A 57,671-nucleotide genomic window follows, 5' to 3' on the forward strand; every position below is an offset into this window, starting at 1 on the left:
ACGTCGCGGGTGAGCGCCGTTTCGCTGATGCGCCCCAATTCGGGGAGCGAGATCGTGTGGTCGGGGCCCATTGCCGCGCCCCAGCCGGGAAAGCGCGCCAATTCCTCGCGGAGCTTCGCGCGGCACTCGAGTTCGATCACATGGGTCTGGCCATAGTCGAAGCCGAGTGTTTCCACGCTTTCGAAGCGGTCGAGCGCCCATGCCAGGCAGACCGTCGAGTCCTGCCCGCCAGAGAAAAGTACCAGCGCCTTGCCGTTTCTTGCCGTTGTCATCCGAAAGATCGCTCCATTCGGGGGTGTTGAACAGGAGCCCGGCGTTCGCGTCAAGCGAGACAAAAGGAAGCCCCGGGAAGCGGACTTCCCGGGGCTGGTCGTCTTGCCGCACCCCGAAGGGTGCGGCGTTTCGCTTAGAAGGCGTAGGAAATGCTCGCCGTGGCGTAGTCGCGATCCGACAAGGGATTGTACCAACCGGCGCCGAAGCTCGACGTCCAGCTGAGCGTCGCCTTGACCGACTGGTACTTCGCGTCGACCGCAAGCGTGACTTCCTTCAGGCCCTTGAGGTAGTTGGCGGTGTTCGGACCCGGCGAGTAGCCGAGAACGTCATGGCGCCAGACGATCTTCGGGGAGAGCGTGACGGCCGTATCGAACGCGCTCGGATAGTCGACCGAGAGCAGCGCGCGGTAACCCGACGAGAAGCTCGTCGCATACTGCGGATTGCCTGCGTCGCCGGCAAGGAGATGCGCCGCGAAGGGGTTCGAAAGGCCGCCCTCGGGGCCGGAGCGGTTCAGCGGATACTTGCCCGCATCCGCCACGTAGACGAAGCCGCCATTGAGAACGAGGACGCCGCTGTCAGCGCCGAGATTGCGCGGAATGAAATCCGTCGTCGCGAAGGACTGGATTGCGGCGACCTGACCCTGCCAGGCGTCGAGGTCGATATGCGCCAGCGTCGACTGGTTCGGGCCGGGCGCGTAGGGCAGCGTGCTGAAGGTACATCCAAGCTGCGGGACACAGGCGCCACCCGAGAGATAGGGAGCTGCGCCAAGGCCATCGATCTGGGCGGCGTTGTTTTCGCCGTCATAGATGCCGAAGGGCATGTCAGGCGAGAAAGTCGTTTCGCCGGAGAGCGCCACGCCTTCGACCGTGGTGCTGAAGCTCGCGCCGATCGTGTTGATCGTCGGGAAGTCGTAGTAGTAGGTCGCCTGGTTGGCACCGTAGGCAAACGCGGCGCTGACGCCCTGCGCGCTCGCGCAAGTCACGGTGTTCAACGTTTTTGCCGCGATGGCCGCGCAGCTCTGTGCCATCGTCGAGGGGCCATTGGTGAAGGCAAGGTAGGGCAGGCGGCTCGAATAGCGGACGAAATAGAGGCCGAAATCCGTGCCCGTGCCGACTTCTTCCGCGTAGTAATGCGCGGCGACGCCGAACTGGTTGGTGTCGCTGTGTCCGGTGTCTGCCGTGCGCTGCAGCGCGATCGGGACCGGGGTGCCGGCGATGAGGGCGGCAAGGTCGCCGGGCGTGATTGCGTAGTCGGGGTTGTCGATGTCGGGCGCCGACAGAGCAGGCAGCGAGCCGCGGCCTGTGATGTCGTCGGTCGAGAAGAACGAACCGGCCGGATCGAGTTCCGTGCGCGCATAAGAGAACTGCCAGAAGGCTTCGAGCGTCAGCGCGTCGGTCACGGCGAAGGAGCCGTAAACCATCGGCATCGGCGTCATGCCGTCTTTGAGTTCCGCGCCGGGGGTGCGCAGCGCCGTCACGTCGAAGGCCTGGAAGGCATTGACGCCGCCGGTGATGAAGATGCTTTCGCCCCAGTTCAGCGCCTGCTTGCCGACGCGCAGCGTCGTCGCGTGACCGTCGACATCCCAGTTGCCATAGACGAAGGCGTCGAGGACGCTGGCCTGGTATTCGAGCTGGCCACGGCCATCATGGTTGAGGTCGCGGAACCGCATGTCGTTCTTCGCATAGACCGCGTTGTAGTAAGCGGTCGGGCGGACGAAGGCGCCGTAGTTCTGCCACTTGAGCTGGACGTCGGCCGTCACGCGCGCCAGCGCATTGGTCAGGTCGCCGCGATCGAAGTTGAGGTTGCCGTTGTCCGAGTTCACGCTCGTCGAGCGGCCGCTCGACGAAGTGCAGCCGCCATTAACCAGCGAGACATGCTCGCAGCTGCGGGCGCCGGTGCGCATCGAGACGCCGGCGGAAACTGTCGTGTCGATCGACAGGTCGATATCGCCGAATTTGTAGGATTCCGCATGTGCCGCGCCAGCAAAGAGCAGCGTGCCGGCGATTGCAGCAAAAAATGCAGATTTCAGTTTAAGTCCTTGTGCCTGTTCATTCGTGACAGGCGGCGTTCCCGTCGATACTCTCATTTTGATGGTTGCTCCCGCTTACTCGGATTCGGGGGCCCGTGGGGCCCGAAAGACTCGTAGCCGGGGGCCCGGCTACATGGACTAGGCAGCCGGCGCATGCACGAGGAGGCGTGTGCGTCGGTCGTTGTGATTGCTAATTAGGTGAAAAAAACCTAACGAGGAAACGCTTATAGATAATTAACTTAAGGCTCCGCAAGGGCCTGATCTGCTGACGGGGAGGGAAGCGGGTTGAATACAAAGGAACTGTTGCTCAGTGTCCTCATGTCGGGACCGGCAACCGGCTACGACATCAAGAAAGTCCTCGAAAACGAGGTTTCCGAGGTCGTCGACGTGACGATCAGCAATATCTATCCGGCGCTGAACGAGCTTGCCGCGGAGGGGCTGGTGAGCTGCGAGCGGGTCGAGCAGGAGAATCGTCCGAACAAGAAGGTTTATGCGATCACGGATGCAGGCCGGAAGGCCTGCCTTCACGCGCTGATGACTTCGCCCGCGCGGCACAGGCTGCGGTCGGAGTTCATGTTCATCCTGAGCTTTGCGCCATATCTGCCAAAATCGCGGCTGGCGGAGCTTGTCGAACAGCGGCTCGCGGAAATCGACGAGACGGAAGAAACATTGCGGGCGCTGGATCGGGGTGAGGGAACCTTCAAGGGGACATTGCTGCCCGGACAGAAGTTCTGCATCGGGCTGGGCCGCGCGCTGATCGAAGCGGAGCGAAGCTATATCGAGCAGAACAGCCATTGGCTGCTCGCGCCCGAACGTGAGGCCGAACAGCACCTGGAACTGGCCGCGCACTGAATTGCATCCGCATCGGGGTAATGGTCCCGATGCGGATGAACCCGTTTGCAGGGCGGGCGGCGTTCTGCGGGGCGCGGCTGTTTGACGCCCTTCGTCGGATACCCGGGAACCGGCTCCAGGTCGAGCGGCGGGCGGCGTAACGAGCCTCTTCCGTTCGGCACCTCACTCCGTTAGAAACGCGGTGCTTCCGGGGCCGCGCTGGTGTCGGAGGGAACCCTTGTAAAACCCGAGCGGAGCTTGAGACGCCATGTCTGCCATCATCGACATTATCGGCCGTGAAATTCTGGACAGCCGTGGCAACCCGACTGTTGAAGTCGACGTGCTTCTCGAGGACGGCGCGCTGGGCCGGGCCGCCGTTCCCTCGGGCGCCTCGACGGGCGCCCATGAGGCGGTGGAGCTGCGCGACGGCGGTTCGCGCTACAAGGGCAAGGGCGTCCGCAATGCGGTCGCGGCGGTCAACGGCGAGATCTTCGATGCCGTCGGCGGCATGGACGCGGCCGAGCAGATCGCCATCGACCGGGCGATGATCGCGCTCGACGGGACGCCGAACAAGTCGCGCCTCGGCGCCAACGCCATCCTCGGCGTCTCGCTCGCCGTCGCGAAGGCGCAGGCGATTTCGCAGGGACAGCCGCTCTTCCGCTACGTCGGCGGCCCCTCCGCCCGCATCCTGCCGGTGCCGATGATGAACATCGTCAATGGCGGCCAGCACGCGGACAACCCGATCGACATCCAGGAATTCATGATCATGCCGGTGGCGGCCGAGAGCTTCGCCGATGGCCTGCGCATGGGCGCCGAAGTGTTCCACACGCTGAAGGGCGAGCTGAAGGCGGCGGGCCATAACACCAATGTCGGCGACGAAGGCGGCTTTGCCCCGAACCTCGCCTCGACCGAGGACGCGATCGGCTTCGTCATGAAGGCCATCGAAAAGGCCGGCTATCGTCCCGGCGAGGACATCTACCTCGCGCTCGATGCAGCCTCGACTGAGTTCTACAAGGGCGGTGTCTACGACCTCGAAGGCGAGGGTAAGAAGCTCGACGCCGGCGCCATGGTGCAATACTGGGCCAATCTCGTGAATCGCTATCCGATCATCTCTATCGAGGACGGCATGGCGGAAGACGACTGGGACGGCTGGAAGATGCTGACCGACGCCATCGGCGACAAGGTGCAGCTCGTCGGCGACGATCTTTTCGTCACCAACAAGCGTCGCCTAGCCGACGGCATCTCGAAGAAGGTCGCCAACTCGATTCTGGTCAAGGTGAACCAGATCGGCTCGCTGACCGAGACGCTTGAATCGGTCGAAATGGCGCACAAGGCGCACTACACCGCCGTCATGTCGCATCGCTCGGGCGAAACGGAAGACGCGACCATCGCCGACCTTGCCGTCGCCACCAACTGCGGCCAGATCAAGACCGGCTCGCTCGCGCGGTCCGACCGGTTGGCCAAGTACAATCAGCTTCTCCGCATCGAGGAACTGCTCGGCGAGACGGCGGAATATGCCGGGCGCAGCATTCTGAAGCGCTGAGCGACAAGGCGTTGGGCGCCAATGGCGCTCAACGCTTTCTGATTGCCTTCAGCATGAAGTCGGCGAGGGCGTTCGCCTGTTCGATCAGGCTCTCGCCGTGATATTGCGCGACCATGATCGGGTTGTGAAACTTGACCATGGCCGCGAACATCACCGCAGCCGTGCCTTCGATATCGTCGATCTCGAACTCGCCCTTCCTCACGCCATCTTCGAGAATCGAGGCGAAGATGCCGATGAGTACCTTTTCGTGGCGCGCCACGATGGGCCAACGCTCCGTTGTGGCGGCGACGACCGTTTCATGCACCTCGCCGTTTCGCGTATATCGATCGCGATTGAATTCATGCACCCCGACGACGAATTCGCGCACCCGCGCCGAGGCGCAGGACGGCTGGCGGGCGATGGCTCGTGCATTGTCCTCCGCCAGCGCGAGCCAGATTTCCGAAACGGCCTCGATCAGGGCGGCCTTGGTCGGAAAGAAGCGATAGATATTCGCGGGCGACATCCCGCAATGCTTGGCAACATCGGCCACCGTCGTCTTGACGTGGCCATGACGCTGGATCTGCGCCGACGCCGAAGCGACGATGCGATCGCGCGTGTCCTCCATGACACTCATTAAGCCATTCCTCCCCAGTAACGGCTGATGAAATCAATCAGACCTGCCTAATGCTGCAAAAGCAAGGCCTTAGGCAGGTATTATGTTTCATTATGAGCGTGCGGGCCGCATATGAGTATTGACAAAAAACGAATATTATCAGTCAATAGTCATAGAAAATCAGAACGCACATTTCAGTGTAGAGTACCAGAGGGAGGTTCCACTCGATGAAGGTGTCGAAACTTGCCATCGCGCTCGCTTTTTGCGCGCCGATGGCAGCGAATGCTGCTGTGCCCGACAGCCAGGCGAATCGCCTTGGCAACGATCTGACCCCGATCGGCGCTGAAAAGGCCGGCGAGGGCGATATCCCGGCCTGGACGGGTGGCCTGTCCTCGGTTCCGAGCAACGTGACCTACAAGGCCGGTCAGCACGTGGCAGATCCGTTTGCCAGCGATCCGATCAAGTACACGATCACGTCGGCGAACGCGGACAAGTACGCGGCCATCCTGACGGACGGCCAGAAGGCCATGCTGAAGGCTTATCCGGATTACAAGCTCAACGTCTACGAGACGCGCCGCACCTGCGCCTATCCGCAGAAGGTCTATGCGGCGACGAAGAACAACGCCAAGGTCGGTGAGCTGATCGGTGGCGGTTCGGGCGTCGGCGGCGCGATCATGGGCTTCCCGTTCCCGGTTCCGAACAACGCGTTCGAAGTCATGTGGAACCACACGCTGCGTTATCGCTCGTTCAAGCTGACGCGGCAGTTCGCGGCGGCGCCGGTCACGCGCGGCGGCGACTACACGCTGACGATCGTTCAGGACGAAGCGCTCTTCCCCTGGTCCGATCCGGTCAAGACGAAGGCTGAAGAGCTGAACAACATTTCGCTCTACTACCTGTCGAACACGATCGCTCCGGCGCGCGAAGCCGGCAACGTCATCCTCGTGTACGATGCCCTCAACGCGACGCTCAATGGCGGCCGTCAGGCCTGGCAGTACAGCCCCGGCACGCGCCGCGTTCGCCGCGCGCCGAACATCTCCTACGACAATCCGGGCACGAACTCGGACGGTCTGTCGACGTCGGATGCTTTCGACGGTTACAACGGCGCGCTTGACCGTTACGACTGGTCGGTCATCGACAAGAAGCCCACGCTGATCGCGGCGAACTCGTTCAAGACCGATGCGATCAAGTACAAGGACTTCCTCACGCCAGGCCACGTCAACCAGGACGCGGTTCGCTACGAGGTCCATCGTACGTGGAACTTCGAGGCGAAGCTGCGCGCCAACACGCGTCACGTCTATGCCCGTCGCGTCTATCACAACGACGAAGACTCGTGGCAGGTCTCGGCCGCCGAACTCTATGACGGTCGTGGTCAGCTCTGGCGCGTCCAGGAAGTCCAGCAGATCCCGCACTACGAAGTGCCGCTCTGCGGCACCGGTGCCGAACTCGTGTACGACCTGCAGGCGGGCCGCTATCTCGCCCTGGCCATGCAGAACGAAGAGCCGGCGGTGAACTACTTCGCCGACGAACTCGACGCGAGCCGCTATACGCCGAACGCCATCAGGCAGTTGGGTGTACGGTAAGTTCCCTCCACGATCTTGCCGTTAAACTGGACTGCGTCGCCAAGGCGACGCAGTCCTTTTTTTGTCTGGAGCCCCTTGTGGCTTTTCAACGGGCCGTGGCGCTACGGCGCATGAGCGGCTCGAACAGCGAAACCCTACGCTCCTGCCGAGGCGCGCGTTCAGGAATATATCGACGGAACCTCGCAGGATGTTACCGGCGCGGCGAAGGCCTGGATCGATGCCGCGTGCCGCAAAAATGGACCCCGGCTCGAGGCCGGGGTGACGGTTTTTTTGAGCGCGGTATTCAACACGAGGCGTCATGCCGGACTTGATCCGGCATCCATCTGTCTTTGTGCGGTGGCAGAGATGGCCCGCCCGATCAGGTTCGGGGTGACGGTTCCCTCTTTTGCGGGGACAATGGTTGACGAGGTGAATCCCTCCGTGATTCCATGTGGTTATGAAAGAGATGGGCTTGATTCGTACGAGAGAACCGCTTCGCCTGCGCCATGCGCTGGTGCCGATCGTCTGTGTCATCGTGATCAGCTATTTCGCCTATCACGCCGTCTATGGACGCCACGGTTTTATCGCCTGGCTGAGCCTTCAGAATCGCGTCGACACGCTCGATCAGCAGCTTGCGGAAGTGCGCAACTCCCGGGAGCAGCTCGACCGCCAGGTGGCGCTTCTGCGTACCGGCAGCCTCGATCCGGATCTTCTCGACGAACGCGCGCGGGCCACGCTCGGCTTCGCCAATCCGAACGACATCGTGATTTTTCGCGATCGCGCAGCCGGTGGAACGGCTCAGCAGAAGCGCTAACCCATTGGCGCCACAAGTCGATTAACCGAAATCAGGTTAATCTTCATTTTCTGGTTTGAAATCAAACATTTACGTTGCGGGTCTAGTATTCTGTTTTGACAGCTAGCCCCCGCGCGCATCCTTTTTGCCGCTCGCGGGTTCCCTCTTCGAAACCTGAAGCGGAAGACAAGATGGCCACCGATCCGAAACGTCCTGCGAAGCAGGCAAGCGCCAAGCCAGCCGTCAGACAAGCAGCAACCAGGAAATCAGCCAAGACCGAAGGGCCTCCGCCGCTGTCGCCGGCGGAAGACCTGAAGGCCTATCGCGAGATGCTGCTGATCCGGCGCTTCGAGGAGAAGGCCGGCCAGATGTACGGCATGGGACTCATCGGCGGCTTCTGTCACCTCTATATCGGGCAGGAAGCCGTCGTCGTCGGCGTCCTCGGTGCGGCGCGCGAAGGCGACCAGATCGTCACCGGCTATCGCGACCACGGCCACATGCTCGCCTGCGGCATGGATGCGAAAGGTGTCATGGCCGAACTGACCGGGCGATCGGGCGGCTATTCGCGCGGCAAGGGCGGCTCGATGCACATGTTCAGCGTCGAGAAGCGTTTCTATGGCGGCCACGGAATCGTCGGCGCGCAGGTGCCCATCGGAACGGGGCTCGCCTTCGCCAACAAGTATCGCGGCAACGACCATGTGAGCTTCACCTTCTTCGGCGACGGCGCCGCGAACCAGGGGCAGGTCTATGAGAGCTTCAACATGGCCGAGCTCTGGCGCCTGCCGGTCATCTATGTGATTGAGAACAATCAGTATGCGATGGGAACCGCCATCGCGCGCGCCTCGGCGCAGACAAATCTCTCCAAGCGGGGCGTCAGCTTCAACATTCCGGGCGAGCAGGTGGACGGCATGGATGTGCGTGCCGTGCGCGCCGCTGCGATCAAGGCGGTGGAGTGGTGCCGCTCGGGCAACGGGCCATACATCCTCGAGATGATGACCTATCGCTATCGCGGTCATTCGATGTCGGACCCTGCGAAATATCGCGCCAAGGAAGAAGTCAACAAGATGCGGCAGGAGCATGACCCCATCGAGCAGGTCAGGCACCGGCTGCTCGAGGGTGGAATGACGGAGGACGATCTGAAGGAGATCGACAAGGACATCAGAGTGATCGTCAACGAGTCCGCCGAGTTCGCGCAGTCGAGCCCCGAACCCGATCCCTCGGAACTGTGGACGGATGTGCTGGCCGACAAGGACCATACGGCGGTGGGGGCCTGACCATGGCGACGAATATTCTGATGCCCGCCCTTTCCCCGACGATGGAAGAGGGCACGCTGGCGAAATGGCTCGTGAAGGAAGGCGATGAGGTTCGCTCCGGCGATGTCATCGCGGAGATCGAGACGGACAAGGCGACGATGGAAGTCGAGGCGGTCGATGAAGGCCGGATTGCGAAGCTCGTCGTTCCCGCCGGCACCGAAAACGTGAAGGTGAACAGCGTCATCGCCGTGCTGGCGGAAGAAGGCGAGAGCGTCGCCGCGACGCCCGCGCCGCAAGCGCCCGCACCTGCCGAAGCGCCGAAGCCCGCGCCTGTGGCGGCCAAGCCTGTCGCGGCCGAACCGGCGACGCCCAAGGCTGAGGGCAAGGCCGATCCGGAAATCCCGGCCGGCACCGAATTCACGACCATGACGGTGCGCGAGGCTTTGCGGGACGCCATGGCCGAGGAAATGCGCCGCGATCCCGGTGTCTTCGTCATGGGCGAAGAAGTGGCGCAATATCACGGCGCCTACAAGGTGACACAAGGTCTGCTCGAAGAGTTCGGGCCGGTTCGCGTTTTCGACACTCCGATCACGGAACATGGCTTCGCGGGCCTCGGGGTCGGTGCGTCCTTCGCCGGGCTTCGTCCAATCGTCGAGTTCATGACCTTCAACTTCGCCATGCAGGCGATGGATCAGATCATCAACTCCGCCGCCAAGACGCGCTACATGTCCGGTGGCCAGATGGGTGCGCCAATCGTCTTCCGTGGTCCGAATGGGCCGGCGGCTCGCGTCGCCGCGCAGCATAGCCAGGACTATACCTCCTGGTATGCGCATATTCCGGGCCTTATCGTCATCGCGCCCTATTCGGCGGCGGACGCCAAGGGGCTTCTCAAGGCGGCGATCCGCGATCCCAATCCGGTGATCTTCCTTGAGAATGAAATTCTCTATGGCAAGAGCTTCGATGTGCCGAAGCTCGACGATTATGTGCTGCCCATCGGCAAGGCGCGTGTGCTGAAGGAAGGCACGGATGTCACCATCGTTTCGCACAGCCACGGCCTCGTCTATTGCGTCGAGGCGGCGGAGAAGCTTGCGGCGGAAGGCATCAATGCCGAGATCGTCGATCTGCGGACCATCAGGCCGCTCGATATCGACACCATTGTCGCTTCCGTGAAGAAGACGAACAGGCTCGTCACCGTCGAAGAGACATGGCCTGTATGCGGCATCGGCGCGGAGATCGCCGCGCAGGTGCAGGCGAAGGCCTTCGACTGGCTCGACGCGCCGATCCTTCGCGTCACACAGAAAGACGTGCCGATGCCCTATGCGGCCAATCTTGAAAAGCTGGCGCTGCCGAGCGCGGATGAGGTGGTGGAGGCGGTGAAAGCCGTCTGCTACCGCTAAGGGGGAGCGCGAACATGCCGATACCCATTCTGATGCCCGCGCTGTCCCCGACGATGGAAGAGGGCAAGCTCGCCAAATGGCACGTGAAGGAGGGGGACAAGGTTTCCTCCGGCGACGTGATTGCGGAAATCGAAACCGACAAGGCGACCATGGAAGTCGAGGCGGTGGATGAAGGCCGCGTCGGAAAACTGCTGGTGCCGGAAGGCGCGGAAAACGTGCCGGTCAACAAGCCCATCGCCATTCTGCTCGGCGAGGGCGAGGATGCTTCCGCGTTGAAGGAAGCCGCCACGACGCCCGCCGCTCCGGCGAAGGCCGAAGCGCCGAAAGAGGAAGCGCCAAGGCCTGCGCCACAGGCAGCCGCTCCGGCGGCGAAGGCGCCTGCGCCGCAAGAAACAGGTGCGCGTATCTTTGCGTCGCCGCTTGCCAAGCGGATTGCGAAGGAGAAGGGCGTCGATCTTGCCGCTGTCACAGGCTCCGGCCCGCGCGGACGCATCGTGAAGGCGGATGTGGAAGGCGCGAAGCCCGGCATCGCCGCCCCGCGACTGGTGGCGCAGCCGGCAGCACCGATGGCAGCCGGTCCGGCGATCGATCCACGGGCTTTCTATGAAGCGGGCTCCTATGAGGAAGTTCCGCTCGACAGCATGCGCCGCACGATCGCGCGGCGTCTGACGCAGGCGATGCAGGAGATCCCGCATTTCTACCTGACCATCGATTGCGAACTCGACGAATTGCTGCGCGTCCGCAGGCACCTGAACGATGCAGGCGGCGTCAAGCTCTCGGTCAACGACTTCCTGATCCGCGCGTCGGCGCTTGCGCTGATGAAGGTTCCCGACGCCAATGTGAGCTTCGCGGGCACGGGGCTGCTGAAGCACAAGCATGCCGATATCGGCATTGCGGTCGCGCTCGATGGCGGCCTCATCACGCCGATCATCCGTCATGCGGAGACGAAGGGCCTTGCCGAAATCTCGGCGGAGGCGAAGGAGCTTGCCGAACGGGCGCGGACGAAGAAGCTGAAGCCGCAGGAATTCGAAGGCGGCAGCTTCTCGATTTCCAATCTCGGCATGTTCGGCATCAAGAACTTCACGGCGGTCATCAATCCTCCGCAGGCGGCGATCCTCGCCGTGGGCAAGGGGGAGGAGCGGGCCGTGGTGCGCAACGGCAAGGTTGAAACCGCGACGGTGATGACGGTGACGATGTCCTGCGATCACCGCGCCATCGACGGCGCGCTCGGCGCGCAGTTCCTCGAAGCCTTCAAGGCCTTCGTGGAATATCCGCCTTCCATGCTGCTTTAAGGAACACGCGCGATGGCCGACACCAATTACGACCTCGTCATCATCGGCTCGGGCCCCGGCGGCTATGTCGCGGCGGTGCGCGCGGGGCAGCTCGGGCTCAAGACCGCCATCGTCGAGCGCGACGCGCTTGGCGGCATCTGTCTCAACTGGGGCTGCATTCCGACAAAGGCGCTGCTGCGTTCGGCGGAGGTCTATCACACGCTGCACAGGCTCGAGGAATTCGGGCTGAAAGCGGACAACATCTCCTACGATGCAGCCGCCGTGGTGAAGCGGAGCCGCAAGGTGGCCGAGACGCTTTCCAATGGCGTCAGATTCCTGATGAAGAAGAACAAGGTCGATGTGATCGAAGGCGTCGGCAGGCTTGCGGGGCCGGGCAAGGTCGCGGTTGAGGGCAAGGCCGGAAAGAGCGAACTCACGGCGAAGAACATCATCCTGGCGACTGGCGCCCGCGCGCGGACGCTGCCGGGTCTCGAGCCGGACGGCAAGCTCGTCTGGACCTATCGAGAGGCGCTGGTGCCGCCCGCCATGCCGAAATCGCTGCTGGTTATCGGCTCAGGCGCCATCGGTATCGAATTCGCGAGCTTCTATCGCGCCTTCGGCGTCGAGGTGACGGTCGTCGAGGTGATGGACAGGATTTTGCCGGTTGAGGATGCTGAAATTTCCGAGCTTGCCGCAAAGGCGTTCAGGAAGCAGGGCATGACGATCCTGACATCGGCCAAGGTTGAAAGGCTCGACAAGGCGGCCGACAGCGTCACCGCGACGATTGTGACGACGGACGGCAAGACGCAGCAGGTGACGGCGGAGCGGGTGATCTCGGCCGTTGGCATCACCGGCAATGTCGAGAACCTCGGCCTCGAACAGGCGGGTGTGAAGGTCGACCGGGGCCATGTGGTCGTAAATGAATGGCTGGAGACCGGCGTGGAGGGCGTCTACGCCATTGGCGACCTCGTTGGGGCGCCCTGGCTCGCGCACAAGGCCATGCATGAGGGCGTGATGGCGGTGGAGCGGCTGGCCGGCCTGAAAGGGGGGCACCCGCTCGATGTCACAAAAGTTCCAGGTTGCACCTATTCATATCCGCAGATCGCCAGCGTCGGCCTCACCGAGGCCAAGGCAGGAGAGGGCGGGCGCGAAATCAGGGTCGGCCGGTTTCCCTTTCGCGGCAATGGCAAGGCGATCGCGCTTGGAGAGCCCGACGGCCTCGTCAAGACGATCTTCGACGCAAAGACCGGGGAGCTTCTCGGCGCCCATATGATCGGAGCGGAGGTGACAGAACTCATTCAGGGCTATACGGTGGCGCGTACCCTGGAAGCCACCGAAGCCGAGCTCATGCAGACAATTTTCCCACATCCCACCCTTAGTGAGACGATGCACGAGTCTGTGCTTGACGCCTTCGGCCGCGCGCTGCACATCTAGCCTCCATTATGCTTGAAATCCTTTCGAGCCCGGAAAACTGGGCAAGTCTGCTGACGCTGACGATCCTCGAGATCGTGCTTGGTGTCGACAATCTCATTTTCTTGTCCATTCTCGCTTCGCGGCTTCCGGCTGAGAAGCGGAGGACCGGTCGTCGCCTCGGTCTTGCGGCGGCGCTGCTCACGCGACTGGGCCTTCTGGCCTCGATCGCATGGATCGTGACGCTGAACCAGCCGGTCTTCACGGTGGCCGATCTGGCCATTTCGTGGCGTGACGTGATCCTGTTCGTCGGCGGCCTCTTCCTGATCGCCAAGGCGACGCTCGAGATCCATCATTCGGTTGAAGGCGGCGAAGAGGCCGGGCCGAAAGAGAGCAGCAAGGTTCCGGGGCTCTGGTCGGTTGTCGCCCAGATTGGCATCATCGATATCATCTTCTCTCTCGATACGGTCATGACTGCAGTCGGCATGTCCGATCATTTCACGATCATGGCCATCGCCGTCCTTGCCGCCGTTGGCGTGATGATGTTCGCGGCCGAGCCGCTCAGCCGCTTCGTCGATGCGCATCCGACGGTAAAGATGCTGGCGCTGAGCTTCCTCATCCTGATCGGCGTTTCGCTGATCGCGGATGCGCTGCACTTCCACATTCCCAAGGCCTATCTCTACTTCGCGGTTGCCTTCTCCATCGGCGTCGAGTCGCTCAACCTCTGGGCGATGAAGCGGCTCAGTGCGAGACGGGCGGCGACGAAACAAGCGGTGGAATGAAGTGAGCGTCGCAGCAGGCATGGCGAGCGGCGCTCCGAAGAACGCCATCGTCATCCTGCTCGACAGCCTCAACCGGCACATGCTTGGCGCCTATGGCGGAACGGAATTCGCCACGCCGAACCTGGATCGCTTCGCCGCCCGCGCGACGCGCTTCACGAAGCACTACACGGGCTCGCTTCCCTGCATGCCTGCGCGGCACGACATTCTCTGCGGCGCGCTGGATTTCCTATGGAAGCCCTGGGGGTCCATTGAGCTTTGGGAAGACGCGATCACCTATGAGTTGCGCAAGGCGGGTGTCGTCACGCAGCTCATTTCCGATCATCCGCATCTCTTCGAGACCGGTGGCGAGAACTTCCACGTCGACTTCACCGCCTGGGACTATCAGCGCGGCCACGAAGGCGATCCGTGGAAGACGGTACCGGACCCGAGCTGGACGGGCGCGCCGAACCTCTTCCGCCCGCCCATGCCTTACGACAATTCGCGGAGCTATTTCCGCAGTGAGACCGATTTTCCGGGCCCGCGCACCATGGCCGCCGCCGCCCGCTGGCTCGACGAGAATGCCGGCCGCCACCAGCGCTTCATGTTGTTCGTGGACGAGTTCGACCCGCATGAACCTTTCGATACGCCCGAGCCCTATGCCTCGATGTATGACGCAGACTGGGAAGGGCCGAACATCATCTGGCCGCCCTATATGCAGGGCGCGATCGCCAAGGGCGTGTTGAGTGAGGCGCAGGCGCGCCAGCTTCGCGCGTCCTATGGCGGCAAGCTCACCATGATCGATCACTGGTTCGGGAAGATCCTCGATGCCGTGGATCGCCACGGGCTCTGGGACGACACGGTGTTCATTCTCTGCACCGATCATGGCCATTATCTCGGCGAGAAGGACATATGGGGAAAGCCCGGTGTGCCGGTCTACAACCCGCTCGGGCATATTCCGCTGCTCATCGCGCATCCGGGCGCAGCACCCGGCATCTGCGATGCGCTGACGACCAGCGTCGATCTCTTCGCGACGCTGGCCGATATCTTCGGCGTCGAGGTGCGGCAGAGGACGCATGGACGCTCGCTGTTGCCGCTGCTGCGCGGCGAGACGGCCGAAATCCGCGACTGGTTGCTCACCGGTGTCTGGGGCAGGGAAGTGCATCTGATCGACAAGCGCTTCAAATATGCGCGCGCCCCGCAGGCCGCCAATGCACCGCTCACAATGCTGTCGAACCGCTGGTCGACCATGCCGACACATTTCCTGACGCGCGAGCAGGAGCTTCCGCTACCGGACGAGCGCGCCTACCTCTCGAAAATGCCGGGCAGTCGGGTTCCCGTGATCCGGCAGGACTGGCAGCAGGGCGACATGCTTCCCTTCTGGGCGGCGGCGAAGTTCAGCGGCAATCACCTCTACGACCTCGAGGAAGACCCGGGCGAGGAGCGCAACCTCGCGGGCAACGCCGCCGAGCGCGATATGGCCGAACGGCTCCGTGCCATTTTGAACGAGCTTGAAGTTCCCGATAGCCAGTTTTTGAGGCTTGGTTTCGCCTGAGGTGGCGCGCGGTAGGATTTGATTAACTCAAGCCTTTCACAATTGCTGCCGAAGGGGGCTACATGCTCAGGGATTCGGCACTGAAGGCGAGTGAAGTTGACTGCGACGTGGTCGCGGTCGATGCGCCTGCGCACCCGATGAACCGGACGCTGCTCTCATACTGGCAATCGAAAATCGGCGCCGACGGCATCGTCCGCCGCAGCGCCATCGATCCGTTCGACGTGAGGCAGGCGCTGGGTGGCATGTTCATCGTAGAGCCGGCGGATGGAGGGCGCGATCTCCTCTACCGCCTGGTCGGCAGCGCGAACGAGCTTCGCCTCGGAATCAAATGCACGGGGCGGCGCTTCACCGAATGCTACGGGCCGCGCATGGCCGCCGATCAGATCGCCTTCCATAACCGGGTCTTTGCGACAGGCAAGCCCGCCTTTCTGCGCGGGCGGCTGGTGGGCCTCGATGTCGAGCATGCGGATTTCGAGGCGTGCTACCTTCCGATGAAGACGGATGACGGAAGAGACCAGATCATGGGCGGCCTGTTCGATATGGCCGAATTAGGCAGCATGATCTGAAACCGGATTCATGCCGGATTTGCTTGAATCGCCTTTCCTGTCTATCCATGTTGGAAGCGAAAGGCGGGGCCGAGCCCCGCGACAGGATTTCGGCAGCATGGCCATCATCATCGACACGCTCAAGGACGAGGGTTCCGGTTCCAGCGAGAAGCCGCGCCCGCGCCATCCGGAAAAGGCCAACCGGCCCGATACGCCCGTGCTTCGGAAACCCGAATGGATCAGGGTCAAGGCGCCGGGCTCACCCGTCTACACCGAGACAAAGCGCATCGTCCGCGACAACAGCCTCGTCACCGTCTGCGAGGAGGCGGGCTGCCCCAATATCGGAGAGTGCTGGTCGAAGAAGCACGCGACCATGATGATCATGGGAGACACCTGCACGCGCGCCTGCTCCTTCTGCAATGTGAAGACCGGCTTGCCGGGCGCGCTCGACAGGGATGAGCCCGAGCATGTGGCGAACGCGGTCGAGAAGCTCGGCCTTCTCCATGTCGTCATCACGTCGGTCGATCGCGACGATCTCGCCGATGGCGGCGCACAGCATTTCGTCGAAGTGATCGAGGCGATCCGCCGCCGTTCGCCCGCGACGACGATCGAAATTCTGACGCCGGATTTCCTGCGCAAGGAAGGGGCTCTCGAAAAGGTCGTTGCGGCGCGTCCGGACGTCTTCAACCACAATCTCGAAACCGTGCCGCGCCTCTATCCGACCATTCGCCCGGGCGCGCGCTATTTCCATTCGCTGCGGCTCCTTCAGCGCGTGAAGGAAATCGACCCGTCGATCTTCACCAAGTCCGGCATCATGGTAGGACTTGGCGAGACGCGCGAGGAAGTGCTGCAGGTCATGGACGACATGCGCTCCGCCAATATCGACTTTCTGACCATCGGCCAGTATCTCCAGCCGACGCGCAAGCATGCGGCGGTGGATCGTTTCGTCACGCCGGAAGAGTTCAAGTCCTATGAGACGATTGCGCGGACGAAGGGCTTTCTGCTCGTGTCCGCAAGCCCGCTGACGCGCTCGTCCTATCACGCGGACTCGGACTTTGCGCTGCTGCGCGAGGCGCGCAACGCGCAGCTCGCGCGGGCTTAAGGTCTCCGATGCCAACCACCCGTCAGACGCAGGAAGTGCCCTACGGAGCGGACGAGATGTTCGCGCTTGTCGCGGGCATCGAGCGTTACCCCGAATTTCTGCCCTGGTGCGCGGGCGCGCGCATCCGCAAGCGCGAGCGCGCTGGCGACAGGGAAATCGTCACCGCCGATCTGATCGTCGCCTACAAGGTCTTCCGCGAGCAATTCACGAGCCGGGTCACGCTTGACCCCAAGGCGCGGAAGGTCGATGTGGAATATGTGCAGGGACCGTTCAAGTATCTGGTGAACAAGTGGGAGTTCGAGCCGCTGCCCGATGGTGGTTCGCGCATCCACTTCTTTATCGATTTCGAATTCCGCAGCGCGACGCTGCAGGCTCTCATCAGCAGCTTTTTCACCAAGGCCTTCACGCGCATGATGCAGGCCTTCATCGACCGCGCCGATGCGCTTCATGGAAAGCCTGCGCTGCCGCAGCAGGCTTCCGACTGATCAGATCATCCGCTGGAGAAGTTCGAGCGCGACCTCGACGCTCTTCAGGCGGATTTCCTCGCGGCCGATATCGCCGAAGCGCTGGACTTCATGGATGATGTTGCGTCCGCGCCGCGCGGCGCCGAAATGGACGAGGCCGACAGGCTTCAGCGCCGTGCCGCCGCCGGGGCCTGCAACGCCCGTGACCGAGACCGAAATCTGCGCGCGCGAATTGTTGAGCGCGCCCTCCGCCATGGCGCGGGCGACAGGTTCGCTCACCGCGCCGAAATCGGAAATGAGATCGCCGGGCACGCCCAGCGCATCGCGCTTCGCCTCATTGGAATAGACGACGAAGCCGCGCTCCACGACATCTGACGAGCCCGGAATTTCTGTAAGCAGCGCGGCGATGAGCCCGCCCGTGCAGGACTCGGCGGTCACGATCTTGATCTTCGCCTCGCGGCAATCGCCGAGCAGAAGTTCGGCGCGCTGAACGAGTGGACGTGGAAATATCGACATCAGAACGCCCCGGTGAAATGGCGGACAAGAAGGGTAACGAGGATCGCGTAAGCGGCAGCCACGATATCATCCAGCATGATGCCGAGTCCGCCCTTGAGCTTGCGGTCGGCAAGGCTGACCGGCCATGGCTTCAGGACATCGAAGAAGCGGAAGAGCAGAAAGCCCGCGCCCCAGGCGACGGGCGCAAGCGGCATGACAGCGAGCACCAGCCATTGCGCGGCAACCTCGTCGATGACGACTTCGGAAGGATCTTCTTTTCCCTTCGCGGACGCATAGCGCGAGGCGGCGGGAATGCCGAGGGCGAAGGCGAGGGCGGCGGCGACGACGAGGGCCGCGGGACCGCCGAGCCAGGCGAGAAGCAGCGCGGGCGGTAGTGCCGCGAGCGAACCCCATGTGCCCGGCGCCTTCGGGAGCAGGCCCGAGCCGAACCATGTCGCGACGAGCGTCGCCGGATCGGTGAAGCGGAGTCCGGCGGGAAGCGGCGTCAGCTTCATCATGCGCCGAAACGCAGATTGGCGAGCGCCTGCGCGGCGAGGCCCTCGCTGCGGCCTGTGAAGCCGAGGCCCTCCGTCGTCGTCGCCTTGACGCTGATGCGCGAAATATCGATGCGGAGGATTTCAGAAAGGCGCTCGCGCATGGCCTCGCGCCACGGGCCGATCTTCGGGCGCTCGCAGATGAAGGTCACGTCGACATTGACGATGCGTGCGCCTGCGCGGGCTGCGAGTTCCGCCGCATGCGCGAGAAAGCGGTCCGACGACGCGCCTTTCCACTGCGGATCGCTTGGCGGGAAATGCCGGCCGATATCGCCTTCGCCGATGGCGCCGAGGATTGCATCGGTGAGCGCGTGGAGCCCGGCATCGGCGTCGGAATGTCCGACGAGCCCATGCGTATGGGGCACTCGCACGCCGCACAGCATCACGTGGTCGCCCTCGCCGAAGCGGTGAACGTCGTAGCCGGTGCCCGTGCGATATTCCGCCGTGGCTTCGAGAAGGCGCTCAGCGCGGGAGAGATCGTCGGCACTTGTGATCTTCATGTTGGCTTCATCCCCCTCGATCATCGCGACCTCGATGCCTGCGGCGGCGGCGACCGCCACATCATCCGTCATCTCGCCGCCCGCCGCCTGCCGGTGCGCGGCGAGGATGGCCGGAAAGTGGAAGGCCTGCGGCGTCTGCGCCCGCCAGAGACCGTCGCGCGGGACCGTTTCGCCTGCAAGCCCGCCTGCCGCCCTTCGGATCGTATCGGTGACCGGCAAGGCCACCAGCGCGCCCGCATGGTCGCCCAGCGCCTCTATGCTGCGGGAGATGATGACGGGGCTGACCAGCGGCCTCGCGCCGTCATGGATCAGGACGCGGGCGGGGTTGGCGGCTGCCAGCGTCTCAAGGCCGAGGAGCACGGAGGATTGCCGCGTGGGGCCACCCATACAAGGCGCCAGAAGCTTCGGAAGGCCAATGGCTGCTTCGTCATATGCCTGCCGGTCGTCGGGGTGTATGACCGCAAGAACCACGTCTATGCCGGGATGCCGCGCAAAGGCGCGGAGCGTCCGGCGCAGCACCGATTCACCCGCCAGCAGGCGGTATTGCTTGGGCGCGCCCGGGCCGGCGCGTGTTCCCCGGCCCGCCGCCACGATGAGCGCGGCAACAGTCATATGGCTCGTTTACGCGGGTGGCGGCAGGACGTGCAAGATCGAAATGAAATCCTCTTGCAGCGCACAAAAACCGAAGGTAGTCTGACTAAACTTTGTGCAAGTTCATTTGGTGCCTAAATTTTGTCCATCGCGGTCGGTTCCCATTTTCTCCGCACCCCCGTTTTGCTAGCACCCATGGCCGGTGTAACGGATCTGCCCTTCCGGCGGGTCGCTCACAGGCTCGGCGCGGGTCTCGTCGTTTCTGAAATGGTGGCGAGCGACGAGCTGGTACGGGCGCGGCCTGACGTCGTCCGCCGCGCCGCGGGCGCTGGCGAAGTGAAGCCGCTGGCGATCCAGCTTGCGGGCCGAGAGGCGCATTGGATGGCCAAAGGCGCCGCCATTGCCGAGGAGGCGGGCGCCGACATCATCGACATCAACATGGGTTGTCCGGCCAAGGCGGTCACGAACGGGCTTTCGGGCTCGGCCCTGATGCGCGATCTCGACCATGCGCTGACGCTGATCGAGGCGACGGTAGGGGCCGTCTCGGTCCCCGTGACGCTCAAGATGCGGACGGGCTGGGACGACGAATCGCGTAATGCGCCGGAGCTTGCGAGACGGGCCGAAGCGGCGGGCGTGAAGATGGTCACGGTTCATGGACGCACGCGCTGCCAATTCTACAAGGGCCGCGCCGACTGGGGCTTTATCGCCCGGGTCCGGGAAGCGATCTCCATTCCGCTCATCGCCAATGGCGATGTGACGAGCGAGGAGGATGCGCGGGCCATTCTCGATGCTTCGTGTGCTGACGGCGTGATGATCGGCCGGGGCGCGCAAGGCCGGCCCTGGTTCCTCGCGCAGGTCGCGCACTACCTCAAGACCGGCGAGAAGCTTTCCGCGCCTTCATGGGCCGAACAGGGCCGCATCGTGGATGCGCATTACCGCGACATGCTCGCTCACTATGGCGAAGGGCTGGGCCTACGCGTCGCGCGCAAGCACCTCGTCTGGTACCTCGAGGAAGCGTCGCGGGCCCTTCCCGAAGAGGCAATGGCGACGAAGAGAGATGTCGTTCGCCTTCATGACACGCAAGCGGTGCTTGCCCGCGTGGCCGAGTTCTACGCGCGCGCCGCGGATCAATTTGACAGTGAAAGAGAGGCCGCATAATGGCGCAAGGCGCGATGCAGACGGCAACGGGGCTGAAGCCCGACTCGGCGGCGATCCTTAACGCGATGCCGCATCCGGTGCTCATGCTCGACGACAACATGCGCATCGAATATGTGAACGATAGTGCGGAGCAATTCTTCGCGGCGAGTTCGGCGGTTCTTCTCCGGCACAAGCTCAGCGACTTTGTGGCCTTCGGCAGCCCTGTTCTCGCACTTATCCAGCAGGTGCACGAGCATGGCGTGTCGGTCAACGAATACGGCGTCGAAATCGGCACGCCGCGTTCGGGCGACCGGGCCGTCGATATTCAGGTGACGCCGGTCGTTGAATATCCCGGCCATGTGCTGCTCATTCTTCAGGTGCGCACAATGGCGCACAAGATGGACCGTCAGCTCACGCATCGCGGCGCCGCGCGTTCCGTCACCGGTATGGCCGCGATCCTCGCGCATGAGATCAAGAATCCGCTTTCGGGCATTCGTGGTGCGGCGCAATTGCTCGAACTGACCGCGCCGCCCGAGGACCGCCCCCTGACGCGGCTCATCTGCGATGAGACGGATCGCATCTGCAAGCTCGTCGACCGAATGGAAGTCTTCTCCGACGAACGGCCCGTGCCGCGCGAGCCGGTCAACATCCATGTCGTGCTCGGACACGTGAAACAACTCGCCCAGACGGGCTTTGCCAAGGGCATAAAGATAGCCGAGGAATACGACCCCTCATTGCCGCCGGTGCTCGGCGACAAGGATCAGCTGATCCAGGTCTTTCTCAACCTCGTGAAGAATGCGGCGGAAGCCATCGGCAAGCCCGACGGCGAGATCGTGCTGACGACGGCCTACAGGCCCGGCGTGCGCCTTGCGATGCCCGGACGCCGCGACCGCGTGAGCCTGCCGCTTGAAATATGCGTCATCGATGACGGCCCCGGCGTGCCGGACGACCTGATGCCGCATCTTTTCGATCCTTTCGTCACGACCAAATCATCGGGAACGGGCCTCGGTCTCGCGCTGGTAGCGAAGATCATCGGCGATCATGGCGGCATCGTTGAATGCGAAAGCCAGCCGCGCCGCACCGTCTTCCGCGTTCTATTGCCCATGCACACCGGCGAGGTCCCCATGCCCGCCAATTCGAAGTAGGAGTAGCCTTCCATGCCGAGCGGCACCATTCTTCTCGCGGATGACGACGCAGCGATCCGCACCGTGCTCAACCAGGCCCTGGGGCGTGTTGGCTATGACGTGCGTGCGACGAGCAATGCGGCGACGCTGTGGCGCTGGGTGGCGCAGGGCGACGGCGATCTCATCATCACCGACGTCGTGATGCCCGACGAGAATGCCTTCGACCTCATTCCGCGCATCAAGCGCGCGCGGCCGGAAATCCCGATCATCGTGATGAGCGCGCAGAACACGCTCAAGACAGCGATCACGGCGGCGGAGCGCGGCGCCTATGAATATCTGCCCAAGCCCTTCGATCTCAACGAGCTGATCCGCGTCGTCGATCGCGCCATGACGGCGCCGCGCGAAAGCGCAGTACCGCGTTCCACGTTGCAGGAAGACGAGAAGATGCCGCTCATCGGCCGCTCGCCGGCGATGCAGGACATCTATCGCGTACTCGCGCGCCTGATGCAGACGGACCTCACCGTCATGATCTCGGGCGAGAGCGGCACCGGCAAGGAGCTCGTCGCCCGCGCGCTGCATGAATATGGCAAGCGCCGCAACGGGCCCTTCGTCGCCATCAACATGGCCGCGATCCCGCGCGAACTGATCGAGAGCGAACTCTTTGGCCATGAGAAGGGCGCCTTTACCGGCGCGAGCCAGCGGGCCACGGGCCGCTTCGAGCAGGCGGAAGGCGGCACGCTTTTCCTCGACGAAATCGGCGACATGCCGATGGAAGCGCAGACGCGACTCCTGCGCGTGTTGCAGCAGGGCGAATACACGACCGTCGGCGGACGCACGCCGATCAAGACCGATGTGCGCATCGTCGCGGCGACGAACCGCGACCTCCGGCAGCTCATCAATCTGGGCCTCTTCCGCGAAGACCTGTTCTTCCGCCTGAACGTCGTGCCGATCCGGCTGCCCCCATTGCGGGAGCGCGCGGAGGATATTCCGGACCTCGTTCGCCACTTCCTCGATCAGGCGGAAGCCGAAGGCCTGCCGCCCAAGACCATCGACGCAGAGGGCATGGAACTGCTCAAGCGCTATCGCTGGCCGGGTAACGTGCGCGAGCTTGAAAACCTCGTGCGCCGTCTGGCCGCGCTCTATACGGAAGACATCATCGGCGCTTCGGTTCTGGAGACGGAACTGGCGGAGCCCGACTTCAGCCGTCCGACGGAACAGGCACCGAGCGACGAGCCGCTGTCGTCGTCGGTCGAGCGCGCGCTCAACAGGCTCTTTGCGCAGCACGGAGATGCGCTGCCGCCTCCGGGCCTCTACGACCGCATTCTGCGCGAAGTGGAGAAGCCGCTTTTCGGCATGACGCTGGCGGCGACGCGCGGCAACCAGATCAAGGCCGCGCATCTCCTGGGCATCAACCGCAATACGCTGCGCAAGAAGCTGAAGGATCTCGACGTGCAGGTGATCCGGGGACTGAAGTAATTCAGTCCGCCGGATGACCGGTGGCGATCTTTTCCTTCGGAGGGAAGTAGATCGCCCCGCGTGCTATATCGACCAGCAGGATGCCGGCGGCCAACGCCGAGACGAAGACGAGCGCCTGCGGGGTGAAGCTCATCAGCAGCACGAGGCCGGGGCCGGGGCAGATTCCGCTGAGGCCCCAGCCGAGGCCGAAGATGGCGGCACCGGCAACGAGCGGCGCATTGATCCGAAAACGGTCTGGAAGATTGATGCCGCCGCCCAGCAAGGAACGGTGATGGCGGCGCGCATAGGCGAAGGCGGGGGCCGCGACGAGGATCGCCCCGCCCATGACGAATGCGAGCGCGGGATTCCACGTCCCCGTGATGTCGAGGAAGTCCGCAACGCGTTGCGGATCGACCATGTGCGACACGATCAGGCCGAAGCCGAAAACGAGGCCGAAAAATGCCGACGTGAGAATGGGCAGCAGCGTGCGTGCAGAAGTCTTCGTGCTCATGTCAGTACCCCACAGGCAGGCCGAGGTGGCGCACCGCATAGACGGTCAGGGCCGCAACGACCATGAAGGTGCCGGTTGCGGTGAGGGAACGCAGCGACAGGTTGGACAGGCCGCACACGCCATGTCCGCTGGTGCAGCCGCCCGAAAGCCGGGTGCCAATGCCCACGAGCAGGCCCGCAATTGCCAGGGTGATGAGCCCTGCCTGATGATGAGGAACGGGTACTTCAATCTTCGCGAACGGCGCAACCAGCGGAGCAGCGATCAGGCCCGCGAGGAAAGCCCACCGCCATAGCCCCGGCTTGCCGGTCAGAGCATTGCCGAAGACGCCGCTGATGCCGGCGATCGATCCGTTGACGAGCAGCAGCCCCGCCGCCGCCGCGCCGATCAAGATGCCGCCGATTGCGGCCGTCGCGAAGATTTCCATATGAATCCGTCCTAGTCTCCGAGCTTCCAGCCCAGGGCGACGCCGACGGACACTTCACTCAGGTGGAGTTTGACATTGCCGCCGCCGAAGCTGGTCGGAATGGCACCGTTGCCGGTGACCTCAGTGCGGGGAGCATACAACGCGAAGCCGCTCACGTCGAAGCCTGCCGGTGTGGTCCAAGTGGCACCCGCCGTAAAGTGATGCTGCACAACGCCGGGCGCGAGAATGTTGAAGAGCGCCTCGTCGCCCTGCACGGGCTGCGTATTGTAGGCCCAGCCGCCGCGTACCTGCCATTGCGGATTGATGCGGTAGTTGAGGCCAGCCTTGATCGTCGTCACGTTCTCCCAGCCGAATCCGGGGCCGTTGTCCGTGCCGAGCTGCTTGCCGAGGAAGAGGCTGCTGATCGAATTGCCGACCGCGCCTACGTCGGCATATTCGATCCGCGTCAGGTCGACGGCGAGATCGAGATCCTGCGTGACCTTGTAGGCGACGCCGATGCCATAGGTCGAAGGCACGTCGAAGCTGCCCTGGCCTTCGAACAGGCCCGCATATTTCTGGAATTTCTCGGTGTAGCCCTTGGACTGCCAGAATGCACCGACCGAGAGGTCCGGCGTCCACTGGCCGAAATAGCCGACGCTGGCGCCGACGCCATACGCGCTGTCCTTGCCGCGGTCGGAAAGCGCGCCCGCGTTCGACGAGTAGCCGCCGAAAAGGCCGACGCCGCGCGCGTCGAAGAACTGGTCGATGATCTTCACGGAGGCACCGATCGTGTGCCCCTTGGCGAATTCATAGGAGATGGTCGGCGAGACGAAGAGCTGCGAGAGGTTGACGCCCGCAGTGCCCGGCGAACCGAAATAGGGGTTGGTCGAATAGGAGGTGTTCATGCCGCCATTGCCATAAACGGCGATGCCAACCGACCATTGGTCGTTCAGGCGGTGCGTGTAGCCGATCTGCGGGATGACGAAGGAGCTCTTGCCGTTGCCGCTGAAGCTGCCGTCGAAGACACCGAAGCCATTGGCCGTATCGGTGAGTTCCGCGCCGCGGCTCGGGATGAAGACTTCGGCGCCGATGTCGAAGCGTTCTCCGAGGGCGGAAAGCGTGGCGGGGTTGGTCGCGATGGCCAGCGCGTCTTTCGGGTAGGCTATGGCCGCGCCGCCAAGGCCTTGCGACTGAACGCCGTAGCCGTTTTCAAAGTAACCATTCGTCGCCTGCGCGGGAGCGGCGAGCACGAGCAATGCGAGGGCTGCGCCGCCCGCGACTTCATATGTTTTTCTGTTCACTTGAGAAACGGTCCCAATTTACGGCCAACGATTTCAGCGTCCACTTTGGGACATTTGGAAGTAACCCCATCAAACAGATGTAGTCAACTGACTTTTTGGGGATTTAGACCAGCGCCGTCGTCCGCGACCGGAAAAAAGGCCAGAGAGAGGGCCCGCGCCGCCGCTATTTGCGGCGGCCATACAGCAATCCGCGCCTTTCCTGAGAATAGTTGTAAACAGGCCACATTGTGGTTGCTGTGCCGCGATTCGCAGGCCAGAATGCCGTTTGAACCGATTTTTTCGTGGCAGATTGGGCACAGGCGGCGCATCGCGCTGTAGTTCGCCGGTTGGCGAATGGCTCGGTCGGCGCCGTGCGCGAGGACCCCACGGGGCATGACGGTAACGGACCATTTGGGCAAGAGAAGCTGGGACAGCCGGCTCTGGGGCCTCATGTCCCGGCGCGGCTTTTCGGGCGCGTTGGCCGTTGGCCTCGTCGTTGCTGCGATCGTCCTCGGCTCCTTCACCTATCTGACGCTTACCGGTCTCACCCCGCTTCGGCCCGGCCGGGTCCTCGTCATCGTGCTGCTTCTCAGCAACATGAGCATCGTCCTGATCCTCGCGGCGCTCATCTGCTGGCGGGTGGTACGGCTCATCATCGCGCGGGTCAGCGGCGCTGCGGGCGCCAAGCTCCATGCGCGGCTCGTCGCCATGTTCGCGGTCGTGGCGGTCATGCCCGCGATCATCGTCGCCGTCTTTGCGGCGGTAACGCTCAATCGCGGCCTCGATGCCTGGTTCAGCGAGCGCACGCAGACGATCATCTCCAATGCGCAGACCGTGGCGGAAGCCTATCTGGACGAGCATCACCATGTGCTGCGCGGGGATGCGCTGGCGATGGTCACCGACCTCGATCGCGCCGCCCCGTACCTGGCATCGAACCCCGAGCGCTTCCAGCAACTGGTCGCGACGCAGGCGGCGCTCAGGTCGCTGCCTGCCGCCTATGTCATCAACGCCAAGGGGCGGCTGCTCGCCAAGGTGACGGCCAGCGTGGCGCCCGACATGGGGCTGCCGTCTTCCGAGCAGTTCGCCAAGGCGGACAAGGGCGAGGCCGTGCTCTGGACGGTGGAGCAGCACAATCAGATCCGGGCTCTGGTGAAACTGAGCGCGCTCGACGACGCCTATCTCTATGTCGGCCGTTTCGTCGATGCCCGCGTTCTCGAACATCTGGCGCAGACCCGCGAAGCGGTGGACGAATACCAAAGCCTCGAGAAGCGCCGCATCACCTTCCAGGTCACCTTCGCGTTGATCTATGTCGCCATGGCGCTGGTGACCTTGCTTGCCGCGATCTGGCTTGGTCTCTGGGCATCGAACCGCCTCATCGATCCGATCAGCAAGCTGGTTCAGGCGTCGGAGCGCGTGAGTGCAGGCGATTGGGGCGCCCGCGTCGAACCGGGCGAAACGGGTGACGAGCTCGACGTGCTGTCCAATGCCTTCAACCGCATGACGAGCGAGCTTGAGAGCCAGCGCAAGGATCTCGTGGACGCCAACCACGAACTGGACCAGCGGCGCCAGTTCACGGAGGCGGTGCTTTCCGGCGTCAGCGCAGGCGTGTTCGGCCTCGATTACGAAGGCCATATCAACCATGCGAACCGGGCCGCGCTGCGCTTCTTCGGCAAGGCGGCGGACGAGTTGGTCGGGCGCGATATTGCGGCCGCTATCCCCGAGATGGCGGCGGTCGTGGGCGAGGCGCAAGCCCATCCGGACAGGCGCGCGCAGGCGCAGGTCGTGATCATGCGGGACGGTCTGGAGCGGACGCTCAACATTCGTGTCACCAGCGAGCTGACGGATTCGGCGCTGGGCGGGTTCGTGCTGACCTTCGACGACATCACGGAACTGGTGCGCGCGCAGCGCACCTCCGCCTGGGCGGACGTGGCGCGGCGCATCGCGCATGAGATCAAGAACCCGCTGACGCCGATCCAGCTTTCGGCCGAGCGGCTTAAGCGCAAATACACCAAGGAAATTCACTCCGATCCGGAGGTTTTCCAGCAATGCACCGACACGATCATCCGGCAGGTGACCGATATCGGACGCATGGTGGACGAGTTTTCGTCTTTCGCGCGAATGCCGACGGCGCATATCAAGCCGATCGAGATCAACGAGATCGTGCGGCAAGCGGTATTCCTTCAGCGCGTCGCGCAGCCGGATATCGAGTATCAGCTCGAGATGTCGAGCGATCCGGTGGTTCTCGATTGCGACGGGCGCCTCGTCAGCCAGGCGCTGACCAACATTCTGAAGAATGCGGCGGAAGCAATCCGGGGGCAGGAACCCGAAGCGGAAGGTGAGGACGCCTCACAACACCGTGGCGGCCATCTCGGCCGCGTTCACGTGGCGCTGGTGGAGGCGCCGGGGACCGTTTCCATCGTGGTGACGGACTCAGGCTGCGGCCTGCCGCAGACGGACCGGGCGCGCCTGACGGAGCCTTACATGACCACGCGCGCGAAGGGCACAGGGCTCGGCCTCGCAATCGTGAACAAGGTCATGGAAGACCATGGCGGCTCGCTTCTGCTTAGCGATGCGCCGGCGGCGGAAGGCTGGGAGAGCGGCGCTCGCGTCGCGCTCGTCTTTCCGCGGATTCACGGCGACGCAGAGCTTCCGGAAACAATCGAGACTACGACAGAGAACGAGGCGGTAAATGGCATCTGACATTCTCATTGTCGATGACGAGGCGGATATCCGCGAGCTCGTTGCAGGTATCCTCAACGACGAGGGCTATGACACGCGGGTCGCCGGAGACAGCGACGGCGCGCTCGCAGCCATCGAAGCGCGTCGGCCGGGCCTCGTGGTTCTCGACATCTGGCTGCAGGGAAGCCGCCTCGACGGGCTCGAAGTTCTCGACGCCGTGCATGAGCGCCATCCCGACCTGCCGGTCGTCATCATCAGCGGCCATGGCAATGTCGAGACGGCGGTCTCGGCGATCAAGAAGGGCGCCTACGATTTCATCGAGAAGCCGTTCAAGGCCGACCGCCTGATCCTCATCATTCGCCGCGCCATCGAAGCCTACAAGCTCAAGCGCGAGAACGACGAGTTGAGAAATCGCGTCGGCGACGAGACGACGCTGATCGGCTTGTCGCCGACCATCGCGCAGGTGCGCCAGACCATCGACAAGGTGGCGCCGACGGGCAGCCGCGTGCTCATCACTGGTCCCTCGGGCTCCGGCAAGGAGATCGTGGCGCGGCTTCTTCACGCCCGCTCTCGCCGCGCGGAAGGGGCCTTTATCGCGATCAATACGGCGACCATGGCGCCGGAACGCATGGAGATCGAGCTTTTCGGCACAGAGGCGTCGTCGGCGGGCCCCCGCAAGGTGGGCGTCTTCGAGCAGGCGCATGGCGGCACGCTGTTCCTCGACGAAGTGGCGGAAATGCCCATCGAGACACAGAGCAAGATTCTGCGCGTGCTCGTCGACCAGACCTTCGAGCGGGTCGGCGGCGGCCCGAAGGTGAAGGTCGATGTGCGCGTCGTCTCCTCGTCGAGCCGCGATCTTCAGGATGAAATCGCCAAGGGACGCTTCCGCGAGGACCTTTATCACCGCCTGAATGTCGTGCCGATCCATGTGCCGCCGCTTTCGTCGCGGCGCGAGGACATTCCGATGCTGGTCGATCACTTCATGGGCCTGATCTCCCGTGCCACGGGCCTCCCGGCGCGCCGGATCTCGGAAGACGCCATGGCGGCGCTCCAGGCGCATGACTGGCCGGGCAATGTCCGCCAGTTGCGGAACAACGTCGAACGGCTGCTCATCCTGACATCGGGCGATCCGGGCGCGGTAGTGACCGCCGACATGCTTCCCGCGGAGGTCGGCTCCTCGGCACAGATCACTGTCAACGGTTCGGGCGGCGAGCACATCATGGCGCTGCCGCTTCGCGAGGCGCGCGAGACCTTCGAGCGCGAGTACCTGATGGCCCAGATCAGCCGCTTCGGGGGGAATATCTCGCGCACGGCGGCCTTCATCGGCATGGAGCGTTCGGCGCTGCACCGCAAGCTGAAGTCGCTCGGTGTCGCGACAGCCTCGCGTCCCGATCTGCCGATCTGACGTCAGAGCAGGAAGCCCATCTTGTCACGTATTGCCTATGTCAACGGCCGCTACGTCCGCCATGCGGATGCGAGCGTCCATATCGAGGATCGCGGCTACCAGTTCGCCGATGGCGTCTACGAGGTCTGCGGCATTCGCGGCGGCAGGCTCATGGACGAGGAATTGCACCTCGCCCGGCTTCAGAGGTCGCTTTCGGAGCTGCGGATCGCGAGCCCCATGCCGCTCGCCGCGCTGCGGCAGGTGCTTCGTGAAGTGGTGCGCCGGAACCGGATCGAGAACGGGCTCGTCTATTTTCAGGTCACGCGCGGCGTCGCGCCTCGCGATCATCCATTTCCCGGCGCCCATGTGAAGCCGTCGCTCGTGGTTACGGCGAAGCGGCTCAACATGGCGCGGGTCCAGCAGTCGGTCGAGAAGGGCGTCGCGGTCGTCACCATGCCCGATCTGCGCTGGGCGCGGCGCGACATCAAGTCGATCGCGCTGCTTCCCAACATATTGGCCAAGCAGGCGGCGCGAGAGGCCGGCGCCTATGAGGCCTGGCTGGTCGATGCCGAGGGATATGTGACCGAAGGTTCTTCGACCAATGCGTGGATCGTCGACAAGGAAGGGCGGCTCATCACCCGCTCATTGGGGCCTGACATCCTTCCGGGCATCACCCGCGCGGTCCTTCTCGACGCGGCGAGGCAGGAGGGGATCGAGATTGTCGAGCGTCCGTTCACACCGGATGAGGCGAAGTCGGCGCGCGAGGCGTTCATCAGCGCATCCTCCGCCGTCATCATTCCCGTCGTTCGGATCGATGACAGGGCGATCGGCAACGGGGCGCCCGGTTCGATCACGCTTCGCCTCCGTGAGGCCTATTCGAAGGTCGGCCTGCTGAGCTGAAACGTCCTTGGGCGGCGTTATCGACAAAAAAGTGCGGCAAAAGTCGCATTCATGCGTTTTCGCACTTGCAGCATTTTAGAAATAGAACAGATTAAAGGGGTCCGCATCTCTTGCCCCAACGGGGCGGAGGCAAAGCCATCGAGGTCGGCCGCTGCGGCCGTGTCGACCCGGCCAAATTTTACAAATGGGGTTTACCCATGAGCGAGAAGACCCATAACTTGCAGGATACGTTCCTGAACTACGTTCGCAAGAACAAGACGAACCTCACGATCTTCCTTGTGAATGGGGTGAAGCTTCAGGGCGTTGTGACCTGGTTCGACAACTTTTGTGTGTTGCTGCGTCGTGATGGCCACTCGCAATTGGTCTATAAGCACGCCATATCGACGATCATGCCTTCGTCGCCCGTGCAGCTTTTCGAGCCGGGAGCGAATGGCGAGGAGGCTTAAGGCCCTTTCTTGACCGATCTGGACAATTCTGGCGGCGATACGAAGCGCCGCGACAAAAGCCGTTCCGGCAGCGCCTCGGGCCACGATGCGCGGCGCAAGCGTACGCGCGCCTTTGTGCTGGTGCCGTGGCTCAAGACGGCGGAACTCGACGCGAAGCGGAAGGGACAACCTTTCCGCTCGCAAACGGCACGCCTCGAGGAGGCACTGGGCCTCGCGGCCGCGATCGACCTCGACCTTGTCGGCAATGCCATCGCCGTGATCTCCGATCCACGCCCGGCGACGCTGATCGGCGAGGGCAAGGTCGATGAGTTGAATGGCCAGCTGGAGGAGCTGGAGGTCGAGCTTGTGATCGTGGACGGGCATCTGTCGCCCGTTCAGCAGCGCAACCTCGAACGCGCCTGGAAGGTCAAGATTCTCGACCGCACGGGCCTCATCCTCGAAATCTTCGGTGAGCGGGCCCATACGCGCGAAGGCGCATTGCAGGTCGAGCTTGCCCATCTCAATTACCAGAAGAGCCGTCTGGTTCGCAGCTGGACCCATCTCGAGCGTCAGCGCGGCGGCTTCGGCTTCCTCGGTGGTCCGGGCGAAACTCAGATCGAGGCCGACCGGCGCATCATCATGGAACGCATCACCAAGATCGAGCGGCAGCTCGAAACGGTGAAGCGGACGCGCGAGCTGCATCGCAAGACGCGGCGCGAAGTGCCTTATCCGGTCGTGGCGCTGGTCGGCTACACCAACGCCGGCAAATCGACGCTGTTCAACCGGCTGACCGAGGCAGGTGTCTTTGCGGAGAACCTGCTCTTCGCGACGCTCGACCCGACGATGCGCGCGGTGTCGCTGCCGAGCGGCCGCAAGATCATCCTGTCGGACACGGTGGGTTTCATCTCTGACCTGCCGACGCATCTCGTCGCTGCTTTCCGGGCGACGCTCGAAGAGGTGCTGGAGGCGGAAGTCATCCTGCATGTGCGGGATGCGTCGCACGAAGAGAGCGAGATCCAGAAGCACGACGTCGAGGCCGTTCTTGCCTCGCTCGGGCTTGCCGGAGAGAAGGCAGAGGAACCGCAGCGGCCGATTGTCGAAGTTCTGAACAAGATCGACAGCCTCGCGCCGGAAGCGCATGACGCGGTGGTGAATGCCGCCGCGCGCGATCCGCTGACCGTTGCAGTGTCCGCATTGACCGGCGAAGGCACGGCTACGCTGCTCACGCTGATCGACAAGCTCATCGTCGACAAGGGGATCACCCTTCGCATCACGATTTTGCCCAATGAAGGCGAGCTCATGGCCTGGCTCCATGAGCATGGGCAGGTTCGCAGGCGCGTGAACGAGGAAGACGGCTCCATCGTTCTCGATGTGAACCTTTCCGAGGCCGAGTTCGGACGGCTTGAAAAGCGCTATCCCGAACTCAAGGGACGCGTCGAAGCCATGATGGCGAATGCGGCGGAATAGGCCATGAGCAGTCTCGCCGATGAGGTCTCGGACCTGATGCGTGAAGTCGCGGCGCTGGAAATCATGCCGCGCTTCCGGGCGCTGAAGGATGGCGACGTCGAGGAAAAATCCAAGGGCGACTATGTGACCATCGCCGACCGCGAGGCGGAGCTGTGGCTCACACCGCGGCTTGCCGCCCTGGTCGCCGGGTCGCATGTGCTGGGAGAGGAGGCTGTTGCCGCCGACAGGTCGCGCCTCTCGCTGATCGAGAGCGATGCGCCCGTCTGGACCGTCGATCCGGTGGATGGCACCAGCAACTTCATTGCGGGCCGGGAGACCTTCGGCGTGATGATCGCGCTGGTGCGCGGCGGCGTGACGGAGCTTGCATGGATCTATCTGCCTGCTTCCGGCGAACTGGCCACGGCGGAGCGCGGCGGCGGAGCCTGGTGGACCTCGGGTGGCAAGACGGTGCGGCTCAGTACCGGCCATGGCCCGGAAGACCTGCGCGACATCGTGGGCGCGTTCAACACACGCTTCATGCCGGACGAGTGGCGAATGCGTGTCGAGGGTCTTGCGGGCCATGTCGGGCGCGAGGCAAACGATCTCTGCTCGGCGGTCGACTACACCTCGGTCGCGCGCGGGCTCAAGGATATCGTGACCTACCACCGCATGATGCCATGGGACCACGTGCCCGGATCGTTGATTGTGCGGGAGGCCGGCGGCGTTGTCCGCGATATGGCCAACGGGGCCGATTACGTGCCGCGTACGCTTGCCGGGCCGCATCTCGTGGCGCGCGACGAAAAGACCTGGCTACGCGTTTCGGACGCGACGCATCGCAGCTGATCAGCTGCCAAAGAGAGCTGACGAGCCCAGCCCGTCTGACGTTTCAGAATCGGGTGCGGAAATTTCGATGAGATTGGTCGCGTGCGGGGTGACATGGACGGGCACCGCGATTTCGACGCGGTTTCGTCCGCCGTTCTTGGCGATGTAAAGAGCTTGATCGGCAGCCTCGAGCAAAGTCTTCACGTCCGAGGCATGATCCGGAACGAGAGCGACGCCGAGCGAGATTGTAAAATGCTTGAGCTGAACTCCGTTGTGGATCAGCTGCATTTCCGCTGCGGCCTTTCGCAGATTTTCGGCGCACTCGGTCGCGCGCTCCATCGTCGCGCCGGGCATGACAATCAGGAATTCCTCGCCGCCGAAGCGGCAGACGAGATCGCTGGCGCGGACATGCCGGGGCATGAGCTCCGAGAGATACTTCAGCGCTACGTCGCCCGCATCATGTCCATATTCGTCGTTGAAATCCTTGAAATGATCGATGTCGATCATGATCGCTCCGATGGAGAGATCGCTGCGCTCCGCGCGCGCCTGAAGAAGCTCCAAAGCTTCCTGCAGGAAACGGCGATTGAAGAGGCCGGTGAGCGGGTCGCGGATGGACTGCTCGCGGAGGGTTTCGCGAAGACGCAGATTGACGAGGGCAAGCGCCAATGTTTCGGCCAGCACGCGAAGATCCTGTGCCTCGATAGCCCATGGCACGGTTTCGTCTGTCCGTTCGAGATAGAGCAGTCCCACCGTCTCGCTTTGAGCGACAAGAGGGAGGCAGCGATAACCCAACACGGCATCGGGCTTGATGTGCTCGCAAACGACGTCAGCCGCGACGTTCTTGATTTCATGTGCTTGTCCGCGCCTCAGACCCCAACAACTCTGCGGGCTGAATTCGGGCGTATCTCCCTTGGGCTCGCCCCATTGCGCTACCTCCGTCAGCACCGTGCGCGACCCGGAAAAGATGTAGAGCGCGCCTGGAATATCGGGAAAAAGCTGCGGGACGAACCTTTCCACAAGGGATGCAAACTCATTGATGTTCGAGCAGCCGGGAAGCCGATATGCGACGCGGCCGAGCAGATCGATTGAACGGGTTCGGGCGATGACTTCGTCGTTTCGGGCCATCAGTTCCTTGTTGGTCCGTTTCAACTCCTCTTCGGTGGCCACGCGCTTCGCGTTTGCGTCACTCAGGTGCAGCGCCAGGCGGTTGAAGGCCCTCGCGACGAGCCCCAACTCGTCGCCTTCCGGAACCTCGATCTCCCGCGGGCTTTCGTTCTGGCTGATCGTGTCGAGCCCGGTGGCGAGGGCGATAATCGGGCGCATCACATATCGCATCGAGACCATGATTGCGATGAGGGACATCACGATAATGAAGGCGCCACCAAGGGCGATAAAGTTCGAAACCCAGCGCCGTGCCTGGTCGAGCCGTGTCCATATTTCATCGGTGTGCATCTCGACATGACCAATCAGCGCATTGATCGCAATATCGGTCTGCTTCCGGTCGATGGCATGCATCTTTATGCCTATTTCCGCCACCTGACGCGAAGGCGGGGGGCGGCCTCCCGCGAGTTCGATATCTTTATCCAAACGAGCCAGGCGTGCGGCGGCAATCATGCCGATGGTCTTGCCTTCCGCCGTCTTGTCGTCGCCGCCAGGCGTCATGGCTTCGATGCTGGCGATTGCTTCGAGGAGCTTTCCACGCGCGTCCTTATAGACGGGGATGGCTCGAGGATTCGTCTTCTGGAGGAACGTCTCATGCGCTTCCTCGGTATCCTTGAGCGCAAGCGTCACTCGTTGGGCCTGGATCATCAGGCCGATTGCTGCGCGATTCTCGTCTATGAGCTCCTGGTAACTCAGGAACGTCCAGAACAATGTGCCAAATAACAGCGCCAGCACTGTGAGCACAGCGCCTTCGAAGAACCAAATGCGTCTACGGATGGACATGCGCAAATGTTACTTTGAGTAACAGCGCAAATCACCACAAAAGAGACGTATAAAAATCAGAGTAATGAACGCTTCAGTTTACTTTTGGCCGCGCTCGATAAGCTTTGCTTCCGTCCAAAGAGCATCCATTTCTTCCAGCGTTGAATCCTCTGGTCGACGGTTGGAGGCGGAAAGCCGATCTTCGATATGCTTGAAACGGCTTGAAAACTTTGCGTTTGCGCGACGCAACGCGGCCTCCGGATCGATTTTCATGTGACGCGCCAGATTGGCGTACACGAACAACAAGTCGCCGAATTCATCTTCGAGGCGATCCGCATCGCCGCCCTTGGCGAGCTCTTCGGATAGCTCGAGCATCTCCTCGTTGAGCTTGTCGAGCACTTCGACCGTGCTCGGCCAATCGAAGCCGACACGTGCTGCGCGGTTCTGAAGCTTCACGGCGCGTGTCAGCGCGGGGAGGGCGAAGGGCACATCGTCCAGAATGCTCGCGGACGCCGGCTTTCCCTTCGCGGCCTTTTCCTGTTCCTTGATGTCGTCCCACCGCCCCTTTACGGCAGCCGCCGAGCCGGAGGTCTCATCGCCGAAGACATGTGGATGGCGACGGATCATCTTTTCGCAAATCGCGCGGACCACGTCCTCGAAGGCGAACAGCCCGGACTCTTCCGCCATCTGCGCATGGAAGGCGACCTGGAGTAGAAGGTCGCCAAGTTCCTCGCGCAGGTCGGCCATGTCGCCGCGCTCTATTGCGTCCGCGACTTCATAGGCCTCCTCGATCGTGTAGGGCGCAATGGTCGCGAAGTTCTGTTCGATATCCCAGGGACAGCCGCCATCGGGATTGCGCAGCTTGGCCATGATTGCCAGAAGGGCTTCGATGCGCCCGAGGTCGGTGGGAACTGCGCTCAACTGGGACTCCGGGGCAAAAGGTCAGGCGAACGTGTCGTCTGCGACGAACGGATTGGTGCGCCGCTCCGCGCCGAAGGTGGAAAGCGGTCCGTGGCCCGGCACGAAGGTGACGTCGTCGCCAAGTGGCCAAAGGCGTTCGCGGATGGAGGAGACAAGGGCGTTGTAATCGCCCTGCGGCAGGTCGGTGCGTCCTATGGAGCCCTGAAACAGCACGTCGCCGACGATGGCGAGGTGTGAGGGAGCGTGGAAGAACACGACATGACCCGGCGTGTGGCCGGGGCAATGGATCACGTCGAACGTCAGTCCGGCAACATCGACCGTGTCGCCGTTTTCCAGCCAGCGGTCCGGCACGAATGCGCCGCATTCGGGAAAGCCGTATTTGCGGGCCTGTTCCGGCAGGGCTTCGATCAGGAAGAGATCGGCGCGATGCGGACCTTCGATGGGAATGTTGAGCTTCCGCGCCAGATCGCCCGCGGCCGCGGCATGGTCGAGATGCCCATGTGTAAGGAGAATCTTGTCGAGGGTGATTCCCGCCTCCTCGACGGTGCCGATAATGCGGTCGAGATCGCCGCCGGGATCGCTCACCGCGCCATGCATGGTGTCGTCGTTCCAAAGCAGAGTGCAGTTCTGCTGGAACGGAGTCACAGGGAGAATCGCTGCTTTCAGGCTCATGACGCGGGCGCTTTTTTCAATGATGGTACGTCTCAAGGTAGGTACGCATGTGCGATATGTCCAATGGTGACGGGCTTTTTCGTGCCTTTCATGTCGAAATCTGTGAATAAACGCGACATGCGGGGCGAAAAAAGCGTTGGGGCCCAGCAAACTCTTGGCGTTTTTTCGAATCTCGTGAAAGATAGTTACCGGTTCCACCAAGGACGAATCACAAATCATGGCAACAAAAGCAGCAGCTAAACCCGCAGCCAAGGCCGCAGCCAAACCTGCCGCCAAGGCACCGGCCGCCAAGGCGGCCAAGGCCGCGACGGCTCAGGTCACCATTCCGCTTTCGAAGATCATTGCGGAACTTGCGGAAAAGCACGATCTGTCGAAGAAGGCAGCGGCTGCCTTGTTCGACGATTTCGTCGAGCTCACCGTGAAGAACCTGAAGAAGGGCAACAAGGTCCGCATCACCGGCCTCGGCATCCTTCAGGTCCGCAAGCGCGCCGCGCGTATCGGCCGCAACCCGGCCACGGGCGAGCAGATCAAGATCAAGGCGTCCAAGAAGGTCGCTTTCCGCGTCGCGAAGGATCTGAAGGAAGCGATCTGATCGCTTTCTCTCGGTTCCGCGTCTAGCGGTCGATCGGTAAACGATAGCCACTGCGCTGTCGCGAAAGGCGGTCCCTATGGGCCGCCTTTTCGTTTGCTGGCCCTATTGGGGACTGGTATCAAATCGCGCCCGCGAAGCGGGGCAAATATCGTTTTCAAGGAGTGGAGCTATGGCGATCCGTCGATTGGGCGTAGGCAAGCGGTTGAGCGAAGCGGTGGTGCATGGCGATCGCGTGTTCCTCGCCGGACAGGTAGCGGAGGACGCGTCTGCGCCGATCCGCGGGCAGGCGCAGCAGATCCTTGGCCAGATCGACGCGCTCCTGGCCGAAGCCGGCACCGACAAGTCGAAGCTCATCTTCGTCCAGATCTGGCTTGCCGACATGGGTGACTACGACGTCTTCAACGAGGTCTGGGACGCCTGGGTCGACCCGCAGAACCTCCCGGCGCGTGCCTGCGTGCAGTCGCCGCTGGTGAAGCCGGAATGGAAGGCCGAGGTTCAGGTCACCGCCGCCATTTGAGGCGCAGTCAACATCCGAACGGGCGAGCTGGAATGCTCGTCCGTTCGGTCCGCTGCCGTTTTCAACATGAGCATTGAAGACGCGGCAGGTGCTTCGACGCCGCTGTCGTTGGCTGATTGTGCAGCGCATCATTTCGACGATGCAGTGGCCCACCGCTGAACGATGGTCAGACAGGCTTTTTCCGTCTAGGTTTCCCGCAATGGGAGTCCAAAAAGAGGCGGAATAAAGCCATGAATACCTACGTCAAAGCGCCATTCAAGCCCGTGAAATTTCTTGAGCGCGACATCGAGCTGGAACGGCGCGACGACGGCTCGATGATCATGCGCTCGCGGATTCCGCTCAAACCCTACGAAAAGCATATCCCCGCCTTCTTTCGCCATTGGAGCGAGACGCAGCCGGACCGTACCTGGCTGGCGCAGCGGCGGGGTGAAGCGCGCGACTGGCGGCGTCTGAGCTATGGCGAGGCGCGTGCGACGGTGGACGCGCTAACGCAGGCCCTTCTCGATCTCGACCTCGGGCCGGACAGCGCGGTCATGATCCTGAGCGGCAATTCGCTCGAGCACGCCATGATGACCATGGCGGCCATGCAGGCGCGACTTCCGGCAGCGCCGGTGTCGCCCGCCTATTCGCTGATGAGCGAGGACCACGCGAAGCTCAAGCATGTCTTCGACCTGTTGCAGCCGGGCGTCGTCATGGTGCAGAACGGCAAGCCTTTCGAGCGAGCGCTGCAGACGCTCGATCTCTCGGGCGTCACTGTCGTCCATGTCGAGGCAGCGCCCTCCGGGGTCAGCAGCGTGTCCTTCGACGAATTGGCGAAGACGCCGGTAACGCCGGACGTCGAAAAGTCGGTTGCGGCCATCGAACCCTCGACCATCGGCAAGCTGCTCTTCACCTCGGGCTCGACCGGCATGCCCAAGGCAGTCATCAACACGCAGGAAATGATGACGGCGAACGTCGCCATGTCGCAGCAGTCGCGCCCGCGGGACGAGGATGCCATCGCGCCGATCGTCCTCGACTGGCTGCCCTGGAACCACACCATGGGCGGCAATGCCGGCCTGCATGGTCTGCTCGCCGATGGCGGAACGCTCTATATCGACGACGGTCGGCCCGTGCCCGGCCTGTTCGAAGAGACATTGCGGAACCTGCGCGAGGTGTCGCCGACCTATTACGCGAATGTGCCCGCAGGCTATGCGGCGCTTGCTACTGCGCTGGAGCAGGACGACGCGCTCGCTGCGACCTTCTTCAAGAATCTCGAAGTGCTCGGCTATGGCGGCGCCACGCTGTCGGACGATCTCTATCACCGGATGCAGAGCCTTGCCGTGCGCCATACCGGTCACCGGCTCGTATTCTTTACCGGCTGGGGCTCGACCGAGACCGCGCCGACGGCGACCTCGACCTATTGGGCGACGGAGCGCGTCGGCCTGATCGGCCTGCCGTTCCCCGGCATCGATCTGAAGCTCGTGCCTGCGGGCGACAAGTATGAGCTGCGCCTGCGTGGTGTGACGGTTACGCCGGGCTACTACAAGCGTCCGGATCTCACCGAAGGCGCCTTCGACGAGGAAGGCTTCTACAAGATCGGCGATGCCGGCATCTTCGTCGACCCGAACAGACCGGAAGAAGGTCTCATCTTCTCCGGCCGCGTCGTCGAAGACTTCAAGCTCGACTCCGGCACTTTCGTGCATGTGGGCTCGCTGCGCGTCGCGGCGATCGCAGCGGCTTCTCCCGTCATTCAGGACGCTGTGGTGACCGGACAGGACAGGCCCTTCATCGGCCTGCTCGCCTGGCCGAATGTCGAAGCTTGCCGCCAGGTTGCGGGAAAGCCGGACGCGTCGGTCGATGAGCTCGTTTCCGATCCCAAGGTGGTGGCGACCATCGTGGAGGGCTTGCGGGCGCATAACGCCGCCAACAAGGGTTCAAGCACTCAGGTTCGCCGCGTGATCCTGATGACCGAGCCGCCATCGGTCGACGGCAACGAGCTGACCGACAAGGGCTATATCAACCAGCGTGCCACGCTGGCGCGCCGTGCCGGTCTGGTCGAGAAGCTTTATGAGGAACCTGCCGCAAGCGGCGTCATCGTCATCTGACGGTGGCCGCGCGCATCAGGATCAATTGTCGATCTTGAATCCCTTCTCGCGGAAGAGTCGGAGGCAGGCGGCGGCGGCCAGAGAGTCATAGCGCTGGCCCGCGCCTGCCTCGATTTCCTCAAGGGCCTTTTCGAGGCCCATGCTTGCGCGATAGGGGCGATGCGTGGACATGGCGTCGACCACGTCGGCGATGGCCGTTATGCGAGCCTCGAGGATCGTCTGGTTGCCGCTCAGACCGTTTGGATAGCCGCTGCCGTCGATCCTTTCATGATGCTGCAGGGCGATCTGCGCGACCGGCCAGGGGAAATCCACTTCCTTGAGGATGTCGTATCCGGCCTGTGCGTGCTCCTTGATGAGCGCCATTTCATTCGCCGTGAGCTTTCCGGGCTTGGTCAGGATTTCCGAAGGAACCACGATCTTGCCGACGTCGTGGAGGTAACCGCCGACGCGGAGGCCCTCAAGCGTATTGTCGTCCAGGCCCATTTCCCTGCCGATAGCGACCGAAATTTCGGCCACGCGCCGCTCATGGCCGACCGTGTAGGGATCGCGCATTTCATTCAGCTTGGTCGTCAGCTGGACGGTCTGGATGAAAGTGTGTTCGAGCTGCTGGGCGTACCGTCTGATCTGCTCCTCCGCCACTTTGCGGTCGGAAGTGTCCTGCAGCAAGCCAATGATGGCCGGACGCGATTTGTAGGTGGACACTGCATTGTTGGATGCGACTTCCACCGTCGTTCCGTCTTTTCGGATTGCGGTGAAAACCGCCTCGCTGCGTATTATCTCGCCGCTGTCCATCTGGTGCACCCTTGCCGCCGAAGCCTGGCGATCCTTGGGATGCACGAACTCCGCTGGCGAACGGCCGATCAGCTCTTCGGCGCTGTCGTAGCCGAGAATATCCGCGAAACGCGGGTTCGCGTAGACGATCTTCCCATCCTGAAAAATGTATGAGCCGGCGATCGATTGCTCAACGAGCGCATTGAAGCGATGTTCGGCCTCGATGAGCGTCTCCTGATAGGATTTTGCTTCGGCTTCGGCATCGAACTTGTCGAGCGCGAAGCTGAGACTTCCGGCCATCTCCTCAAGCAGCTTGCGCATCTCGTCGTTGAACCAGCCGCCTTCGGTTGAATAAAACGTCAGAATGCCGATGACCGAACCGCCGCGGACCAGCGGCAGCGAGGCGGACGAGTTCCAGCCATACCTGGCCGCCAGTCCACGCCATGGGACGGTGCGCGGATCGGTCTGAAAGTCGTTGAGCCAGACCGGCCGGTTCTCTCGTGCCGCCGTGCCGGAAGGCCCTTGGCCCCGCGGATCGTCGGGGTGTATCGACGCGTCGATACTATGAACGTAGTCCATATAACCATCGATGACGCTATAGGCCTCGACTGGTCGTATCTTGCCTGTCTCCTTGTCGATAAGGCCGATCCAGCTGAGGTTCATACCGCCGCGCTCGATCGCGATGTGGCAGATCTGCGAGAAGAGTTCCTCCTGCGTCGTGCAACGGACGACGGCAGCATTGAATTCGCTCAATGCTGCATAGAGACGTGTCAGGTGTTTGATACGAGTGCGGTCCTGCACCTGGTCTGTTATGTCTCGTGCGACGCCGAGTAGCGCGACGATGTGGCCTTTGGAGTCGCGCAGAGGTTCGCCACGCGTCTGCATCCACCCGTGGGTTGCATCGGCTCGTATCATTTCCAGGTCGAGCTCGTATGGGGCGCCTGCTTCCCGGGCCTGCGCGATGGCGGCGGCCAGCCTGTCGCGGCTCTCGGGAGTGAACATGGCAAGTGTTTGGTCAAGCGTCGGCGACGGACCCGAGGGGTCGAGCCTCAGCATGCGATATATCTGGTCTGTCCACGTCACCTGGTTGGTGAGCAGGTTGATCTTCCAGCTGCCTGCATGTCCGATACGTTGCGCGTCGAGAAGTTCCTTGTGGTCTTCTTCAAGGGACGCCTGGAGCGTCTTGTATGCGGAGACATCCCTCTGTGTACCAATTATGCGCAGAGGGGAGCCGCTCTCATCGCGGCTTACGACGGCGCCACGCACCAGCGCCCACTTGTAGGTCCCGTCTTTGCAGCGCAGACGCTGCTCATTGGCGAAATTGGTGAGTTTATCCTCGAAAAGAGCTCTCAGCGTCTCATCGGCTACAGCCAGGTCGTCAGGATGACACCGGTTTCGCCAATCGTCGATCGAGTCGCCTACGTCGTCGATCCCGTAGCCCAGCATTTCCTTGAGACGTCTGGAGAAAAACATCCTGTCGGTCGGAATGTCCCAATCCCAGAGGCCATCGCCGGCGCCTTCAATGGCGAACTTCCAGCGAAACTCGCTCTCCTGCAGCAGCTGTTCGTGTCTGCGTATGTCCGCGGTGAGTGCCTCGGCAATACGTTCGGCATGTTCCCTGGTGCCGAGAAGCGATCGCATCAGTGCGAAGAGAAGACCGCTAAAGGCCAATCCTCCGACGAGACTCGCCCATGCTCGCGCGTAACTCAGGGGCGGGGCGTTGGGGAGGCGATCGAAGCTCAGTAGCCATGACTGGCCATGGAAATCCATGATGCGTTGCTGATAGAACGCCGAGCGATGGGCAGACAGGTCGGCGTCCGCCCGCTCATAAAGGAGTTTCTCCGGTTCGGCGCTGCGGCCGTCATAGATCCGCAGATCGATGTGGCGAAGCTCGGCCCCCTCCCAGCCGAGCAGGATGCCGGAAATGAGGTCGCGCATTCGATAGGGGCTATATGTCCAGCCGATCAGGGCGGCCCGGCGCTCTTCGACAGTGTTGATGGGAACCCCGTGACGATAAACCGGCACGTACATCAGGGTGCCGGTCTGTATGTCGGACTCTGTCTCCTGCACCAGTCGGACGGGGCCGGAGAGTGCCGCTTTGTCAAGGTCTCGCGCTCGGTCCATTGCGGCGCGACGCACCGGTTCGGAATACATGTCGTATCCGAAGGCGCGCAGATTTCGATCCCGGAACGGCTCGAGATAGATGATGCTGGTGTAGATGGGGCGGTTGCCTGCCGGACGCACGGTGTAGTTCGGAAATCCTTCGGCCCGAACCGATGCGATGTGTTGGGCGAGTTCCTGCGGCTGAATGACCTTTGAAAAGCCGATGCCCTGGAAGCCGGGAACGATCTTCTCGGCCTCCGTCTCCTCGACATAGGTTTTCCAGTCGCGACGGGTGACGCCGCCCGAGGCGGTGAGGAGGCCGGTGCTGCCGCGGAGAATGAGTTCGTAGGAGTCGAGGCGTTCTCTGATCTTGAGCGTGACCTGATCGGCAGAAAAGGCGAACTGCCTCACGGCGTCGTCTTCCACGTCTCGCTTCTGATTGACGGTGACGAGCATGGTCAGCAGAACACCGACGACCAGAACAAGCCAGGCCGGCAGGGACGATGCCGCACGCTTCAAATCGGGCGACGTATTCGAGTTCACTTTCTGCGATGAGCCCGGATCGTCCATATTCGCGAAACACGCTCCTTAGACTGAACAAATGTCTCTGTTTCCGATCGCTCTCGCGGCAAACAGGTACTGCCTCTTTGAAACCATTACATCGACGAGTCTTTGCGACAATGCAAAATTGGCGTTTTTTCTTCCATGTTGAGAAATGTGGAAAGTATTGCGCCCGTATTGGTGGAAATAGCCGCGCGACTGGAAACATTCGGAGACCTATGACGACAATATTGTCGGCAAGTGTTTGCCAGACGTATGCCCGTGCGAGGAACGCGGCGGCGTTCGCAGCGGCGGACGAAAGGTGTAGTCTGACGCAAACAGACGATCGGCGCGGGGACAGCGGCATTCCTTGACCCAGGCTTCGGATATCTCCTTCGAGCAGAAGCTGCGCTTTCTGCGGCAGCCCGCTGCATATGACGGCGGGAAGGACGATGTTTGTGCGGAGGAGACCCACATGTCATGGGTCTTTCTGGTCGGAAAGCGCGCCTACAAGCTGAAGAAGCCGGTCCGCTATCCCTATCTCGATTTCAGCACGGTCGAGGCGCGCGCGAGAGATTGTCGCGAAGAGGTGAGGTTAAATCTGCGCCTTGCGCCGGATGTCTATCTTGGCGTGACACCACTGACATTGGGACAAAATGGCAGCCTTGCAATCGGCGGCGACGGTGCTCCCGTCGACTGGCTCGTCGTCATGCGAAGGCTGCCGCGCGAGCGAATGCTCGACCGGGCGCTCGCAGAGGGGCAGGTAAGCGGCGAAGAGATCACGGCGGTTGCCGACCGGCTTTGCAGCTTTTACGAAACGGCTGAACGCGCGGATATCCCGCCCAACGCCTATGTCGCGCAGTTTCAGCGGGAGCACGCCAGGACGCGTGAGGTGTTGACCGATGCGGCATTCGATCTCGATGGTGCGCGGATCGAAGACATTCTGGCGCGCGTCGAGGAGGTGTTGTTGCGCAACACCGGGTTGCTTACGGCGCGCGTCGAGGCCGGTCGGGTGGTCGATGGGCATGGCGATCTTCGCCCTGAACATGTGTGCCTCAATACGCCGCCGGTCATCATTGATTGCCTGGAGTTCAATCGGCAGTTGCGGCTGGTTGACCCGGTAGATGAACTCGTGTTTCTCGGCCTCGAATGCAAGCGGCTCGGAGATGGCTGGATAGGTCCCGCGCTCATTGAGCGCTATTCGGCGCAGCTTGGTGATAGCCCTTCGCCGGAACTGATCGCCTTCTATTGGCGTTACCGGGCCTGCCTGCGCGCGCGATTGTCGCTTGTCCATATTCTGGAACGGGACACCCGCAAGCCGGAGAAATGGCTGCCGCTCGCCAGACAATATCTTGCTCTGGCTGAAGCGCCCGAGATCAGCTCGCGCCCGTCAGAAGATCGCTGATTGAGCCGCCTTCATGGAGCCTGCGGATCGTCTCGGCGAAGAGAGGGGCCGCGCTGATGACCTCGATGCGTTCATGCAAAACCTTCGCGGGAAGGCGAAAAGGCGGCACCGTGTCGGCGACGAAGAACCGGACCGGATCAGGCTGCTGAACGGCGGTAGCGGCCTCGCCGGTGAAAAGACCATGCGCGGCAAATGCGTAGGTCGCCCGTGCGCCCGCTTCACGGCATGCGTTGCCAGCACGTACCATGGTCCCGCCGCTGGCTATGAGGTCGTCGATGATGATGACATTCGCGTCGCGCACTTCGCCGACGAGAAGATTGCCGCTTACGACGCCGGCGCTGCGGCGCTTTTCCATGAATGCGCTGCCGACGGGGCGGCCCAGCGATTTTTCGAGCGCCTCGCGAAAGAGCTGTGCGCGTTTGACGCCGCCGGGGTCCGGTGAGGCAATAACAACCGGCCCCGAGCCAGCAATTGCCGCCGCGGCGCGCGAGAACAGACGGCAGGTGTCGAGATGGATTGTCTGGCACCGGAACGCGTTCTGGAAGGCGACGATATTATGCACCTCCATGGTTACGACCCGATCGGTCCCGACGGCCTCGAGCAATTGCGCAATGTAACGCGTCGTCACCGGATCGCGACTTTTGGTCTGTCGGTCTTTCCGCGCATAGGCGAGATAGGGGATAATGGCGGTCACACGGGCAGCGCCGTTTTCCTTCATGGTGGCGATAAAGAACAGGAGCCGGCACAGCTTGTCGTTTGGCGATTGTTCCGGACCGCCGTGAAGGCTCTGGATGATGTAGACATCTTCGCCGCGCACGCTCACCAACGGTCGCGCCTTGTGCTCACCGTCCTCAAACTCTCTCTCCTCATGTGCGTCGAGCGGAGTGCCGAGCGATGCTGCGACTTTCTCGCCGAATTCCCGACTGGCATTGAGAGAAAATAATTTCATGACCGGACCTTGATGCGCGAGGTGATGGAGGTTCCATCCGCTTATTGTGCCTGGTGGGCAAGCTTCAATTCATGCGGACCCGAGCCCACAAAGCGGAGTCCGAACGGCGCGCTCTCTCTTGTGAGCACGTCCTGAAGCCAATTTGTGTCTGCGGCGGAGGCCAGTTGGAGCTGGAACCGGGCAATTCTGAAAGGAACGATGGAGAGGGCGCTCAGGCTATTGTCGTTTTCCTCGTCGATCGAGGCGACAAAGGCGAGGGCGAGATCGCTGCGATAGCCCTCATGTCCGGGAATGCCTTCGTAGTCGTTGATGAAATCGCCGCATCCGTAAAGGATGAGCTTGCCGCGATAGACCTCGATGCCCTTGGTGTGGTGCGAAGAGTGGCCGTGGAGCACGTCCACTCCGGCGCGTTCGATCAGCGCATGCGCGAAGGCGTTTTCCTCATCCCTGATGCGGTAACCCCAATTCCCACCCCAATGAAGCGAGAGCACGACGACGTCTCCCACGGCCTTGTGCGCGGCGATCCGCCTGGCCACCGTCTCGATGGTCGCCTCCGACAGATCCGGCAGGAGGGCGATGCCGGGCTTCCGGTCGGCAGCGGCCCAGTCGAGCGGAACGCCGCTATCGGGCGTGGCTGCGCCGAAGAGAAGGACGCGCCGCCCGTCGCTCCCTCGCAGAATGGCGGGCGCCTGGGCCGTCTCTCTGTCGTGGCCTGCGCCGGACGAGGCGATGCCAATCCGCTCCAAGGTCTCGATTGTTTCGGCGAGTCCCCTGCGGCCCCAGTCGAGAACGTGATTGTTCGCGAGCGAACAGGCGTCGATGCGCAGCGCGCGCAGCACGTCTGCATTGCCCGGATTCATCCGGTAGTTGATGCCTTTTGGCGCATGGCTCTTCGCTGTCGTGATCGCTGTTTCGAGATTGACGATGCGGAGATCCGGCGCGTGCCGATCGATCTCGGTGAGCGCATCACCCCAGACATAGTCCGGTGCGACCGGTCGGTCGATATGGCCGTGCGCGTTTTCGGCCAGCTGCACGTAGTCGCCGGCCGAACCGATATAGCGCTCGTAAAGTTTCGGGTCCGAGGGATATTCGAGGATCTGGTCGATCCCGCGTCCCAGCATGACGTCGCCCGTCAGAAGAAGTTTCACCGCCGAGGCTCCCTGAAATGATCGCGGTGTTCAGGGGGCATTCTTGGCGTCTCTGACGCGCCGCACATGGTCCTCAAGGCGGCGCGCGGCGGCGTCGAAGGCATCGCGGATAGCGACATAGATATCTTCATGCGCGTGGTCTTTTGGACCGGTGCTGTTCACGACGATCTCGCCGTTCGGCACCTTGATATTGATGTTTGCGCGATAGAGCTTGCCCTTGTGTTGGCTGTGGTGCGGCGCTTCGATGACGACATGACATCCGATGATCTGATTGTAGAGATGTTCGAGTTTTTCCACGTGTGAGCGAACACGTGCTTCGACGGCGGGCGATGGATCGATGTCGCGGAAGGAAATTGAAAGAGGGCGTTGCATGGACGATATCCCTTTCAGTGTTTGGTGACCGGGAGAGGAGGCGCATGCGGGGCGCGCGCGAGAAGACCGCGCATCTCGTCGTCTTCGAGCTGACGGAAATCCATGTAGTAGAGGCTGAGCGCCGCGAAATCGTCATGCGTTTCGAGGCAGACCACTTCGTCTGCCTCGCGGCTCAACATCGCAACGGTGTCCGTTGGGGCGACGGGGACGGCGAGCACGATTTTCCGGGGATGCGCCGCTCGCGTCGCCAGAATGGCCGCCCTTATGGTCGCGCCGGTCGCAATGCCGTCATCGACAATGATCGCGGTGCGACCTTCGATCTGGACGCGTGGGCGATCGGCGAGGTAGGTCGCGCGACGCCGAGCTATTTCAGCGAGCTGTCGCTTCTTGACCGTCTCTATTTCTTCCGGCGAGACGCCGAGCTGGGCGATGATGTCCTTGTTGAGGACGACCTGCGGGGGGTCGCCATCCACGATTGCGCCTATGGCGAGTTCTGGCTGCCACGGCGCGCCGAGCTTGCGCACGATGATGAGATCGAGCGGCGCGTCGAGCATGATGGCCACTTCAAGCCCGACCGGAACGCCGCCGCGTGGCAGGGCCAGGACGCACGGGTTCTGCGCCTTGAAGCGCAAGAGCTTTGTTCCCAGCCTTTGGCCGGCCTCCGTGCGATCCTTGAACATTCAGCCCTTCTTTCCCGGTCCGGTCAGGTGCCGAAGGAACCATGCGCGCGCGAGATCGATGACGATGTCCAGGGCTCCGGCTTCCTCGAAGAGATGTGTGGCGCCTGGCACGACGCTCAGCTCCTTTGGGCATTTCATCCGGGCAAGCGCCTCGCGGTTGAGGTCCAGGACTTCGTAATCATGACCGCCGACGATGAGCAGCGTGGGTGCGGCTACGAGTGGCAATGCGTCTCCGGCGAGGTCGGGGCGCCCGCCCCGCGAGACCACCGCCCGGTAAATATCGGCTCGCGCAGCCGCTACGAGTGCGGCTGCCGCGCCCGTGCTGGCCCCGAACAGTCCCACCGGAAGGCCCGCCGCATCAGGCTGCTTCGCGAGCCAGGCGGTGGCAGCCGAGAGCCGGTCGGCCAGCAGGTCGATGTCGAAAACATGAGCTCGCACCGCCTCTTCCTCTTCGCTGAGGAGATCGAAGAGCAGGGTGCCCAGACCGGCTTCACGCAAGGCCTTCGCAACATATTGATTGCGCGGGCTGAATCTGCTGCTGCCGCTGCCGTGGGCGAAGACAACTACGCCGGTCGCGTTCGCGGGAATGAGAAGTGATCCCGGAAGTCCGAGAGGCGGTATGCGCACGTCGTCATGCGTCGAGGGGCGCACGGAGCGACCGGCCATGTCGAGCCTCCATTGCGAGCGCGTAGCCTGTTGCTGACTAGATCAGATGCGCGCAAAGGGGTCCCGGCATTGATTTCCATCAACGGATCAGGTGTTGGCGTTCCTCAGTCGGGAGACCAGAACCTTGCAGACCTGCATCGGTATGTCTGGCCGTTGAAAGGCGAGGCTGAGAAAATGGTCGCGCTCCAGCGCCAGAAAATCCGCGTCCGTCAGCGCGATCACCGAAGCCGAACGGGGTTCCTCGTCGAAAAGTGCCATCTCGCCAAACAGCTCGCCGCTTGTGAGGCGAGCGAGGTCACGCTCTGCGCCGTCCTCGGTCTGCTTGCGGACGACGACCTCACCTGAAAGGACGATGAAGAGCTTGTCGCCAGCCTCTCCCTCCCTGACGATGCGCTCGCCCGGAAGGTAGGTCTGCCGCGTCATGACATTGTCCACCGCCATCAGATGATCGAGCGTCATTTGCGCGAACAATGGCACCGACTTGAGAAAAGCCAGACGGTTCATCGGCAGTACCTCGTCAAAGCGGGACGGATTGCTATTGCGGGAGAACGCATTCATCGTCGCGAGCACGATCCCATCGGGAGTGTTCGGCGGTGAGGCCGGCAGTGTGCCAAATTCGGCAGCCCATGTTGTCATCGCCGCAGCCCGGATGAAATCGTCATCCGCGGACATCAACTCGGAAAGCAGAGATCGCGCAGCTTCCGGGTCGAAAACGGGTGAGTGGGCCGCGGAGGCGTCCGCCTCGAGAATGGGCATGAGCGGCAGCACGTAGTGGCGGTGCGCCAGCGATGACAAAGTCTCGATGGCATTGGCGCGTGTGCGCTCGTCACGGGCGTTCATCGCATGGCGAACGGCACCGAGAACGCGCTTGTAATCCAGAACGCTGAGAGCTTGCAGGACCGACTGGACGATCTGCGTATTGGAATTCGCAATGGCGAGCTCAAGCGGGCGCCAGCCGGGACGGTTGGCCGGAATATGATCGCTGGCGGCGAGATTGCGCCGGATATCGGGAAATGTCCGTCTGGTAAGAAAATCGAAAAGAATGGGATCGGCAATCTCGGGACCGGCATTTCCCAATCCGTCCATGATGTCGCAAGCAAGGCTGTGTCCGGCTTCAAGAAGCCGGGAGGTCAATATATCGAGACCGAGAGCGCCCCTCCGGGTCAATGCGGCGGCTGCAGCGCGGCGGACAGCGGGATCTTCCTTGGCGAAGAGGTTCCGAGACAGAGGCTCCAGCTTTTCCTCGGCCGTGATGGTCGCCAACAGCGCCGCCGATGCGGCGCGCGCGGACGCGTCGCCGTCTGAGAGGGCGGAGCGTGCCCAATCGAGCAGATCCTGATCGCCAAGGGTGCCGAAATCGGCAGCGAGCCTCAGAGCCGCAGCCCGCACCGATGGTGCGCTGTGGTGAAGCATTCCGGCGTAGAGGGAAAAGAGGTCGCCGCGTTTGAGCGCGCGCAGGATGTTGAGTGCGGCCATGGCCGCTCTTTCGCCCGGCCCGCCGTCGGGGCTTGCCGCTTCGGGAACAGCGCCGCTCAGCGCCGCCGCGCCTGCCTTGGCGACCAGACGCAGCTCCGGATCGGAGTCAAGCAGCGGAAGGGCCGGATCGGCGGGATTGGTAATCATCCGCCGGACGAGGAGCCCCTCGATAGCCGCCAACCTTGTGCCCGCTTCGGGGCTTTCGAGGAGCCGCCGGAGGCGCGCTTCTGCAGCGGCGGGATTGTTTCTTCCGAGGGAGAGGATGACCGACCTCGCGACCGGCGGCGGCAGCATCGGCAGAGCGCGGGCAAGATCGGAATCGTCAGGCTCGATCTTTGCCCGCATGGCAAGTTCGGCGCCGAGGATGACGTTCTCCTTGTCATGGTCACGCAGCAAGCTGGCGATGTCACGCCGATATGCGTCCGGCAGGACGAGACCCTCGCCGACCTGATCGAGCTCGACGGAGCCCTTCCGCAGCATGTCGACCAGGCTGCGAAGATATTGGCGTCCGATTCCTGCCTGCGCCGCAACATAAAGCAGCGCCACAACGCCTCCGACCATTGCGATCTGCGACAACGTCAGGTGCGGTTCGACGACGAGCAGGAGGATGCCCGACGCCGCCAGGGCGAGCGGATAGATGATGCCGTCATTGATGACCCGGACGCGCCCCGCGAAGCGGTAGGGGATCGCATTGTAGATCAGTGCGAAGACGGGGACATTGAGGCTGTGCTCGAGCGGGTAGTAGTTGAGATGCGCGAGGACGCCCGCGGACAGGCTCGACGATGCAGCCAGCACGATGAATGAGACAAGATTGATGACCGCCGGGACAATGGCGAGGCGGGCGACGCCGATCCGGGATATTAGCGGATTGGACACGAAGAAGACGACGAGAATGCCGACCAGATCCACGATGGCGGTCATCTCGCCAAGGAAAGAGGCCAGTTGCGTTTCATCGGGGAAGTTGTCGGCATAGATCGAGAACGCCTCGAACTCCATGACGCATTGGCCGACGATATTGAAGAATACCGACGCTGCCATGAGAAGAATGATCGGGTGCCGCTGAATGATCCGGGGCAGCAGGCCCAGGCTCTCCAGCATGTTCTCCTCGGCTGCCGACTCGACTTCGTCGAGCGGCTGCTCGCGCTTCGTGAGCCACAGAAGATGGGCGAGGGCAAGCAGCACTAGGATCGGCAGGGCGAGCAGTACTTCCCGCGCCTCGAAGATGCCTGTCAGATAGGAGACCAGCAGAGACCCGGCCATGGCGCCGACGCCCAGGGCGATGGTCATGGCGCCGCTGTACCGCTTGGCGTCCAGCACCGAAAAGTAATCCGAAAACAGTATGTAGTAGATGCTGTAGATCATCAGTTCGCAGACGCTGATGACCGTATAGAGGACGTAGAAGCTGGCGATGCTCTGGCTCATCAGCGCGGCCAGGCCGATGGCGCTCGCCATGTAGATGACGAGAAGGCCCGTCATCGTGGTGCGCCGGGGCCAACGGTCGATGACGGACGAAAAGAGCAGCGACACCGGAATGGAGGCCGCCGCGAGGATCAGGTAGTAGATCGGGACGGCATTGGCCCCCGCGTTGGCGAGAAAGAGGGACGCCGCGAGCGTCGAGCCGAACGCGGAACACATGGCTAGAAGCGCGCCATGCAGGATGACCTGCCAATGGCGCGACATCACGGCACGCCGCCACATGCTGTAATGCATGAGCTCAGGTCTGGGGGAAGATGTGGCTCGGGTGGAACTGTTGGTAGTCGCACACCAACTCTTCGCCGGCCTGGATGTCGCGGATCGCGACCGTGTCCACCTCGCAGTCGGTGTTCGGGGTGTCGCTGTGGTTCATGAAGCGGGCGTGGTCGCCGTCGAGATAGTAGACGTCGCTGCCGACGAAGGCCGGATATGAATACTTCTGCACATAGGAATAGGCGGGCTCGGGCAGGGCGTCGCGCTCGGCCTTGCTGAATTTTCGGTCAATCCGCTCATCAAACCGCCAGATGGTGGTCCCCTTCGCGATATCCTCCGCCGCAAACAGGCCAATTCCGTCGATCTCGCTTTCCGCGAGATATGTCTTCACCAGAAGCATTCGTGATCACCTACAGAATACAACGCTTGTCGTCCGGCACATGCTTGCACCAGCAGGGCCTGCCGAGCTTGATCAGGTCCATGTCGTGATAGTTGAGGGTCAACTGCTCACCCTTCCTGACGGGCCGGATCGTCTCCACCACCAGCACGCCGGCGTCGGCGCGGCAGTTGGGATCGCAGGAGTGATTGATGAAGTCAATGCCGTCGATCTTCACTTCGGGGATCGGCATGATCGCAAAGAGCTTGTTGTCGCTGAGTTTCAGATGGATCGACATCCCACCATCCTGACCGCGCCAATCCACGCTGCCGTCGGGGTTTAGCGAGAATACCTCAGCCACGCCGTCAAAGACGCCCACCACGCTGTTGGCGGGAATATCGCAGCGGGCGAAGATGCCCTGTTCATTGCCGACGCAAAGAACCTCGGTCAGCTCATGGTCGGTCCAACTCATTTGACACCCGCTCGATCTCCGAGCCCAGAAAGACTTTTCTCGGCGGCGTCGGACTCGGACGCGCCGCCCCCGGACGGTTTTGATGTGGAGGCTTTTGCGCGGCGACCGGCGCCAAGGCGGCGCCATGCAGCTTCGCAGGGCGACTCTCTCCCCCGAGTCGGCCTGCCGGAAGGTTAGTGCAGGGATGATCGGATCGCCAGAGCCACTTCTATCGACGCGCTCGGAAAAGAGCGCTTCACGCGGGAAGATGCTGGTGGACCCAGGCGCGGAGCATGGAGGCGTTCATAGCGCCGCTGTGACGCGCGATTTCGCGCCCGCCCCGAAGCAGGATCAGCGTGGGTATGGCGCGGATCTGGAATTTTGCGGCGAGGCCGGGCTCGGCTTCAGTGTCGAGCTTGCCGAGCCGAAGGCGAGGTTCGAATTCCGAGGCGGCGGCCTCGAAGACCGGGGCCATCGCGCGGCACGGCCCACACCATGATGCCCAGCAATCGACGAGCAGGGGGATGTCCTGCGCATTGGCGTGGCGCTCGAAGTTGCCCGCGGTCAGCGTTACCGGATGACCGTCGAACAGCGATACGCCGCATTTTCCGCAGGTTGGACGGTCCTGACGCCGTGCTTCGGGCATGCGATTGATGGCCCCGCATTTCGGACAGGGAATATGAATGCTTTCTGGCATGTCGCGCCTCCTGACTGAGCCTCACTATCAGGTGTGTCCAATATGCGGGCTATCAAGTCACGCCCCTCAATAACGCTCGAACCCCTTGTGATCGTCCCTGAGCATCACATAGACGGCCGGGATGACCAGCAGCGTCAGCGCCGTCGACGACGCCAAGCCGAAGACGAGCGAGATGGCGAGGCCCTGGAAGATCGGATCGGCGATGATGAATACCGCGCCGATGATCGCCGCCGCCGCGGTCAGCACGATCGGTTTGAAGCGGATCGCGCCTGCTTCCAGTAGTGCGTCGCGAAGCACAGCGCCTTCCGCGCGACGATGGCGAATGAAATCGACCAGCAGGATCGAATTTCGGACGATGATGCCCGCAAGGGCGATGAATCCGATCATCGAGGTCGCGGTGAACGGCGCATTGAAGAGCCAATGGCCGAGCACGATGCCGATGAGCGTCAGCGGCACGGGGATGAGGATGACGAGCGGCAGCTTGAAGGAACCGAACTGCGCCACGACAAGCAGATAGATGCCGAGGATCGCGACGCCGAATGCGGCGCCCATGTCGCGGAAGGTCACATAGGTGACCTCCCATTCGCCGTCCCAGAGCAAGGTCACATGGCTCTCATCGGCAGGCTGGCCGTGATAGGCAATGACCGGCGGGCCGTCCTTGCCCCAATCCATTTTCTTGATGGCGTTCTCGACGGCGAACATGCCGTAGATCGGCGCTTCGAACCGTCCGGCGACTTCCGCCAGCACCATTTCGGCGGAGTGGCCGTCGCGGCGATAGAGCGAGTAGGAGCCGGGTTCCGGCTTCACGCTCACGACATCGCCCAGTTCGACGTTTCGTCCCTCGCGCGCCGTGCCGCCGGCCGGGAGCGGCGTGGTCAGAAGGCGCTCGCCCATCGTCTGCGCGCTGCGCGGCAGCTTCACGACAATGTCGTAGGGCTTTGCGCCGTGTCCGCGTTGCGAGAACCCGATTTCGGCACCGCCGATGATGGTCGCAATCGTGTCGTAGACGGCCTGCTGCTCGACGCCGTGATACTCGAGGTCGTCCTGATTGATGATGAAGCGCAGGCGCTCCGCGGGCCTGTAGAAGGTGTCGTCCACGTCGTGCACGAAGTCGACGGAACGGAAGGCTTCCTCCACCTTGCGCGCGGCGGCGCGCCGCGTCTCCTGATCCGGGCCATAGACCTCGGCGAGAAGCGTCGCCAGAACGGGCGGCCCCGGCGGCACTTCGACCACGCGCAGCACCGTGCCCTGTGGCCAGGCGAGCGTCGTCAGCTCCTTGCGCACGGCGACGGCAAGTTCATGGCTCGCGCGCGAGCGGTCGCCCTTCGCGACGAAGTTGACTTGCAGGTCACCTTGCTGCGGACCGCTTCTGAGATAGTAGTGGCGGACCAGGCCATTGAAGTTGAACGGCGCCGAGGTGCCCGCATAGAGCTGGATGGAGGTGAGCTCAGGCATGGACTTGAGCTTGTCCGCGGCGGCGAAGAGGAAACGTTGTGTCTCCTCGAGCGTCGTCCCTTGCGGCATGTCGAGGACCACCTGGAGTTCCGACTTGTTGTCGAAGGGCAGGAGCTTCACCGCGACGTCGCGTGTGACAAACAGCAGGCAAACCGCAAGCGTCGCGGCGCCGACACTTATCAGAAGCCGCTTCGAGTTCCTTCTGCCGGTGAGCAGCGGGCGGGCCACGCGAACATAAAGCCGCGCCAGCGCGCCACCGTCCTCATGGCCGCCATGTGTTGCCGTCGCTCCTTCGCCCTCGAAGCGGTGCCGCGCGATGTGAAACAGAAGCCACGGCGTGATGACGACTGCGACGAAGAAGGAGAAGATCATCGCCATCGATGCGTTGGCCGGGATAGGGCTCATATAGGGGCCCATCATGCCGCTCACGAACATCATGGGGAGCAGTGCGACGATGATCGTCAGCGTCGCGACGATGGTCGGGTTGCCGACTTCAGCCACCGCTTCGACGGCGCTCTCTATGAGGCCCTTCTCACCACGCATATGCCAGTGGCGGATGATGTTCTCGACGATCACGATGGCGTCGTCGACCAGAATGCCGATTGAGAAGATGAGGGCGAACAGGCTGACGCGGTTGATGGTGTAGCCCATCAGCCACGAGGCAAAGAGCGTGAGCAGGATCGTCGTCGGGATGACGACGAGCACGACGACGCCCTCGCGCCATCCGATCGCCCATGTGATGAGAGCGACGATGGAGATGGTTGCAAGACCGAGATGAAACAGAAGTTCGTCGGCTTTTTCGGTGGCGGTCGCGCCATAGTTGCGGGTCACCGTCACGTCTACATTTGCCGGTAGAAGTCTCGTCTTCACCGTATCGAGGCGGGCGAGGAGATCGGCTGCCACGATCACCGCATTGGCGCCCTTGCGCTTGGCAAAGGCTATCGTGACGGCGGGCAGGCGCTGCAACTCTCCATTACTGGCTTTCACCAGATTCCAGGCGCGGGAATCCGTTTCGGCGGCACCGACCGTGACATCGGCCACGTCCTTGACATAGACGGGCCGGCCATCGCGCGAGGTGAGAAGGAGAAGGCCAATGTCCGGCACGCCTTGCAGGGTTTCGCCGGCCACGACCGTCGAGCTGCGATTGGCGCCCGTCACCCGACCGACGACAAGCGACCGGTTGGCATTCTGCAGCTTGTCGACCAGCTGGTTCAGCGTGATGCCATAAAGCGCCAGACGGTCAGGGTCCGGCTCGACCCTGATCTGGTTGGGGCTGCCGCCGATGATGTAGGTGATGCCGACATTGTCCACCTTCATCAACTCGTGCTGCAGCTCCTGCGCGATCTGGCGCAGGCCATTGTCTGTCCAACGGTCCGCCGCATCGGGTCTGGGCGTCAGCGTCAGCGCGAGGATGGCGACGTCGTTGATGCCGTGACCGATGATGAGCGGCTCGGGAATGCCGTAAGGAAGGTCCGCGATGTTGGAGCGAATCTTCTCGTGGACGCGCAGCAGCGCGGTGTCCTGATCCGTGCCGACGAGAAAGCGCGCGGTCACCAGAACCTGATCGTCCTGCGTCGTCGAATAGGTGTGCTCGACGCCGTCGATGCCCTTGACGATGTCTTCGAGCGGCTTGGTGATGAGCTCGACCGCGTCCTCGGCCTTGTAGCCCTTGGTGCTGATGATGACATCGACCATGGGAACGCTGATCTGCGGCTCCTCCTCGCGGGGCAGGGCAATGAGCGCGATCATGCCGACGATCAGCGAGCCGATCAGGAACAGCGGCGTCAGCGGCGAGGTGATGAAGGCCCGGGTGAGGGCGCCCGAGAGACCGATCTTCACGGCATCACCACAACGTCGCCATCACGAAGGCCGGAAAGAATCTCGATGCCGCCAGTCACAGGCTGGCCTACCTGAACGACCACTTCCACGCCGCTCTCGAGCTTCGCATAGCTCACGCCGAAGCGCCGGTAGATGAAATCCTCGGGCAGAACAAGCGCCTCACGCTTGCCCGTCGCAATGAAGACACGCGTGCGCTCGCCCACGAAATAGTCGCCCAGGCCGTCGACGGCGACGTCGGCGACCACGCGGCCTTGATCGATATGCGGATAGACGAGGACGACCTTGCCGGGACGGATCGCCGAACTCTCGGCTTCGCCCATGCCGCGTGCGCCGACGAGAATCTCGTCGCCCGTCTTCAGAAATCGGGCGTGGCGCTCAGGCAGTTCGAGACGAAGAATGTAGTCGTCAGTCGCCATGGTGGCGACGGTGTCGCCACCCATCACGACGCTGCCTTCGGCGACAGGTACGGTGAGGATGCGGCCTGCGCCGGGGGCAAGCACGGCGCCCTCGATCGACTGCTGCTCGATGACCTGACGGTCGGACTGAAGCGCCTGCAGATTGCGCTCCGCGATCTGCAGCCGTGTCCTTGCCTCATCGAGCTTCGCCTGCGATCCGGCGCCTGTGCGGCGCAGCGTCGAGGCGCGGTCGAAGTCGATCTTCGCCTGCGCGCGTTCTGCCTGCTGCGCTTCGATGCGGGATTGCGTGGCGCGCATCTGAAGCATCAGCTTTTCGTCGCCGACGATGGCGATCTTGTCGCCGGCCTTGACCTTGTCGCCTTCCTTCACGTTCACGGCGCTGATCGTGCCGGCGATGCGTGAGCGTGCGAGGAGCTGATGCACGGGCTCCACCGTGGCGATGACGGCCTTGCGGTCGTCCACGGTCGTCAAATGAACCGTTGCGGTCTTACCTTGCGCCCCGGCTGCTGTGGCGGAGCCGAGCGCGAGCGTGACAACCAAAAGAGCGATGCGTCGTGACATGCCGACCCCAGCCATGTTGCGTTTGACTCATATATCAGACAATACTAAATTAACAATGACGAATATAAAAGCCTGCGGTTCATATGAGCACAGACAGGCCGCCGGAGGATTGAGCGAAATCATATCGGGCCGCCGCCCGTGGTGCTGAAGTGCCTCATGCCGCGGCTTTCAGGGAGACTGCCATGTCCATCGATCGTGCCGTAATGGCCTTTGCCGGCTTCATGATTCTGGCAAGCCTCGTGTTGAGCCAGGTTCACAGTCCCTATTGGCTCTGGTTCACCGCATTCGTC

51 protein-coding genes (2 of these 51 running past the window's edge) are annotated in these 57,671 nt (G+C 62.6%); 27 read left to right on the forward strand and 24 right to left on the reverse strand.

Translation table 11 applies throughout. The features are described 5' to 3' along the window. A protein-coding gene (queC, locus tag ABFC66_RS14315; protein WP_346741641.1) for a 7-cyano-7-deazaguanine synthase QueC crosses the window boundary here: on the reverse strand, window positions 1-272 show its 5' portion. 439 nt of this gene lie to the left of the window's left edge; 272 of the gene's 711 nt are visible here — the first part of the coding sequence; it begins with the start codon at window positions 270-272; its stop codon lies beyond the left edge, outside the window. Between the two features lie 134 nt (window positions 273-406). Further along, complete coding sequence (locus tag ABFC66_RS14320; protein WP_346741642.1) at window positions 407-2,359, reverse strand: DUF1302 domain-containing protein; 1,953 nt, start codon at window positions 2,357-2,359, stop codon at window positions 407-409. Between the two features lie 228 nt (window positions 2,360-2,587). On the opposite strand from ABFC66_RS14320, the gene ABFC66_RS14325 reads away from it, so the two are divergent. Then, entirely contained in the window at window positions 2,588-3,154 is a 567-nt protein-coding gene (locus ABFC66_RS14325; RefSeq protein ID WP_346741643.1) for a PadR family transcriptional regulator, read from the forward strand. A 247-nt stretch (window positions 3,155-3,401) separates the two neighbouring features. Beyond that, window positions 3,402-4,676, forward strand: a complete 1,275-nt coding sequence (gene eno, locus ABFC66_RS14330; RefSeq protein ID WP_346741644.1) for a phosphopyruvate hydratase — start codon at window positions 3,402-3,404, stop codon at window positions 4,674-4,676. 28 nt (window positions 4,677-4,704) lie between these two features. On the opposite strand, the gene ABFC66_RS14335 is transcribed toward eno, so the two are convergent. Further along, window positions 4,705-5,289 carry a TetR family transcriptional regulator gene (locus tag ABFC66_RS14335; protein WP_346741645.1) on the reverse strand — a complete coding sequence of 195 codons (585 nt, stop codon included), beginning with the start codon at window positions 5,287-5,289 and terminating at the stop codon, window positions 4,705-4,707. A 206-nt stretch (window positions 5,290-5,495) separates the two neighbouring features. On the opposite strand from ABFC66_RS14335, the gene ABFC66_RS14340 reads away from it, so the two are divergent. The 11 genes from ABFC66_RS14340 (at window position 5,496) to ABFC66_RS14390 (ending at window position 17,396) form a co-directional block, all read left to right on the forward strand. Continuing rightward, a complete protein-coding gene (locus tag ABFC66_RS14340; RefSeq protein WP_346741646.1) occupies window positions 5,496-6,848 on the forward strand; it encodes a DUF1329 domain-containing protein in 1,353 nt (450 codons plus the stop codon). Window positions 6,849-7,299: 451 nt separating this feature from the next. Beyond that, window positions 7,300-7,641 carry a septum formation initiator family protein gene (locus ABFC66_RS14345; RefSeq protein ID WP_346741647.1) on the forward strand — a complete coding sequence of 114 codons (342 nt, stop codon included), beginning with the start codon at window positions 7,300-7,302 and terminating at the stop codon, window positions 7,639-7,641. Between the two features lie 170 nt (window positions 7,642-7,811). Next, entirely contained in the window at window positions 7,812-8,894 is a 1,083-nt protein-coding gene (gene pdhA, locus ABFC66_RS14350; protein WP_346741648.1) for a pyruvate dehydrogenase (acetyl-transferring) E1 component subunit alpha, read from the forward strand. A gap of 2 nt (window positions 8,895-8,896) precedes the next feature. Continuing rightward, window positions 8,897-10,270 (forward strand): pyruvate dehydrogenase complex E1 component subunit beta, encoded by a 1,374-nt coding sequence (locus tag ABFC66_RS14355; RefSeq protein ID WP_346741649.1) that lies wholly within the window; start codon window positions 8,897-8,899, stop codon window positions 10,268-10,270. A 14-nt stretch (window positions 10,271-10,284) separates the two neighbouring features. Next, the gene (locus tag ABFC66_RS14360) at window positions 10,285-11,562 is read left to right on the forward strand and encodes a pyruvate dehydrogenase complex dihydrolipoamide acetyltransferase (RefSeq protein WP_346741650.1); all 1,278 of its coding nucleotides are present in this window, start codon (window positions 10,285-10,287) and stop codon (window positions 11,560-11,562) included. Window positions 11,563-11,574: 12 nt separating this feature from the next. Next, window positions 11,575-12,975, forward strand: coding sequence for a dihydrolipoyl dehydrogenase (gene lpdA, locus ABFC66_RS14365; protein WP_346741651.1), 1,401 nt, complete (start codon window positions 11,575-11,577; stop codon window positions 12,973-12,975). 8 nt (window positions 12,976-12,983) lie between these two features. After that, the gene (locus ABFC66_RS14370) at window positions 12,984-13,733 is read left to right on the forward strand and encodes a TerC family protein (RefSeq protein ID WP_346741652.1); all 750 of its coding nucleotides are present in this window, start codon (window positions 12,984-12,986) and stop codon (window positions 13,731-13,733) included. Window position 13,734: 1 nt separating this feature from the next. Further along, window positions 13,735-15,264 (forward strand): sulfatase, encoded by a 1,530-nt coding sequence (locus tag ABFC66_RS14375; RefSeq protein ID WP_346741653.1) that lies wholly within the window; start codon window positions 13,735-13,737, stop codon window positions 15,262-15,264. A 62-nt stretch (window positions 15,265-15,326) separates the two neighbouring features. Beyond that, window positions 15,327-15,830 carry a PAS domain-containing protein gene (locus ABFC66_RS14380; protein WP_346741654.1) on the forward strand — a complete coding sequence of 168 codons (504 nt, stop codon included), beginning with the start codon at window positions 15,327-15,329 and terminating at the stop codon, window positions 15,828-15,830. A gap of 97 nt (window positions 15,831-15,927) precedes the next feature. Then, the gene (gene lipA / locus ABFC66_RS14385) at window positions 15,928-16,911 is read left to right on the forward strand and encodes a lipoyl synthase (protein WP_346741655.1); all 984 of its coding nucleotides are present in this window, start codon (window positions 15,928-15,930) and stop codon (window positions 16,909-16,911) included. Between the two features lie 8 nt (window positions 16,912-16,919). Beyond that, window positions 16,920-17,396 carry a type II toxin-antitoxin system RatA family toxin gene (locus ABFC66_RS14390; protein WP_346741656.1) on the forward strand — a complete coding sequence of 159 codons (477 nt, stop codon included), beginning with the start codon at window positions 16,920-16,922 and terminating at the stop codon, window positions 17,394-17,396. Here ABFC66_RS14390 and ABFC66_RS14395 read toward each other — a convergent pair whose 3' ends face one another. Genes ABFC66_RS14395 through ABFC66_RS14405 form a run of 3 tightly spaced genes read right to left on the reverse strand, consistent with a single transcriptional unit; the run spans window position 17,397 to window position 19,536 of the window. After that, on the reverse strand, window positions 17,397-17,891 hold the full coding sequence (locus ABFC66_RS14395) for a CinA family protein (RefSeq protein ID WP_346741657.1): 495 nt from the start codon (window positions 17,889-17,891) through the stop codon (window positions 17,397-17,399). After that, window positions 17,891-18,388, reverse strand: a complete 498-nt coding sequence (locus tag ABFC66_RS14400; RefSeq protein WP_346741658.1) for a phosphatidylglycerophosphatase A — start codon at window positions 18,386-18,388, stop codon at window positions 17,891-17,893. Before ABFC66_RS14400 ends, ABFC66_RS14395 begins: the two co-directional genes overlap by 1 nt. Beyond that, entirely contained in the window at window positions 18,385-19,536 is a 1,152-nt protein-coding gene (locus tag ABFC66_RS14405; RefSeq protein WP_346741659.1) for a bifunctional 2-C-methyl-D-erythritol 4-phosphate cytidylyltransferase/2-C-methyl-D-erythritol 2,4-cyclodiphosphate synthase, read from the reverse strand. Before ABFC66_RS14405 ends, ABFC66_RS14400 begins: the two co-directional genes overlap by 4 nt. Before the next feature lie 126 nt (window positions 19,537-19,662). On the opposite strand from ABFC66_RS14405, the gene dusB reads away from it, so the two are divergent. From dusB to ntrC, 3 genes are read left to right on the forward strand one after another with little or no spacing between them, the layout of a single operon-like run. After that, entirely contained in the window at window positions 19,663-20,673 is a 1,011-nt protein-coding gene (gene dusB, locus ABFC66_RS14410) for a tRNA dihydrouridine synthase DusB (protein ID WP_346741721.1), read from the forward strand. Beyond that, a complete protein-coding gene (locus ABFC66_RS14415; protein WP_346741660.1) occupies window positions 20,673-21,797 on the forward strand; it encodes a nitrogen regulation protein NR(II) in 1,125 nt (374 codons plus the stop codon). Before dusB ends, ABFC66_RS14415 begins: the two co-directional genes overlap by 1 nt. Window positions 21,798-21,809: 12 nt before the next feature. Further along, window positions 21,810-23,252 (forward strand): nitrogen regulation protein NR(I), encoded by a 1,443-nt coding sequence (ntrC, locus tag ABFC66_RS14420; RefSeq protein ID WP_346741661.1) that lies wholly within the window; start codon window positions 21,810-21,812, stop codon window positions 23,250-23,252. A gap of 1 nt (window position 23,253) precedes the next feature. Here the strand turns inward: ntrC and ABFC66_RS14425 are convergent, their stop codons facing one another. The 3 genes from ABFC66_RS14425 to ABFC66_RS14435 are packed head-to-tail and all read right to left on the reverse strand — an operon-like array spanning window position 23,254 to window position 25,446. Further along, the gene (locus ABFC66_RS14425; protein WP_346741662.1) at window positions 23,254-23,742 is read right to left on the reverse strand and encodes a DUF6691 family protein; all 489 of its coding nucleotides are present in this window, start codon (window positions 23,740-23,742) and stop codon (window positions 23,254-23,256) included. 1 nt (window position 23,743) lies between these two features. Next, the gene (locus tag ABFC66_RS14430) at window positions 23,744-24,166 is read right to left on the reverse strand and encodes a YeeE/YedE family protein (RefSeq protein WP_346741663.1); all 423 of its coding nucleotides are present in this window, start codon (window positions 24,164-24,166) and stop codon (window positions 23,744-23,746) included. A gap of 11 nt (window positions 24,167-24,177) precedes the next feature. Then, entirely contained in the window at window positions 24,178-25,446 is a 1,269-nt protein-coding gene (locus ABFC66_RS14435; RefSeq protein WP_346741664.1) for an outer membrane protein transport protein, read from the reverse strand. Window positions 25,447-25,818: 372 nt separating this feature from the next. Between ABFC66_RS14435 and ABFC66_RS14440 the strand changes: the two genes are divergently transcribed. From ABFC66_RS14440 to ABFC66_RS14465, 6 genes are all read left to right on the forward strand, one after another. Then, window positions 25,819-28,125: a PAS domain-containing sensor histidine kinase gene (locus tag ABFC66_RS14440; RefSeq protein ID WP_346741665.1), complete on the forward strand. Its 2,307-nt coding sequence runs from the start codon at window positions 25,819-25,821 to the stop codon at window positions 28,123-28,125. Further along, complete coding sequence (locus ABFC66_RS14445) at window positions 28,115-29,509, forward strand: sigma-54 dependent transcriptional regulator (RefSeq protein WP_346741666.1); 1,395 nt, start codon at window positions 28,115-28,117, stop codon at window positions 29,507-29,509. Before ABFC66_RS14440 ends, ABFC66_RS14445 begins: the two co-directional genes overlap by 11 nt. A gap of 21 nt (window positions 29,510-29,530) precedes the next feature. Then, on the forward strand, window positions 29,531-30,388 hold the full coding sequence (locus ABFC66_RS14450; protein WP_346741667.1) for a D-amino-acid transaminase: 858 nt from the start codon (window positions 29,531-29,533) through the stop codon (window positions 30,386-30,388). 197 nt (window positions 30,389-30,585) lie between these two features. Then, complete coding sequence (hfq, locus tag ABFC66_RS14455; protein ID WP_152216817.1) at window positions 30,586-30,834, forward strand: RNA chaperone Hfq; 249 nt, start codon at window positions 30,586-30,588, stop codon at window positions 30,832-30,834. A gap of 117 nt (window positions 30,835-30,951) precedes the next feature. Continuing rightward, window positions 30,952-32,280, forward strand: a complete 1,329-nt coding sequence (gene hflX, locus ABFC66_RS14460; protein ID WP_346741722.1) for a GTPase HflX — start codon at window positions 30,952-30,954, stop codon at window positions 32,278-32,280. A gap of 3 nt (window positions 32,281-32,283) precedes the next feature. Beyond that, window positions 32,284-33,102 carry an inositol monophosphatase family protein gene (locus ABFC66_RS14465; protein WP_346741668.1) on the forward strand — a complete coding sequence of 273 codons (819 nt, stop codon included), beginning with the start codon at window positions 32,284-32,286 and terminating at the stop codon, window positions 33,100-33,102. On the opposite strand, the gene ABFC66_RS14470 is transcribed toward ABFC66_RS14465, so the two are convergent. The 3 genes from ABFC66_RS14470 to ABFC66_RS14480 form a co-directional block, all read right to left on the reverse strand. After that, window positions 33,103-35,025: a diguanylate cyclase gene (locus ABFC66_RS14470; protein WP_346741669.1), complete on the reverse strand. Its 1,923-nt coding sequence runs from the start codon at window positions 35,023-35,025 to the stop codon at window positions 33,103-33,105. 78 nt (window positions 35,026-35,103) lie between these two features. After that, window positions 35,104-35,925 (reverse strand): nucleoside triphosphate pyrophosphohydrolase, encoded by an 822-nt coding sequence (gene mazG / locus ABFC66_RS14475; RefSeq protein WP_346741670.1) that lies wholly within the window; start codon window positions 35,923-35,925, stop codon window positions 35,104-35,106. Window positions 35,926-35,946: 21 nt separating this feature from the next. Beyond that, window positions 35,947-36,597, reverse strand: a complete 651-nt coding sequence (locus ABFC66_RS14480; protein ID WP_346741671.1) for an MBL fold metallo-hydrolase — start codon at window positions 36,595-36,597, stop codon at window positions 35,947-35,949. A gap of 217 nt (window positions 36,598-36,814) precedes the next feature. Between ABFC66_RS14480 and ABFC66_RS14485 the strand changes: the two genes are divergently transcribed. From ABFC66_RS14485 to ABFC66_RS14495, 3 genes are all read left to right on the forward strand, one after another. Beyond that, window positions 36,815-37,189, forward strand: a complete 375-nt coding sequence (locus ABFC66_RS14485) for an HU family DNA-binding protein (protein ID WP_346741672.1) — start codon at window positions 36,815-36,817, stop codon at window positions 37,187-37,189. 169 nt (window positions 37,190-37,358) lie between these two features. Further along, entirely contained in the window at window positions 37,359-37,706 is a 348-nt protein-coding gene (locus ABFC66_RS14490; protein ID WP_346741673.1) for a RidA family protein, read from the forward strand. Between the two features lie 230 nt (window positions 37,707-37,936). After that, entirely contained in the window at window positions 37,937-39,790 is a 1,854-nt protein-coding gene (locus ABFC66_RS14495) for an AMP-binding protein (protein ID WP_346741674.1), read from the forward strand. A gap of 21 nt (window positions 39,791-39,811) precedes the next feature. Here ABFC66_RS14495 and ABFC66_RS14500 read toward each other — a convergent pair whose 3' ends face one another. Beyond that, the gene (locus tag ABFC66_RS14500) at window positions 39,812-43,234 is read right to left on the reverse strand and encodes a CHASE domain-containing protein (protein WP_346741675.1); all 3,423 of its coding nucleotides are present in this window, start codon (window positions 43,232-43,234) and stop codon (window positions 39,812-39,814) included. Window positions 43,235-43,574: 340 nt separating this feature from the next. Between ABFC66_RS14500 and ABFC66_RS14505 the strand changes: the two genes are divergently transcribed. Beyond that, window positions 43,575-44,609, forward strand: a complete 1,035-nt coding sequence (locus ABFC66_RS14505) for a hypothetical protein (protein WP_346741676.1) — start codon at window positions 43,575-43,577, stop codon at window positions 44,607-44,609. On the opposite strand, the gene ABFC66_RS14510 is transcribed toward ABFC66_RS14505, so the two are convergent. The 11 genes from ABFC66_RS14510 to ABFC66_RS14560 all read right to left on the reverse strand — a co-directional run bounded on the left by ABFC66_RS14510 (window position 44,581) and on the right by ABFC66_RS14560 (window position 57,381). Beyond that, window positions 44,581-45,558, reverse strand: coding sequence for a ribose-phosphate pyrophosphokinase (locus ABFC66_RS14510; RefSeq protein ID WP_346741677.1), 978 nt, complete (start codon window positions 45,556-45,558; stop codon window positions 44,581-44,583). The genes ABFC66_RS14505 and ABFC66_RS14510 overlap by 29 nt on opposite strands. Window positions 45,559-45,599: 41 nt before the next feature. Continuing rightward, complete coding sequence (locus ABFC66_RS14515; RefSeq protein ID WP_346741678.1) at window positions 45,600-46,706, reverse strand: CapA family protein; 1,107 nt, start codon at window positions 46,704-46,706, stop codon at window positions 45,600-45,602. A 30-nt stretch (window positions 46,707-46,736) separates the two neighbouring features. Continuing rightward, window positions 46,737-47,078 (reverse strand): HPF/RaiA family ribosome-associated protein, encoded by a 342-nt coding sequence (locus tag ABFC66_RS14520; RefSeq protein WP_346741679.1) that lies wholly within the window; start codon window positions 47,076-47,078, stop codon window positions 46,737-46,739. A 14-nt stretch (window positions 47,079-47,092) separates the two neighbouring features. Then, window positions 47,093-47,758 carry a phosphoribosyltransferase gene (locus tag ABFC66_RS14525; protein ID WP_346741680.1) on the reverse strand — a complete coding sequence of 222 codons (666 nt, stop codon included), beginning with the start codon at window positions 47,756-47,758 and terminating at the stop codon, window positions 47,093-47,095. Beyond that, window positions 47,759-48,424, reverse strand: a complete 666-nt coding sequence (locus ABFC66_RS14530; protein ID WP_346741681.1) for a dienelactone hydrolase family protein — start codon at window positions 48,422-48,424, stop codon at window positions 47,759-47,761. An 87-nt stretch (window positions 48,425-48,511) separates the two neighbouring features. Further along, window positions 48,512-51,610 (reverse strand): cyclic nucleotide-binding domain-containing protein, encoded by a 3,099-nt coding sequence (locus ABFC66_RS14535; protein WP_346741682.1) that lies wholly within the window; start codon window positions 51,608-51,610, stop codon window positions 48,512-48,514. A 4-nt stretch (window positions 51,611-51,614) separates the two neighbouring features. Further along, complete coding sequence (locus ABFC66_RS14540; RefSeq protein ID WP_346741683.1) at window positions 51,615-51,986, reverse strand: SET domain-containing protein; 372 nt, start codon at window positions 51,984-51,986, stop codon at window positions 51,615-51,617. Window positions 51,987-51,996: 10 nt separating this feature from the next. Next, complete coding sequence (locus ABFC66_RS14545) at window positions 51,997-52,434, reverse strand: SET domain-containing protein (RefSeq protein ID WP_346741684.1); 438 nt, start codon at window positions 52,432-52,434, stop codon at window positions 51,997-51,999. A 235-nt stretch (window positions 52,435-52,669) separates the two neighbouring features. Further along, window positions 52,670-53,110 (reverse strand): thioredoxin TrxC, encoded by a 441-nt coding sequence (gene trxC, locus ABFC66_RS14550; RefSeq protein ID WP_346741685.1) that lies wholly within the window; start codon window positions 53,108-53,110, stop codon window positions 52,670-52,672. Between the two features lie 66 nt (window positions 53,111-53,176). Then, the gene (locus ABFC66_RS14555) at window positions 53,177-56,404 is read right to left on the reverse strand and encodes an efflux RND transporter permease subunit (RefSeq protein ID WP_346741686.1); all 3,228 of its coding nucleotides are present in this window, start codon (window positions 56,402-56,404) and stop codon (window positions 53,177-53,179) included. Continuing rightward, on the reverse strand, window positions 56,401-57,381 hold the full coding sequence (locus ABFC66_RS14560; protein WP_346741687.1) for an efflux RND transporter periplasmic adaptor subunit: 981 nt from the start codon (window positions 57,379-57,381) through the stop codon (window positions 56,401-56,403). Before ABFC66_RS14560 ends, ABFC66_RS14555 begins: the two co-directional genes overlap by 4 nt. 182 nt (window positions 57,382-57,563) lie before the next feature. On the opposite strand from ABFC66_RS14560, the gene ABFC66_RS14565 reads away from it, so the two are divergent. Continuing rightward, window positions 57,564-57,671, forward strand: partial view of a DUF2892 domain-containing protein gene (locus ABFC66_RS14565; protein WP_346741688.1) — the 5' portion only. Its footprint extends 93 nt past the window's final position; the window shows 108 of its 201 coding nt (coding positions 1-108); it begins with the start codon at window positions 57,564-57,566; its stop codon lies beyond the right edge, outside the window.

The organism is Parvibaculum sp. (assembly GCF_039680535.1).
In the GTDB taxonomy this organism is placed as follows: domain Bacteria; phylum Pseudomonadota; class Alphaproteobacteria; order Parvibaculales; family Parvibaculaceae; genus Parvibaculum.

Coding starts and splice junctions, on each gene's coding strand:
- ABFC66_RS14520 (WP_346741679.1), bottom strand. CDS start 47,078: ATGCAACGCCCTCTTTCAATTTCCTTCCGCGACATCGATCCATCGCCC.
- ABFC66_RS14510 (WP_346741677.1), bottom strand. CDS start 45,558: ATGAAATTATTTTCTCTCAATGCCAGTCGGGAATTCGGCGAGAAAGTC.
- lipA (WP_346741655.1), top strand. CDS start 15,928: ATGGCCATCATCATCGACACGCTCAAGGACGAGGGTTCCGGTTCCAGC.
- ABFC66_RS14395 (WP_346741657.1), bottom strand. CDS start 17,891: ATGTCGATATTTCCACGTCCACTCGTTCAGCGCGCCGAACTTCTGCTC.
- ABFC66_RS14400 (WP_346741658.1), bottom strand. CDS start 18,388: ATGATGAAGCTGACGCCGCTTCCCGCCGGACTCCGCTTCACCGATCCG.
- ABFC66_RS14340 (WP_346741646.1), top strand. CDS start 5,496: ATGAAGGTGTCGAAACTTGCCATCGCGCTCGCTTTTTGCGCGCCGATG.
- ABFC66_RS14495 (WP_346741674.1), top strand. CDS start 37,937: ATGAATACCTACGTCAAAGCGCCATTCAAGCCCGTGAAATTTCTTGAG.
- ABFC66_RS14470 (WP_346741669.1), bottom strand. CDS start 35,025: ATGTCCATCCGTAGACGCATTTGGTTCTTCGAAGGCGCTGTGCTCACA.
- lpdA (WP_346741651.1), top strand. CDS start 11,575: ATGGCCGACACCAATTACGACCTCGTCATCATCGGCTCGGGCCCCGGC.
- ntrC (WP_346741661.1), top strand. CDS start 21,810: ATGCCGAGCGGCACCATTCTTCTCGCGGATGACGACGCAGCGATCCGC.
- ABFC66_RS14445 (WP_346741666.1), top strand. CDS start 28,115: ATGGCATCTGACATTCTCATTGTCGATGACGAGGCGGATATCCGCGAG.
- ABFC66_RS14525 (WP_346741680.1), bottom strand. CDS start 47,758: ATGTTCAAGGATCGCACGGAGGCCGGCCAAAGGCTGGGAACAAAGCTC.
- ABFC66_RS14440 (WP_346741665.1), top strand. CDS start 25,819: ATGACGGTAACGGACCATTTGGGCAAGAGAAGCTGGGACAGCCGGCTC.
- ABFC66_RS14390 (WP_346741656.1), top strand. CDS start 16,920: ATGCCAACCACCCGTCAGACGCAGGAAGTGCCCTACGGAGCGGACGAG.
- ABFC66_RS14540 (WP_346741683.1), bottom strand. CDS start 51,986: ATGCTTCTGGTGAAGACATATCTCGCGGAAAGCGAGATCGACGGAATT.
- eno (WP_346741644.1), top strand. CDS start 3,402: ATGTCTGCCATCATCGACATTATCGGCCGTGAAATTCTGGACAGCCGT.
- ABFC66_RS14485 (WP_346741672.1), top strand. CDS start 36,815: ATGGCAACAAAAGCAGCAGCTAAACCCGCAGCCAAGGCCGCAGCCAAA.
- ABFC66_RS14430 (WP_346741663.1), bottom strand. CDS start 24,166: ATGGAAATCTTCGCGACGGCCGCAATCGGCGGCATCTTGATCGGCGCG.
- hfq (WP_152216817.1), top strand. CDS start 30,586: ATGAGCGAGAAGACCCATAACTTGCAGGATACGTTCCTGAACTACGTT.
- ABFC66_RS14465 (WP_346741668.1), top strand. CDS start 32,284: ATGAGCAGTCTCGCCGATGAGGTCTCGGACCTGATGCGTGAAGTCGCG.
- ABFC66_RS14380 (WP_346741654.1), top strand. CDS start 15,327: ATGCTCAGGGATTCGGCACTGAAGGCGAGTGAAGTTGACTGCGACGTG.
- ABFC66_RS14355 (WP_346741649.1), top strand. CDS start 8,897: ATGGCGACGAATATTCTGATGCCCGCCCTTTCCCCGACGATGGAAGAG.
- ABFC66_RS14545 (WP_346741684.1), bottom strand. CDS start 52,434: ATGAGTTGGACCGACCATGAGCTGACCGAGGTTCTTTGCGTCGGCAAT.
- ABFC66_RS14490 (WP_346741673.1), top strand. CDS start 37,359: ATGGCGATCCGTCGATTGGGCGTAGGCAAGCGGTTGAGCGAAGCGGTG.
- ABFC66_RS14415 (WP_346741660.1), top strand. CDS start 20,673: ATGGCGCAAGGCGCGATGCAGACGGCAACGGGGCTGAAGCCCGACTCG.
- ABFC66_RS14360 (WP_346741650.1), top strand. CDS start 10,285: ATGCCGATACCCATTCTGATGCCCGCGCTGTCCCCGACGATGGAAGAG.
- ABFC66_RS14530 (WP_346741681.1), bottom strand. CDS start 48,424: ATGGCCGGTCGCTCCGTGCGCCCCTCGACGCATGACGACGTGCGCATA.
- ABFC66_RS14425 (WP_346741662.1), bottom strand. CDS start 23,742: ATGAGCACGAAGACTTCTGCACGCACGCTGCTGCCCATTCTCACGTCG.
- pdhA (WP_346741648.1), top strand. CDS start 7,812: ATGGCCACCGATCCGAAACGTCCTGCGAAGCAGGCAAGCGCCAAGCCA.
- ABFC66_RS14370 (WP_346741652.1), top strand. CDS start 12,984: ATGCTTGAAATCCTTTCGAGCCCGGAAAACTGGGCAAGTCTGCTGACG.
- ABFC66_RS14405 (WP_346741659.1), bottom strand. CDS start 19,536: ATGACTGTTGCCGCGCTCATCGTGGCGGCGGGCCGGGGAACACGCGCC.
- trxC (WP_346741685.1), bottom strand. CDS start 53,110: ATGCCAGAAAGCATTCATATTCCCTGTCCGAAATGCGGGGCCATCAAT.
- ABFC66_RS14535 (WP_346741682.1), bottom strand. CDS start 51,610: ATGCATTACAGCATGTGGCGGCGTGCCGTGATGTCGCGCCATTGGCAG.
- ABFC66_RS14560 (WP_346741687.1), bottom strand. CDS start 57,381: ATGTCACGACGCATCGCTCTTTTGGTTGTCACGCTCGCGCTCGGCTCC.
- ABFC66_RS14320 (WP_346741642.1), bottom strand. CDS start 2,359: ATGAGAGTATCGACGGGAACGCCGCCTGTCACGAATGAACAGGCACAA.
- ABFC66_RS14480 (WP_346741671.1), bottom strand. CDS start 36,597: ATGAGCCTGAAAGCAGCGATTCTCCCTGTGACTCCGTTCCAGCAGAAC.
- ABFC66_RS14335 (WP_346741645.1), bottom strand. CDS start 5,289: ATGAGTGTCATGGAGGACACGCGCGATCGCATCGTCGCTTCGGCGTCG.
- ABFC66_RS14500 (WP_346741675.1), bottom strand. CDS start 43,234: ATGGACGATCCGGGCTCATCGCAGAAAGTGAACTCGAATACGTCGCCC.